We start from the raw sequence: 57671 nt of genomic DNA, 5'->3' as shown, positions 1-57671 counted from the left end.
ACGGTCGAAATACTGGAAATTGTCCAGTGAAAACAAAAAGCCCTGGAAAATCTAAAAGGAAAGCGTTGCGGGGAATGCCCACAAACTGGCGTGAAATGATGTGGGACCGGTGCAGCAATTATGATTACAAGGGTGCGCTTGCCGTTCTTCACCTCACAGGGGCCAGGCCGAGCGAAATCGAACGGGGTGTAACCGTGATTGGAGATGAGAACTCGGAATTTTTAGAATTTGTCATCAAAGGTTCAAAGGTAGGCAAGGCAAAACAGAATGGGCAGCCCGAACGAAGAATTTTTATCAATATGCGTGGTCTTGTCTATGATGGCTCACCCGTAGATTACCTGTTGAGCTGTGTCGCGGATTCCGGACGTGTTGTCATTAGAGCAAAAGCCAAAAGATTGAATGACTATGTACGTAGACTTTCTCAGAAAATCTGGCCACGGAGAAAAAATCATATTTCACCGTACTGCTACAGGCATCAGCTATCAGCAGATTTGAAGGGAGAGGGATGCCTGCCTCCCAAAATTTCGATGATTTTGGGGCACAGATCAACTCTCTCAAAGAAAAAATATGGGACCAGCAGACAGGCCCGGGGAAATACGCATATAGAAGATGTCCAATGTAGTCATGCACTCAGGGAACTACCTTCAAGCCCGTTTGGGGAACAGCTAGCAAGTAACGATGTTGATTTCAGACCATGATCAATATGAAAGGAAATGAGTCAGAAATAAAAAAATCTCAATTATACCATAATTTTTTTGGGAAAAAAAATAATATTTTTTCATGTCAATTTGGATTTTTGCAGAGTACTTTTGATTCTGATTGCATTTATCTTTTAACATATTGATTTCATATAATAAATCAATGGTATTTCAAATGTTTTATTCATTTTATATCAAGGGGTGACCTTTTGATAGATGCAATTTTGTCACTTGAGTCATTATTATGATGGATCGATAGGAATATATTTAACTATTGAATGATGAAATTTTTTGAAATTTTGGATTGTAAAAACAAAACTCTATAATGGTTTAAAACGCAACCATGGAGTTTTGTATGAGTGTAAAAAAGGAAATATTTGAAACCAACCCGTATGAAATTGAACTTGATCGACCGTTTTATAGTATGAAGCAGTTGGCAGATCTTTTTTCTGTCCATCGCTCGACGATTTCGAGGCTTCTTAGTGATGGCACATTGCCATATTTTTTGGTAAGGGGAACCAAGCGAGTCGCCAGACGGGACATCGCCCTGTTCATTGACAGACAAATAGCGAAGACTGGTTCTCAGAAAAGCTCGACTAAGGAGAACGGCCAATGGCAACAGTTCTGATTAGCGAGCGTGTGAACAAAAATGATAAATCGTTTGTGGTTTATTTTCGCGATCCACTCAGTGGAAAACGTAAGTATTACAAGACATTCAAAACGAAAAGAGATGCCGTTGCCGAAGCAGCAAGGCTCCGGGTAATGATAGATGGCCGTGAATACGCTGAAATGGCCAAGATCAAAAAAAAGCATCAGCTCTTGACTTTCAGCGATGTCGGTAAACTTCTTTGTGAAGAATGGGATCAGCGAGTCCGTGTGGGAGAGATTCAGACAGTGACTGTTGATGGATACAAAATCATTCTGAAACAACTTAACAAGGTTTTCGGGAATATGATTTTGATGGATATCGCCACCGAAAAAATTCTTGAATATCGAACAGATGTGGCCATGGAGCAGACCGTTATTACTTCCAATCGGCGGCTTTTTGTATGCAAGCAGGTTTTCGCAAGGGCGCTAAAAGAAGGGGCCATTCCCGAAGACCCCGCCGCTTCAATCAGGTATTTGAATGAATCCAAACATAAACGAAACAAGTATCTCAGTCCGCAACAACTTAACAAGCTCCTCTCGGCATGCGGCAGGACTTATGGCAAGCATTATCTGCCCGCCATGGTTTTGCTCGGTGCTGAACATGGCTGTTCAAAGCAGGAAATTCTTGATTTGCGCTGGGATGACATTGATTTGGAAAATAACCTGATAACGTTTTACAGAACGAAAAACGGCATGGAGCGAACCATGAAGATGATGCCAAGAATGAAAAAAGCCCTGCTCAAATGGCAAAAACATTTAGCTCATCTTCGTAAACGGCGAAATCTTGTGAATATTGATGCCTCGCTGGTGTTTGGGCATGTCGACGGAACCCGCCGAAAAGATTTTCGCAATGCTTGGCGCAAGGCGTGTCTGATTGCCGAGCTCAAGGATTTTCATTTTCATGATCTCCGGCACACGTTTGCCAGCAATATCATTACTTCGGGTGGGGATCTGAAGGATGTCAAAGAGATGTTGGGTCACCGGGATATTCGAAGCACGGATCGGTATACCCATTTGTCAGCACTCAGGAAAGAACATGTCCAAAACCGTTTGGCGGAGCATTATGGATGGTAGGCATGATTTTGGGCCATTTAACAAACCCAATAAGTTCAAACGATTAAAAAAGTGCGTTGGTACATAATTGGTACATAAACGCAAAAAAGGCCGACTTTTCAGTCGGCCTTTTAGCGGCATTCAAGGGATTTGGTGAATCATTATAAGCGTTTAATGGTGGAGCTGATCAGGATCGAACTGACGACCTCTTGAATGCCATTCAAGCGCTCTCCCAGCTGAGCTACAGCCCCAAACGCGAAAACGGTTTCTATAGAAATCGTGACGTTTGTCAACTAAAATTTCGCCCGAAAAGCATTTTTTTGAAGATTTGCCGATTGGCCACGGCCGATGTAGGAATAACCCCGTTGGTGGTGAGAACGTATTTTTGAGTGATCCAAGGGGTGAGCCGTGAGCATGGAGACCGGGGCACAGGCATGGGTTGAAGTTGTTTTAAGGGACCTTGATGTACATCTCGGGGGCATCCCGGTGTTGCGTGATGTGAACTGGCACCTGCGTCAGGGAGAGCATTGGGCTGTTCTCGGGGGTAATGGCGCCGGGAAATCAACGCTGCTCAAACTGGTTCACGGCATGCTCTGGCCCAGGCAGTTCAAGGGAGAACGGGTCTACCTGCTCAACGGGAAGACACGGATTTCTCCGGTTGCAATGCGGCGGCTGGTTTCCCTGGTGTCCTGCGAGATGCAGGATCTCTACTGGAAACGATCCTGGAATCTGCCCGTGCGCACGGTGGTTGAAACCGGGTATTTTGATACGCCGTTTGTGTACGAACCCCTTTCCCGTGCCCAAAAAGATCATTGTCTGGAGGTATGTGAACGATTCGGCATTGCCCATCTTGCTTCTCGCGGGATGCTCCAATTGTCCACCGGAGAAGCCAAACGGGTGTTGCTGGCTCGGGCCATGGTCAAAAACCCCAGGTTGCTTTTGCTGGATGAATGCTGTCTGGGCCTTGATCCCCAAAGCCGCAAGGATTTTCTGGGCATGGTGGACATGATTGCGGCCCAAGATCACCTCCATGTGGTGGCCACCTCCCATCGTCACGAAGAACTGCCCCGGTGTATCACCCATGTTGCGGCCATCAAGGCAGGCACGATCCATGGGATCACCCGGAAGAAGCCTTGCCTCCCGGAAGTTCCCTCCTCCGGTTCTGCCGGCATATCCCTGTCTTCCTGTTCTCCCCTCATGCAGGTACCTGTACGCGCTCCGGGCGAGGGTGTGTTGATCCGGATTGCCAACGCAACCGTACGCCTGCACGGGCGGGATATTCTGCACCATATTTCCTGGACCATGACCTCGGCACAGGATTGGGCCATTGTCGGGCCCAATGGCGCAGGCAAGACAACTTTGCTCAAGTTGATCTACGGGGCCGTGTATCCCCTTGCCGGCGGTCAGGTGGAGCGGTTGTTTGCCGGAGATGCCGACAATGTGCGCGCCATGCGCAGGTACATGGGTTTTGTTTCCTGTGCTCAGCAGACCGAATATCCGGAAAATGCCACGGGTCGCCAGGTGCTTTTGTCCGGTTTTTACAGTTCCCAGGGAATGCATGAGACCCCCACCAGACATGAAATGGATCGTTGCAACGAGGTGGCCGCATGCCTGAACATCACCACCCTTCTTGATCGCATGGTGCAATCCCTGTCATATGGCCAGATGCGCAAACTGCTCATTGCCCGGGCCATGATTCACTCTCCAGGCATCCTCTTGCTGGATGAACCCTTTGCCGGTGTGGAAGCCGGATGGCGGGAAGAGATTCGCCATCTTCTCATGATCTGTCGCAACCAGGGAACCAGGATCATCCTGGTCACCCACCATCTGGATCAACTGGAAGGCCTGGTGTCCCATGAACTGGTTCTGGACCAGGGCCGGATAGTCCGGTGTGGCCCGTTGAATCAAAGGGGATCCTGAACCTGGTTTTTGACACAAAAGGGGCAACAGGATCCCGCCATGGTGTCACCTTCCAATGCATGGCAATCCTTTGGGTGTTTTCCCAGCCATTCCCTGTCTTGATTCTTCCTTGGAAATGGGCAATGAACTCCATGCGTCATGAAGTGTTCTCCCAGGTTCGTTTTGATCTTTTTCCAGGTAGTTGCATGATCCCTCCCCTGTTCAAACACGTGCTCGTCAAGATATTGTGGCTGGGTGTGGTTTTTCTGGGCATTACCGTGCTCAGTTTCTGGGTCATCCATCTGGCTCCGGGATCACCCACGGATCTCCAGACCACCCTCAATCCCATGGCCGGCGAAGCAGCCAGGGAACGGCTGGAACAATTGTATGGGCTGGATAAGCCCATTTACATTCAGTACATGAACTGGTTGAGCCGGATCGTGCGTTGTGATTTCGGCCGGTCCATGAGCGGGGATCACCGCCCGGTGTGGGACAAGATCAGGGAGCGTTTGCCCCTGACCCTGAGTCTCAACATCATTGCCCTGATCCTTATCCTGGGCATCTCCATTCCCATTGGGGTGCTTTCGGCCTACTATCAGGGGGGCTGGTTTGATCGTCTGACAACGGTGCTGGTATTCATCGGCTTTGCCATGCCCGGGTTCTGGCTGGCCCTTTTGCTCATGCTCCTTCTGGGCATAGCCTATCCTTTGTTTCCCATCTCGGGATTGACTTCCCTGGATTTTGCGTCCCTGTCCTGGTGGGACAAGTTTCTGGACCTGGCCCGACATCTGACCCTGCCGATCCTTGTCTATACCGTTACCGGGCTTGCCGGCATGTCCCGGTTCATGCGTTCGTCCATGCTCGAAGTGCTTCGCCAGGATTATATCCTGACGGCCCGGGCCAAGGGGCTACCTGCGCGAACGGTCATCTTTCGTCATGGATTGCGCAACGCCCTGCTGCCGGTGATCACCTTGCTCGGCTTGTCCGTACCCGGGCTCATCGGCGGAAGTGTCATCATCGAATCCATCTTTGCCTTGCCCGGACTGGGCCAGCTGTTTTACCAGGGTGTCATGGCCAGGGATTATCCTCTGATTATGGGTAATCTGGTTCTGGGAGCCGTGCTGACTCTGGCCGGTAACATGCTGGCTGATTTGGGGTATTCCCTGGCTGATCCGCGCATCAGATCGGGAAAGCAGGACACATGAGGCAAGAACAGAGGCGAAGTGAGCAGTACGCAGGGCGCAGGAAAAGGCCTTTGGGGAGAGGAAAAATCCGGTGACCATTTTTTGCAGGAATCGGCATGTTTTACATGCAAGATGCCCAATGCACGACATGGCAGCTTGTTCTGAACGTATGGGAAACAATTTTTTCCGTTCATACGAGCGGCCCTGGCGAACATGCATCCGGTGCGTCCATTGTTTCATTTTTTCAGGAGACCCTGCTGTTTCATGATTTCCATACAAACACGAATGGCTGTTTCCAGATACGGGCTGTTTGTCCTGGGCCTCATCCTGGTGGGATTCATGGCCGGGCTGGCCTTGTTGGCGCCGGTCATCTGTCCCTATGATCCCAATGGGGTGAACGTTCATGCCATGCTGCTTCCGCCTGGTCCCGACCACCTGTTGGGCACGGATGCCCTGGGACGGGATGTCTTTACCCGCCTGGTTTATGGTGCCCGGGTTTCCCTGTGGGTGGGATTTGTGGCCGTGGGCATTTCCGCATCCATCGGCATGGTTCTGGGCCTCATTGCCGGGTATTTCGGCGGACTGATCGATGAGATCATCATGCGCGGGGTGGATGTGATGCTCTGCTTTCCCTCGTTTTTTCTCATCCTTGCGGTCATTGCCTTTCTTGAGCCCAGTCTGAACAATATCATGATCGTCATCGGCCTGACCTCGTGGATGGGCGTGGCCCGCCTTGTGCGGGCTGAAACCCTGAGCCTCAAGGAACGTGATTTCATCAAGGCGGCCCGCATTTCCGGGGCCGGCGTGGTCCGCATTCTGGCGCGCCATGTTCTGCCCAACGCCATGACCCCGGTTCTGGTTTCCGCCACCCTGGGCATTGCTGCGGCCATCCTCACGGAGTCGGCCCTCAGTTTTCTGGGCCTTGGCGTTCAGCCGCCGGTACCCAGCTGGGGCAACATGCTCATGGAGGGCAAGGATGTCATGGAGATTGCTCCCTGGCTTTCCGTGTTCCCGGGGCTGTCCATCCTGTTCACTGTGCTCGGTTACAATCTTCTGGGCGAAACCCTGCGGGATCTGCTTGATCCCCGTCTCAAGCAGCGCTGATCATGAACATTGCCTGCATCGACTGCTCTCTTGTTCCCGCCCTTGAGTCACTGGGGCATACCTGTCTCGCCCTCCACCCACCCTCTGGCTACTCGCGACTCTCCCCTCTCCTGGAACAGGCGGATTTCAAACCCGACATCATCGTTCAGCAGGAAACCCTGGGGCCGCGTAAAATTCTGATCGATTTGGATGCATGGTCATGTTGCAAGGCGTTCTGGTCCATTGACACCCATCTGAATGCCTTTTGGCAGGTTGCGTACGGCAGACTTTTCGATCTTGTACTGACGACCCAGAAGGATTGGGTGGATAAGCTGAAGCTGCAGGGGCTGCCCCATGTTGCCTGGCTTCCCTGGTACGGATTCGAGCATTCCTGGACGCCTTGGGAGCGAAGGGCGCATGAGGTGTGTTTCGTGGGTCGGGTTACCGGTCATCGCATGCCCCGAAAGAACTTGGTGGATTTTCTGTGCTCAACCTTCAATGCCATGTTTGAGCAGAATATCAGCTTTGCAGCCATGAAATCCCTGTACGCTGATTCCCGTATCGCTCCCAATGAATCCATCATGGCCGAGGTCAATTTCCGCTCTTTCGAGGCTGCCTCCTGCGGGTGCCTGGTCATCAACCAGCGTTTCGACAACGGGCTCGAGGAACTCTTCGAGCCAGGGCGAGAGATGGATACCTTCGATCATGTCCTGGAGCTGGAATCCAAGATCGCCTATTATCGCAAGAACACGCAGCAGGCTCGCATGGTTGCGTTGGCCGGGCGCGAGCGTGTGCTTGACGAGCATCTCCCCGTGCACCGGGCAAAACGCCTTCTTGCATTGTGCGAATCCTCTCCACCGACGGCATCCAGGGGAATCGACAGCATTGTGGCTCTGGCCATGACGCAATGGATCTTCCACGACGCAGATCGCATTGTCATTGATCTCATCCCGGTCAGAGATATCCTGCTCTCAATCCCGTGTACTCCCGACGGTCTGGCGACATTGATCCGCATCGTTCATGCCACGGGTTCCTGGGAAAATCTTCGTGATCTCATCCTTCCCATTCTCCAGCAGGGTCAGTATGCCCATCATCTCGGGGTGAATCTGAGCGCGTCCATGGCTGCGTTGCATTATGGTCAAACGGCTTTGGCCAAGCAATTTCTGCTGCGTCACATAGTTACCTGCCGCCTCCGAGAGAACCCGGGTGATTCCGATCCGGTGAGTATTTCCCGGAGCTGGTCACGCATTCTCCTCAAGGAAAAACGCATTTTCCGCATAGGGCTGTCGTTCAACCCTAAAAAGTCCCTCCCGGAAACTGCTCTTGAATGTCTGCTCGTTGCCGAGTCCCATGATCCGGACAACCCGGAGCTTGTACGCGAGATCTCCGGGCTTTTCGGGTTGCAAAGGGGGCTTGAGGGCTCTCGACTGCGTACTCTGTCCTTCCTCAGCCTACGCGCTCGAAACGATTGGCGGATGGGATGCGAGCTCGCCTTGAACAACTTGCGGGTGTTCCGTAAACGTCAGGGTTTGGAAGAACTCGTGGTTGCCCATGATCTGGCCGTGAGTCAGGGACAAAGGGATCGTTTCATGCGTACGATCAAACGTATGGATCCCAGTGGCATGATGGAACTGTGGGTCAGTTCCATGGCCGCGAAATTCTGAAGAATGATGCAGTACTTTCAACGGATAGTGTCTCCAAGGTAAATCATGCTCGAATTCCTACGTATCAGAAACCTCGCTCTCATCGAGGATGTGGAAATGGATTTTGTGGCCGGATTGAACGTGCTTACCGGCGAATCCGGGGCCGGCAAATCTTTTATCCTCAGTGCCCTTGATTTTATTCTCGGCGAAAGGATTTCCTCGTCCATGATCCGGTCGGGGTGTGAAAAGGCCCAGGTGGAGGCCATTTTTGTCCTTGATGGCCAGGAGGTGATCCTTCGGCGGGAGATCCTGGCCGAGACCGGGCGCAGCCGCATCTATATCAACGACAAACTGGGCTCCCAGGAAAAGGTTCAGGCCCTTGGGCCCAGTCTGCTCATTCATACCAGTCAGCACGGTCAGCAAAAACTTCTTCGGCCCGCCTATCACGTACACATTGTGGACGGTTTTCTCGATGATCCCGGCCTCCTTGTCCGACACAGGGAGATGGTCCGGGAAATGGCCCAGATTCTGGCCCAGGAGCAGGAAATCAGGGATCGGGTCAGAGGACTGGAGGAAAAGCGGGATTTTCTGGAATACCAGCAGGCCGAGATTCAGAAGGTTGCTCCCAAGCCCGGAGAGGAAGAAGCCCTGCTGGCTGAAAAGAAGATCATTCAGGCCCAGGCGGATTCCCGGGAAATGATCCATCAATCCCTTGAAGTGATCAACGGCCAGGAGTTTTCCCTGCTTGAAGGGCTGGGGGTTTTGCAAAGCCATGTGCAGGCATTGGCCGATCTTGACGAGCGGTATGCAGAATATGCCTCGCACATGGAGGATGCTCGACAGTCCGTTCTGGAACTGGACCGCGAGCTGCGCAGTGAACCCATGGACTTTGAGCATCAGGCCCGGTTGGAGGCCATTGAGTCCAGATTATGGAAACTGGCCCAGCTCCAGCGTCGCCTCAAACGTTCCCTGGACCGGATTCTGGAGCTTGAGCAGGAGATCCAAGACAACATCGCCTTTCTTGACCAAAGCAATCTGCAGCTGACGCAGTTGGAACGCAAGCGCATGGATCTGGCCCAGGACCTTGCCACCCTGACCCAGCAGCTGAACACGGCCCGGTCACAGGCTGCCAAGGTTTTGAAGGAGCGTTTGGAAGACCGTCTCAAGGATCTGGGCTTTTCAGACAAGCTTGAACTTGTTTTTGAAATCGAGCGCAAAGAGATTCATCCCGACATTTTTGAAGAACGTCCGCGCATTTTCTGGGTGCCCAACCCGGGTCAGCCCCCCCAGCCCCTGGATAAAATCGCTTCAGGAGGGGAGTTGTCGCGTTTTCTGCTGGCTGTTGTCGGTCTGCGGGCGGAAAGGGATATGCCCACACTTCTTTTTGATGAGGTGGATTCGGGCATCGGCGGGATCACTCTGAACAAGGTGGCCGCAAGCATTCAGGATCTGGCCCGGCGCCAGCAGGTCATTTTGATCACCCATTGGCCTCAACTGGCGGCCATGGCCGAGCGGCACTTTCATATCCAGAAACAGGTCCGGGACGGCAAGACCTTTACCCTGTGTTCCCGCCTCAAGGATAAGGAGATTGTTGCCGAGCTGGCCCGCATGGCCGGGGGCGGCGACAAGGGGATGATGCTGGCCAGGGAGTTGGTAGGAAAAACTGGATAGATGGATCACAAACAACGGGGGTTGTGGCTCTAGTCATGCCCCAACCTTTGCCTACGAGAGCACGCATGATTGATGACAGAAAACTGCGCTTTGCCCTGGCCCATTGGCGGATCGGGGTCCATCTTGTCCTGCGAACGCGTCATTTCGGTGTGAACAACCAATGGTGGGAAGGTCGGTTTGCTTCGGTCCTGGGCAAACCCTTGTGGCTGGTGCTTTTGCGCATGGTCATGGTCTACCCCCTCATCAGGGACTACCGATTTGTGCGTGTCCGCATGACCGCCATGGGCATGATCCATCCCGATGAAAGCGAGGTCTTGTTCGGGAAAAAATAACAATCTATGCGGTCACTTGATCATGATTTTTTTTGACATGGTGATGGGACTGGGCACGTTGCCTGGTGTGCCATGCAGTGGAGCAAGGATATAGTATGGATCTTTCTGTTGAGTTTGCCGGGTTGCATCTCAAGAACCCCGTGATCACGGCATCCGGAACCTTTGGCTATGGTGTCGAACTGCAGCAGTTCGGGGATCTGTCGCAACTGGGAGGGATTGTGGTCAAGGGGCTTTCCTTGGCCCCCAGAAAAGGCAATCCTTCTCCCCGTGTGGCCGAGACCCCGTGCGGGATGCTCAATGCCGTTGGTTTGCAAAATATTGGTGTGGAGTCGTTTTTGCGTGACAAACTGCCCCTTTTGCCCTGGCAAAAGACACCGGTCATCGCCAACCTGTATGCTCACAGCTGTGAGGAATTCGGGGAGTTGACCGACATGATGGCGGGAGAACAGGGCATTGCAGCCTTTGAGGTGAACATCTCCTGTCCCAATGTGCGGGAAGGCGGAGCCGCCTTTGGTCAGGATCCGGTGCAGGCGGCACGGGTGACCAGGGCGGTGTGTCAGCGGGCCGGGAACAAACCGGTCATTGTCAAATTGAGCCCCAATGTCACGGACATTACGGTTATTGCCCGGGCTGTTGAGGATGCCGGGGCTCACGGGCTCTCCCTGATCAATACCCTTACGGGCATGGCTGTTGATATCCGGACCAGAAAACCTCTTCTGGGCAATGTGACCGGAGGATTGTCCGGCCCGGCCATTCATCCTGTGGCCCTGCGCATGGTGTATGAGACCTGCAGGGCTGTTTCCATTCCTGTTATGGGCCTGGGGGGGATCATGTGTGCCGAGGACGCCCTGGAGTTCATTCTGGTGGGAGCCCATGCCGTGCAGGTGGGAACGGGTTCGTTTACTGGGACGGGGTTTGCCTTTTCTTTGGCTGAGAAAATGCGGAAAACAGCCCGGAAAATGGGTCTTGATTCATGGGATGATTTTCGGGGCCAGCTTGATACAACGACCGGATGATGAACACCGGCGCTCAAAAGCCCCTGCCCGGCAATCCGGTCAATGATCCATGAAGGCGTTGATCTCGGCCATGATCTCCGGGGCGGTGAATCCCTTGAGCTGGATGGCGCCGGACCGGCAGGCCGCCGTGCACAGACCGCATCCCTTGCACAAGGAGGGCTGGATGGTGGCCTTGCCCGTTTGGGCGTCGAACATGGGCGCACCATAGGGGCAGACGGTTACGCACACGCCACAGCTGACACAATACCCGGGATTGACCTGGGCCACGCTTCCCGAGCTGTGGATTTCCCGGGCCGCGAGCAGGGTGACGGCCCGTGCGGCCGCAGCCTGGGCCTGGGCAATGGATTCATCAATGGGCTTGGGGGCATGGGCCAGGCCGCAGACAAACACGCCCTGGGTGGCAAAATCAACGGGCCGCAGTTTCACATGGGCCTCGGAAAAGAACCCGTATTCGTCCTGGCTGACCTTGTACATGTTGGCCAGGGCGTTTTTCTTTTCCGGCACAATGGCCGTGGCCAGGACCAGAAGATCCGGCTGGATGCGCAGTTTGCGCCGGAGCACGCAATCATTGAAATCGATCTGCAGGGTTGTGGCTGTCCGGGTGACGGAAAGGGGTTTTTCAAAGCAGTAGCGGATGAAGTGTACCCCGCTTTCCCGGGCCTGGCGGAAAATGTCCTCCTGAAAGCCGTAGGGCCGCATGTCCCGGTACAGAACGTAGATGTTCATGTCCGGGTTGAGTTCCCGCAGGCGCAGGGCGCTTTTGATGGTCTGGGTGCAGCAGAGCTTGGAGCAATAGGGGCGTGAAGGGATGCGCGAACCCACGCATTGGATGAGTACGGCCGTATCGGTTTTGGCCAGGGATTCTTCATCGTCGATGAATTTCTTGTGCAGATCCAGACGCGTAAGCACCCTGGGGTCCTTGCCGTACAGGTACATGTCCGGTTTGAGCTCTTCGGCCCCGGTGGCAATGATGGTCACCCCGTGGTGCAGTTCACTGACAGCGCCGGCGGTATTGATGGTGGTGACGAAATTGCCCACAAATCCCGAGGCATTGGTGATCTGCGTGTTTTTGAGCACCGTGATGTTGGGATGGTTTTCCACGGCCTGGATGGTCGCCCGGAGATAGGCGTGCACGTCTTCCTTGCGCCAGGTTCTTTGGAGAAACCAGGCCTTGCCCCCCAAACGGTCGGAACGCTCCACCAGATAGGTGGTATATCCCTGGTCCCCGAGGTTTTTGGCCGCTTCCAGGCCGGCCACGCCCCCGCCAATGACCAGGGCGGATTGGGCAATGGTCAGCCGCGGTTCCTCCAGGGGTTCCTGCAGGGCGACCTTGGAAATGGCCATGCGCACAAGGTCAATGGCCTTGTCTGTTGCAGCCCGGGGATCAGCCTTGTGCACCCAGGAGCACTGGTTGCGGATATTGGCCATTTCAAAGAGATACTTGTTGATGCCCGCGTTGATGAGGGTTTCCTGAAACAGGGGCTCATGGGTTTTGGGAGTACATGCGGCCACTACCACCCGGTTGATCCCTTTTTCCCGGATCACCTGAGAGATGTTTTCCTGGGTGTCCTGGGAGCAGGAAAACATGTTGGTGCCCACATACACCACCCCGGGCAGGGATTGAACCGCCTGGTCAAGGCGGTCCATGTCCACCACACCGGCGATGTTGGTTCCGCAGCGGCACAAGAAGACCCCGATGCGCACGGGCTCTCCCCGGGTTTCGCGCAGGGGTGGTTCTTCCCGGGTCTTGCTTCGGGTGAACCGGGCCGGCGCGAGCCTGCTGCCCACGGCGCCAGCAGCCGCACTGGAATCAATGACCGAGGATGGGATATCCTTGGGAGCCTGAAAGGATCCGCATACGTAAATGCCCGGACGGGATGTCTGCACCGGGGCAAAGGATGATGTGGTCACGAACCGGTAATGGTTCAGATCAAGACCCATCTTTTGGGCCAGGTCCGCGTTTTTGGCATTGGCGCTCAGGCCCACGGACAGGACCACCATGTCGAAATGTTCCTCGGCGATCTCACCGGCCTCGTCCACATACCGGATGGCGTGGCGGCCGGTGGCATCCAGGGGCGAGATCTCGGAAATCTTGGATTTGATGAACCGGACACCGGCTTCATCCTTGGCCCGGTTGAAATACTGTTCAAAGTTTTTCCCATTGGCCCGGATGTCCAGATAGAAAATGGCCGCATCCAGAAAATCCGTGCAGTGCTCCTTGGCCAGCATGGCCTCCTTGATGGCCGCTGTGCAACAGACCGCCGAGCAGTACCCGTTGGCCCCCTTGTGCCGGTCTCTGGAGCCCACGCATTGGAGCCAGGCGATCTTTTTGGGGGTCTTTCCGTCCGAAGGGCGGACAAGATGCCCGTTGGTGGGCCCTGAAGCCGACAGGATGCGTTCGAATTCCAGGTTTGTCAGGATGTTTGGCGAACGGGTGTACCCGTAGATATCCTGTTTGCCCGGATCAAAAGACACGCACCCCTCGGCCAAAACCACAGCGCCCACGTTGAGTTCGATGGTTGTGGCGGTCTGGGTGTAGTCAATGGCATGCTGGGGACAGATTTTGGCGCAATTGCCGCATTTCCCCCGGGTCAGGTAGATGCACTGGGTCTCGTCAATGGCGTACTTGAGGGGAACGGCCTGGGCGTACTTGAGATAGATGGCTTTGCGCTTGGACAGCCCGCCATCGTATTCATCCGGAACCTTTTTGGGACATTTTTCCGCGCACAGTCCGCAGGCAATGCACTTGTCCGGGTCCACATACCTGGGATGCTGAAGTATGCTGACCGTGAAATTGCCTTCTTTGCCTGTAACCGCAGTGACTTCCGAAAGGGTCAGAAGTTCGATGTTGATGTGCCGGCCGACCTCGACCAGTTTGGGTGAGATTATTCACATGGCACAGTCATTGGTCGGGAAGGTCTTGTCCAACTGGGACATCATCCCGCCAATGGAACTGGATCGCTCCACCAGGTACACGTAATATCCGGCATCTGCCAGATCCAGGGAGGCCTGCATGCCGGTGATCCCGCCACCAACGACCACTACCGCGCCGATCATGTTGTCCGCCATGGGAAAACTCCGATTATGTAGAGTGCTTGCTGTATGCAGCTCATGTATTGCGTCTGCAGACAGGGGCTCATGCGTGATGTTATGAGGTTATGTTGTGATAAAATCCGTCAGTTGCCGGGGCGTCTCCTGGAATTTCGGGTTCCGGGGCCCTGAACGCTTCAACCTGTCCTTCAGGTCTGGTCGGTCGAAACCAGGGTGAATCCCGGTTCAAGGCCGAGTTCCTCGGGCCGCGCCCCCATGGCCAATCCCATGATCTGGGTCAACAGGATGGGACGGACCAAGGGAGTTTCCTGGTCCGGGGTCAGATTGCTGAACTGGAGGTGGCAATAGGGGCATCCGGTGCACAGATAGTCGGCTCCGTGCTGATGGGCCAGGGCCAGTTTCCTGCGAGCCAGGCCAAGGGAAAGATCGTTGTCAATGCCGAGCAGGGGCGCTCCGCAGCAATCGTATTTGGTATCCCATTTAAGAGGCGTTCCGCCGGTGATTTCAAGCATTTCTTCCAGGATGGAGGGGGCAATGGCATCGTCAAACAGCGTGATGTCGCTGGGGCGCAGGGCATGGCATCCGTAATGGATGGCCAGGCGGGCGCCCTTGATGGGTGCGCACACTGCCTGATTCAGGGTTTGCAAGCCCACTTCCTGGTAGAGAACATTGAACAGGTGACGGATGCGTGTCTTTCCCGCATAGTGCAGCCCTTCCTCGGCCAGCACTGCATTGACCCGTTCCTTGAGCTCGGCATCTTCCTGCATGAATTGTTCAGCCTTTTTCAGGGTGCCGAAACAGCACATGCACAAGGTAAGGACATCGCGCCCCCTGGCCTCGGCCAGGGCCAGATTCCGGGCAGCCGAGGCCAGAAAGGCGATTCTGTTCAGATTGCGCATCGGGTAGCCGCAACAGGTAAACTCGGGGATGTCCAGAATGGTCAGCCCGAGCTTGTGCAGCACCGTACGGACCGAACGTTCATAGCCCTGAACCCGGGCAGGGATCTGACATCCGAGAAAAAGCGCGTATTGGTTCATGGCAATATATCCTGCAGAAATAGGCAAGGTGGTCAATGGTTGTGTGGCTGTACACCGTGCGCAGGTGGTTGTGTCCCGACAACAGGGTCCCCTGGTGCAAACGGGACGGTTCGGTCATGGGTAGACCACGTTCTGGTCCGCGGGAATGGCCGTGGAGGTCTCAATCCAGCCTGATCCGATCCGGTTTGTGGACGGATTCGGCATTTTTCACGGCCGCATGCTTGAGACGGTAGAACAGGTCCACAATACGTACATCCTGGGGACAATGTTCCTGGCATTGATAGCAGGTGGTGCATTTCCAGATCATGGCCGACTTGGAACACATTTCCGTAAGCCCCAGCCCCAGGGAGCACATGATCTGGTGGGGGAGCATGCCCAGCTCCTTTTGGGGGTGCTCATACAACGCCACCACCGGACAGATGGTGGTGCAGTTCTGGCAGACAAAACAATAGGAAAAGGTTTTGTTTCTGGACAGGCTGGCTGCATCAGGATCTTCGCGTTCCTGAAGGAGCAGGGGGGCCTGCGGGTCCATGAGGGATTCAAAATTGTCCTGAACCCGGGCAAGGCCCTGGCTGGTCGCCTTGTCCATGTACTGGTGCAGGGTTGTATCCCTGGTCAGGGCCGGGACACTGGCCAGGGGGGACAGGAGCGCCAGGGGAACGTCTCCGGCCTCAAGGAGATGTTTGCGCAGGTCCATCCACAGGGTGGCCATATCGATTCCCGAGGGACAGACCTCAAAACAGCGGGCGCAACTGGTGCAGACGAAAATGCCCTGGGCAAGCTGTTTGCGTGCTGTAGGCGGGATGGGTCTGGAGGGAGAACGCCCCTTGATGTACTGCATTTTTTCACCGGGCAGAATAAGGGGATTGTCCAGAGTCCTGGCCGCCACCATGGCCGAACAATGCTGACTGCAGACGCCGCAATGGGTACAGGCAAAAGGCCCCATGGCCTGGCGGACGGCCAGGGCTGCCGGATGGCTCTGGGGACCCATGACCGACCTGGTCAGCAGGCTCAGGGGCGTGGTCAGGATATGCAGGAATTTGGTCAAGGGAAGGGTTGCCAGACCGAGGAGACAGGAAAGCACATGGATATACCAGAGCAGGGAAACCATGCCCATGCGATCCAGAACCGGTGCGATGGGCGCCATGGCCCTGGCTGCGGCGTATCCGGCAAATGCCGAGGTGTTGGCGTCATGGCAGGAGGCACAATATTCTTCGTGCAGAGCCTTGCCCTGGGTGAGGGCGGCGTCGGACATGGTGACCGGTCCATGGGCAACCAGGGCAAACTCCTCGCTCCAATAGGCCGTGAGGGCTTCCAGTTCCGAAGGGTCGTCCTCGGTGTCAATGGCGGCATACTCTTCCACCATGTCCATGAAAACCGTCTGGGAAGTCATTTTCATGCCTTCCAGGGCGATCCCCGAAAGCATGATCACCCCCAGGAGGACCAGGGCAAAAAGATCCTGACCATTGGAAAGAAGCAGGTGTTCCCGGATGATGTATCGCCGAAAGACGGCCAGAACGACCCCGGCAAGGATCATGATCCCCAGGATTTCCCGGCCCATGAAAAAGGGGTTCAGGGTTGACTGGTAGTCGGGAAAAAGATGTTCCGTGACCACACCGGCCAGGGCGTGAAAGATGAGGAGAAGAACAAAGGGAAGGAAGATGAGCTGATGGGCGACCCACCGCAGTTTGCTGGCCCTGAAAAGGGGGCGCAGAAACAGGATGTCCACCACCAACGCCCTGCCCAGGGCAAAGAGTCTGCAAGGGACAAGGGAGCCGAGCATTCCCTTGAGCACGGCGCGTACACGGCTTCCGGCCCCGTAGGGAGATGGAGTCCCCAGGACGGAGGGAATGAACCAGCGGGAAACAGTGACGCCAAGGCCCACGATGAACAGGGCAAACGCGATCCAGAAAAGTGTCGAAAGGGTCATGCGCAAGGGCTCCTCTGCTAAAATAAAGCCATTGTCGGATAAAGGGCAAGAAAAAATGCGTCTAGAAAAAGAAAAATTTCACATCCCGTCCAAAGGGGTCTTGCCCGGCAAGTTGTACTCGGCTTGCTAACGTTTATCAAAAGGCTTAATGGCAGGATGCCGGACACAAAACCGATACCGCAACTCATGCTGAACGGCATTGGTGCTATCATGAAAGAAAAAATTCTCTTTGTCGATGACGAACCCAATCTGTTGCGCGGAATCAAGCTGGTACTGCGGAAAAAATTCACCGTGGATATTGCTGAAGGTCCCCTCAATGGATTGAAGAAATTCAAAAGTGACGGCCCCTACGCCGTGGTCATCTCGGACCTGAAAATGCCTGGGGCCGATGGCATTGATTTTCTGGAACAGGTGCGAAAGATTTCCGACGAGACCGTGCGCATGCTGCTGACCGGATACGGGGACCTTGACTCGGCCATAGAGGCCGTGAACCGGGGGCAGATTTTCAGGTTCATGAACAAGCCCTGTCCCAAGGAAACCCTGATTGCCAACCTGGAGGCCGGGGTGGCCCAGTATCGGCTGATACGGGCCGAAAAAGAGGTTCTCAAGGGAACCTTGCGGGGAACCATCCGTGTGCTTTCCAACATCCTTTCCCTGGTCAATCCAGCCGCCTTTGGCAGGGGAGAGCGCATTCGGGGACAGATGATCACCCTGGCCCGGGAACTCGGGCTGCACGGGGTCTGGCAATACGAATTGGCGGCATTGCTTTCCCAGATCGGCTGGGTTTCGGTGACCTCGCTTGGGCCTGACTCGCACATGGATGATCAGGACATGGCTCCCGAGGTGGCCGTGGCCGTGGAAAAGCATCCCGAGGCCGCGGCCTGGCTGCTTTCGGATATCCCGCGCCTTGAAAAGGTCATAGACATGATCCGATTGCAAAAGGCGGATTTTCAGCCGGATCAGAATATTCCCATTGGCGCCTATATGCTCAGGGTCTGTCTGGATTTCGATGCCCTGAAACAGCAGGAAATGCTCACTGCGGATGCCGTTGATTTCATGCTCAAGAATGCCGGACTCTACCACCCCGAGGTGCTTGAGCGTTTTTGCCGTCTGGTGACCACGTCCCGCAAGCAGGGGGTCCGTTCCCACAAGCTCAAGGATCTGCAGGAAGGTTGGATTTTTGCCGAGGACCTGGCCGTCAAGGGCGGGGGACATCTGCTCATTGCCAAGGGGCATGTGGTCAGCCAGGCCACCTTGTACCGCTTGAAGATTCTTTCGGAGACCTATTCCCTTGGCGACCGGTACGTCTCGGTATATCCCCCGCTTTTCAGCGATGACTAGAAAACCGACCTCCCCCGTGCCAGGCAATGATGGGCCTGCATCTTCCACCCTGGATGATCTGGTGGTCAGGGTCCCCTGGTTTTCCCGGTCCCAATGGCTTGTATTGGGACAGCACAGTGGCGACCCAAGGTTCCACATGCCCTACGGTCAATGGCGCAGGGAGGCCAAATCCAGCCTGGCGTCCATCCATCGCGCCGGCATAAGGACGTGCAAGGTGGATGTGGATGCCGCCAGCTTTGTCCGCTGGTGTTGTACCATGGACGAACCCGTGACCAGCGCGGCCCTGGCCCGATATATCACGGCCTGTCCGGATGATTTCTGACGTGCTGACAGGGAGCGTGCATCCTGACCCCGCTTAGAGGATAAAACGTTTTTTCCTGCAAAAAAGCCCCGTATATCGGGGCTTTTTTGTTATGGAAATGGTATGAAGTTTCTATCGCATGGGCGCAGGTGTGTCATTGCAAGGGCAGAGCCAGTTCGCGTTCGGGGGGCCTTGGCCGGCTGCGTGCTGGTTGCCGGGATGGTTTGCGGTGCCTTTGCTTTTTCACCGCCACTCTGCCTTTTCTGTAGGGATGAAGCCAGCATGGATCCATGTTTCCCACGTGGGTGGATGCCGTGCATGCATCGGCTCCCCTTGCCGATCCCGCGCAGCGCAGACAGTACTTTCTGATCACCTTGAGCAGGTTGGCACGTGTCCCTTGCGGGCGGGTTCCAAAACGATAGGGATACAGGGGGCAGGTCCTGTCCGGACACTCGGCCACGAATTTTCTGCTACCACCCTGGCATAACAGACATGTCTTGCGGATGGCCTTGATGGGGCTGATCCGTTCTGGGGGCATACCTTCCTCGCGTGCTGTGATCGGTAAACAACGGAATCGTTACGCTCTGTGTGCCGATGCCATGATCTTGTCAAGAGGTGTTTGCGGCAGGCCGTTGTGCGTTTCTGGTCTTCAACAAGCTCATCTTGCTGCATTTTCCTAAAATGTTTTTTCTTTTTTTGCAAACGGATTTCCCGAACCGTCCGGAGCTTTGCAAATGGGCATGGGAATCCGAAAAAAATGCTTGACACGCTTGTCCATTTTCGCACAAGGGAAAAAAGCGACCGAGCGCTCACTCGGGAATTGGAAGGAGAAACCATGTCACTCAAGCAAAACATTTTGGAATCCGCGACCCGGCTTTTTGCCACCAACGGATTCAAAAATACATCCATTTCGGCAATCTCCCGGCATTCCGGGGCTGCGGAAGGAACTATCTTTCACCATTTCAAAAACAAGGAGGATGTTTTTTTGTGTGCCCTGAACAGGGCCAAGGGACTTATCATCAATGAAGTGGATGATAAGATCAACAACAGGCAGTTCGATACAGGTCTGGAAATGGTCGAGGCTGTCATCAATGTGTATTTTTACCTGTCCGAAGCATGGGGGATGGAACTTGCCCTGCTTCATCGCAGTCATTCGTACGAATTGGCTTCGGTGAACGATGCCTGTCGGACAACCATTGAAACCATTTACAATTGTTTCTTGAATGCAATAAGCGAGGGAATCATCATCGGCAAGCAAGACGGATCCATTGGTGATGTTGCTCCATCCAAGACTGCGGTCATTATTTTCGGGATGCTCAACGGCTTGTTGCGATTCAATGCGGAGAACATTTTCCCTGTGCATTCCCTGTATTTTGACATTTTACAGGCGTGCAAGAAAATTCTAGCCAACAGTTGTGACGAGGTGCAGGTATGATTGCTGTCGTATCCAAGGTCTTTCCCTGTGTGAATTGGTTCAAGGGATATTCCATGGGCAAGTTCAAGCTGGACATGGTCGCAGGCCTGACCGTGGCCCTGGTTCTTATCCCTCAGTCAATGGCCTATGCCCAGCTGGCCGGGATGCCCGCATATTATGGTTTGTATGCATCCTTTTTACCCCCCATGATCGCGGCCCTGTTCGGATCAAGTCGTCAGCTGGCAACAGGACCGGTGGCGGTTGTATCCCTGATGACGGCCGCTTCCCTGGAACCCCTGGCCACGGCCGGAAGCGAGGCGTTCATTGCCTACGCCATTTTACTGGCTTTAAGCGTGGGGCTTTTCCAGCTGCTTCTGGGCGTGCTCCGTTTGGGGTTGGTGGTCAATTTTCTTTCGCATCCGGTTGTCAACGGGTTTACCAATGCTGCGGCCATCATCATTGCCACATCCCAGTTTTCCAAACTGTTTGGCGTGTACGTGGACAAGGCCTCGCATCATTATGAAACCATTTGGCGGGTCTGCAAGGCTGCTGTCCATTACACCCATTGGCCCACCCTGGCCATGGCCGTGCTGGCTTTCGGGATCATGTACGGTCTCAAGAAAATCAATCCCAGAATCCCCAACGTGCTGGTGGCCGTAGTGGTGACCACCCTGCTTTCCTGGATGCTCGGGTTTCAGCATGATTACACGGGACGCGTGGATCAGATCATGGCTCCGGAGGTGCGAACCCATATTGATGCCTTTAATCAGGCTGTTGCAGCCAATGCTGCATACGGCAAAAAGCGGGCCCAGCTTACGGCGGAGCTCGTTGCCATCAAGGAACAGAGCGGCGTTCGATCCATTGACTATCTGGACAAGCAGCATGAGATCGACATTGTGAGCGCCCAAATCGAAAAGGCCAAATCCCAGGCCCATTTGTATCGGGAACAGATTCGCAATGCGTTGTTCGCCGGGGTAAAACAGCCCGAAGGCTCCCTGCTTTTCTATCTCCGGGACCAGGTCCCGGCCGGGATGCAGGACGATGGCCGGACCTGGAGGGTCAAGGTCGGCAATGCCCTGCTCGACGATGATGCCATCCGGTTCATGGGGGGGGGCGCGGTTGTGGGTGTTGTTCCCCGCGGGCTGCCGACCATGAGCATCCCCTCCATTTCCCTGGGCACCATCCTGACCCTGCTTCCGTTTGCTGCCATCATCTCCCTGCTCGGGTTCATGGAGGCCATTTCCATTGCCAAGGCCATGGCCGCCAAAACAGGTCAGCGTCTGGACCCCAACCAGGAACTCATTGGTCAGGGCCTGGCCAACATCATCGGCGCCTTTGGCAAAAGCTATCCGGTTTCCGGATCTTTTTCCCGTTCGGCCGTCAATCTCCAGGCCGGGGCCGTGACCGGATTTTCAAGCGTTGTCACCAGCCTGACCGTTGTCATCGCCCTGCTCTTTTTCACCCCGCTTCTCTACCATCTCCCCCAGGCCGTGCTGGCTGCAGTCATCATGATGGCGGTCATTGGCCTGATCAATGTTTCCGGTTTCATTCATGCCTGGAAGGCCCAGTGGTATGACGGGGCCATCTCCATTTTCACCTTTGTGTGCACCCTGGTTTTTGCCCCCCATCTGGACAAGGGCATCATGATCGGGGTGATCCTTTCCCTTGGCGTGTTCCTGTACAAGAGCATGCGGCCCAAGGTGGCCAAGCTGGCCATGGGCAAGGATTCCTCCCTGCAATGCGTGGACACTTCGGTTCTTGACGAATGCAAATACATCGCCACCATCCGGTTTGATGGACCGCTGTTTTTTGCCAATGCCAGCTATCTTGAAGATCAGGTCACGGAAATCATGCGTTCCATGCCCCATCTTCGGCATATTCACATATCGGCCAGCGGAATCAACGAAATGGACGCATCAGGTGAAGAAGCCCTGTCCCTTCTGGTGGAACGTGTCCGAAGCACGGGCAGGGGCATCTCCTTTTCCGGGGTCAAGGAACGGGTTCTTGACGTCATGAAACGGACCCATCTTCTGGAAAAGATCGGCGAGGAAAATATCTATTCGACCCTTGAAGGAGCCATCAAAGGCCTGTACAACTCGGTTCATCCCCACGATGAGGACGGTTGTGCCTGTCCCCTGGTGAGCTACATCCCCAGAAACGGGGATCGTCAGACCAAACAGCCGGCCTGACCGGATTGAAGATAACTCGTGTCATCCCATGATAAAGCCGCGGCCTGCAGGGGGTTCGTGCCAAGGACCCTTGCAGCGTCGTGCAACCCCATTCTTCCAAAGGAGGATGCTCATGCCTTCGATATCGATATTCCACGGCAATTTCGTTCATTCCAAGGAAATCGGCACCACCGTGGCCGACGTCCTTGGCTACGAACTGGTGTATGATCAGGATCTCATTACCAAGGCCAGCGAACGTTTCAATATCGCCGCCAACAAGATCACCCGGGCCGTGTACGAAAAACCCTCGGCCTTTGATTCCTTTACCCACGAAAAGGCCCGCTGCGTGGCCTACCTCAAATCCGTCATGGCCAGCGATTTGGCCAGGGAAAACGTCGTGTACTACGGTTTTTTGGGACATCTGATTCCGGAATCCGTCTCCCATGTGCTCAAGGTGTGTCTCATTGCCGACCGCAAAGCACGTCTCGAAGTGGCCCAGGCCACGGGACTGAGCGAGAAAGAGGCTCAAAAGGCCATTCTCAGGCATGATGAAAGTTGTGCCTACTGGACAGACCATCTTTTCCACAAGGAGCCCTGGGACGCGTCCTTGTATGATATCATCATTCCCACGGACAAGAAGGAACGTGCCGAATGTGTGGACATCATCGTGAAATCGGTCAATAACGAGATTTTAAGGTCCACCGAGAAAAGTCGCCAGGCGGTTGCCGATTTCGTGCTGGCTGCCAAGGTGGAACTGGCTCTGGCCAAGTCCGGCCACAGCATGAAGGTGACCGCGGATCAGGGCGACGTGACCATTGTCATCGAGAAGAACGTGATCATGCTTTCCCGCCTTGAAGACGAGCTCAAGCAGATCGCATCGGAGGTGGAAGGGGTGAAGGCCGTTTACACCAAGGTGGGTCCCAATTTTTATCGCAATGATGTCTACAGGCGGTACGATTTCGAGACACCCACCAAGGTGTTGCTTGTGGATGATGAGCGGGAATTCGTGGAAACCCTGTCCGAACGCATGCTCATGCGGGACATGGGTTCCCATGTTGTTTATGATGGCAAAGAGGCCCTGGATTTTGTTCAGGAAGAAGAACCCGAGGTCATGGTCCTGGATCTGCGCATGCCCGGCGTGGACGGTTATGAGGTGCTGCGTCGGATCAAGAAAGAGCATCCCCGGGTGGAGGTGATCATCCTCACCGGACATGGTTCCGAAGCAGACCGGGCCAAGTGTATGGAGATGGGCGCTTTTGCCTATCTGGAAAAACCTGTCAATATCGACAAGCTGGCTGAAACCCTTAAAGCCGCCAAGGCCAAGTACGCCCAGTCCTAGGCAAAATGGATGCACCCCGGTCCCGGGCCATCGGTAAGAAGGTTCGGGACCGGGCTGACCGGACGCGCACGCACAAGACCTCTACCTCAGGTTATGGGTTCGGACCATGAAAAACATCCCCGCATTCCTGTACAGGCTGCTGCCCCCGTTCTGGAGGGAGACCGAGCCCGGTAAAAGCACCCCCTCTCTTTTCAGTTATCGTCGTGTCTGGTGGTGGGTCATCATCAGTACGACCACGGTTTCCATCCTTCCTTTGCTTTTGCTGACGGTCATGAACCTCAATCAGTATCAGAAGACCATCTATTCGGAGATGGTCTATCCCGTGTCCAGGCTTGTCTCCAATGTCAAACGAAGCGTCTCCTTTTTCCTTGAGGAGCGCCGTTCGGCCCTGACTTTTCTGGTGGAAGACAATTCCTTTGAACAGCTGACGGATAATCGTCATCTCTGTAAGCTTTTTGTCCATCTGAAAGAATCCTTTGGCGGATTCATCGACCTGGGGGTCATTGATGTCCATGGGGTCCAGCGGGCCTATGTGGGCCCCTATCCCCTGCAGGACAAAAATTACAAGGATCAGAGCTGGTTTGGTGAGGTCATTGTCCGGGGCATCTATATCAGTGACGTGTTCAGGGGATTCCGGGACGTTCCCCATTTTATCATCGCCGTGAAACACCAGCAGGATGATGGTTCTTTTTTCATCCTCAGGGCCACCATTGATACCAGTGAGTTTTATGATCTGGTGGAACACCTGGATATCCGGCCCGGCTGGGACGCCTTTATCGTCAACAAGCAAGGCGTGCTCCAGACGCCCTCGCGCATCCACGGCAAGGTGCTGGAACCCAGCGGGGTTCAGGTGCCCCCGTATTCCACAACCACCCAGATCATTCAGACTACGGACTGGGTTACCGGGTATGCCTATATTCCGGACACTCCGTTCGTTTTCATGCTGCTTCGGGAGCAGGGCGGCGAGGCCGACGGCTGGGATAAGCTGCGCACCCAGGTGCTCATCATCCTTGGGGCCAGTGTTGTTCTTATTTTCTTTGTCATCCTCGGGGTGGTCACCTTTCTGGTCAACCGTATTTACATGGCCGACAAGACCAGGGCCGCTGCCATGCGGCGCATCGAACACACCGGGAAAATGGCGTCCATCGGCAGACTGGCTGCTGGCGTGGCCCACGAAATCAACAATCCCCTGGCCATCATCAACGAGAAAAGCGGTCTCATCAAGGATCTGCTGACCTACTCCAAGGAGTACAAGGCGGATTCCCGATTGATAGGCCTCATTGATTCCGTGATCGAGTCGGTGGAACGGTGCAGCACCATTACCCATCGGTTGCTCGGATTTGCCCGGCACATTGATGTGCGGGTGGAGTCCCTTGATCTGACGTCCCTTATGGAAGAAGTGCTCGGATTTTTGAAAAAGGAGGCCGAATACAGGGATATCCATATTGGTCTTCACGCGGATGAGGATCTGCCTGAAATCCAGAGTGACCGGGGGCAGCTCCAGCAGGTTTTCCTGAATATTGTCAACAATGCCTTTGCCGCGGTGGATGATGGCGGCTGGATCAATATCGAACTGCAAAAGATCGACACCAACCGCGTGGCCGTGATGATTGCCGACAACGGCAAGGGGATCAGTCCGGAAAACATCAAACGCATTTTCGAGCCCTTTTTTTCCACCAAGACCAGCCAGGGGGGGACCGGGCTAGGTCTTTCCATCACCTATGGGCTGGTGGAAAAACTCGGGGGGACCATTCATGTGGAAAGTGAACCGGGCAAGGGCACAACATTTACTATCGAACTGCCCATCAAGCGATAGCCGCCGGATTCAGGCAAAAGAGACCAAAGGATTCAATACCAGGGGACCGCGTTTCGGGTCCCGGGGGGAGTAAGAAGACGTGCATATACTGTTAGTTGATGATGAAGAGGAATTGGTAAGTACCCTGGCCGAGCGTCTGGGGTTTCGGGGCATACGCGCCGAGTGGGCCACCTCCGGGGAAAAGGCCCTTGAGCTTGTGCAGGAAAAGGATTTTGATATCGCGGTGTTGGATGTGAAAATGCCCAAGACCAGCGGGCTTGAACTCATGGGTATGCTCAAGGAAAAGTCTCCTGGGCTGCGGTTCATCTTTGTGACCGGCCATGGTTCGGAATCGGATTTTCGGCAGGGGCGCGAAAGCGGGGCCTCGTTCTATCTCATGAAACCCCTGAAACTGGAGGTCCTGGTGGATACCCTGGAAAAGACCATGGCCGGGAAGACGCAGGATCAAGGAGACCATCTGTCATGACCACCTCTGAGGTTGCAAACCACGCGTGCCACCAGAAGGACGAGCTTGCTTTTTTCGGCCGGATGTGCGCCAGCATTTCCCACGAGATCAAGAACTGCCTGGCGGTGATCAACGAACAAAACGGATTGCATGAAGATCTGCTCATGCTGCAGCAGCAGGGGCGGGAACTGCCCGTGGAGCGGGTTCTGCGGATCAACCAGACCATTGGCGAGCAGGTGCAGCGCATGGACTGTATTGTCAAACGGCTGAACCGGTTTGCCCACAGCCCTGATCATGTGGAGGAACGCATTGATCTCGGGGAGTTGTGTGCCTATGTCCTTGAGCTGTGCAGACGGTTTGCCACCAATCGGGGCGTTGTGATGACCTGTGAGGCGGATGCACCTGTTGTCATCAAGGCCCAGCCGTTTCTGGTCATGCACTTGCTGGTGACCTGTCTCGAACATCTCCTGTCTGTGGTTGCTTCCGGGGAAACCATTGCCTTGCAGGTTGTCCAGGACGACCAGGGGCCGATTATTGCAATCAGGCCCGGTTTGGAGCATACTCCTGTTGCCATTCAGTCTCTTGCCGTTGCTGTCGGCGCTGTTGTCGAGCGGGAGGACGGTGGAGACAAGGCGGCAACCAGGCTGCGTTTTCGGAGTGTTTGAAACTCAAGGGCTGCGCACCACGTCGTATCCCGGCCAGGAAAGTAAATGGCCTTGCCTGAACACGGTTCATGGTCAACGTGAACGAGGAAGACGAAAAAAGGAGAGACTATGTCCAGGGAAAAGGTATTGCTTGTTGATGACGAAAAGGATTTTTTGAGTGCCTTGGCTGAAAGGATGCAGGTGCGTGGCATGGACGTGGCCACGGCAACCACCGGGCAGCAGGCCCTTGAGATGGTGGGGACGGATTCCTATGATGCCATTGTGCTTGATCTTCAGCTACCGGATATTGATGGATTGGAAACCTTGAAGGCGATCAAGGCCAGCCATCCCGAGGCCCAGATCATTCTGCTCACGGGTCATGCCACGGTGGAAAAAGGGATCGAGGCCATGAAGATCGGGGCCACGGATTTTTTGGAAAAACCGGCTGACCTCAAAGCCCTGACGGAAAAGATCGCAGCGGCCAAGGAAAAAAAGATGCTCATCGTCCAGAAGAAGAACGAAAAAAAGATCAATGAAATTCTGGAATCCAAGGGGTGGTGATGGGTATTTTCCCTTAGACTCTGTTTCCAAGAAGCCGTCGCAAGACGGCTTTTTTATTGGGAAAAAAGGTTCCCGAGCTTTGTGGACCAAGCCCGTGACGGGCACTAGGGGGCCGGGATCAGGCGGCTGCGTGGTCATTTCCTGGATTGTCAGGCGCGATGGGTCATGACGGAAGAAGGGATGGGGCTTCCGCCGTTTTCAGGTCATGGGCTCAAGAACGTCTGCCCCGCCTTGTACCAGGGCCGAGGTGAATCGGGCAAGAAGATCCGATTGGCGGCTCCAGGTGTGCCAGAACAGCGGGATGGGCATGGCCTTCCCCGGGGCGCACTCCGCAAGGCTGTCCGCTTCCCGGAGTTTCTTCATCTGCAGATCAGGGATGAGTCCGTACCCATGTCCCTGCATGATGACCCGGACGAATTGTTCGGAAGACGGGATGTAATGGGCCGGAAAGGCATGGGAAAATTCCGGAAACAGGGAGCAGAGCATGGCGTGGTGCAGCCCGTCCCTGCGGTTGAAGATTACGGCCGGAGCACGGGTTGCCGCTTCCCGGGTCAATCCGTTGGGAAACCAGGTCGCCATAAAGTCTGGCGTGGCCATGAGCCTGTAGGTCATGACGCCCAGGGGGTGGGCCGTGCATCCTGCCGGGGGCTCGGCCTTGGAACTGATGCATCCGATGACATCGCCGTTGGCAAGGAGTTGGTGGGTGATGTCCTGGTCCTTGACGAGCAGGTCCAGCAGAACGTGCTCCCGGTCCAGAAACGGGCGGATGGCAGGGAGAAACCAGGTGGCCAGGCTGTCGGCATTGATCCCGAGGACCAGGGAGATGAATCCGTCCCGGGGGCGGAGCAGGAAAACGTCTTCAAGGTCGCTTTCCAGGCTTTGGACCATGCGGAAATGCTTGAGCACCTTTTGTCCGGCCGGGGTCGGCCGGGGAGGGGCTCCCCGGATGAGCAGCGTCTGCCCGGTCTGTTCCTCCAGGGTCCTGATGCGGTGGGAGATTGCGGACTGGGTCAGGTGCAGGGTGGTTGCGGCCTTGTCAAAGCCTTCTTCCTGGACAACGGCTGCCAGGGCCTCAAGCAGTTTGTAATCAAGCATGATGGTATGCCGGGTTGGAAGTGTGAGTGCAATGTGGGATGGTGCTGGTCATGAAAAAATTTTGATCGCCTTGCAAAAGATTTGCTGTCTCCTTGTCCGGGAACAGGCTATGGTTGCCGGATTCTGTGTACAAACCAAGGAGATCATATGCATTCTGCTTTTTGGGAAGGGTTTGGCGTGGGCGGTGGCCTGATTGTGGCCATTGGCGCGCAAAACGCCTTTGTTCTCACCCAGGGGGTGCGCCGCAACTTCCACTATCTGGTCGCTGGAATCTGTTTCGTGTTTGATGTCCTGTTCATCAGTCTCGGTGTTGTGGGTGTCGGAGCCGCAGCCCTGGCCCGTCCCGGTCTGGTGAGCTGGCTGGGATGGCTGGGAAGCCTGTTCCTGTTCTGGTGCGGTTGGCGCGCTCTGATGTCGGCCCTGCGCGGCGGGCAGTTGGACATGGCCGAGGCGGGGCGTCTGACCATGAAAGGGGCGGTGGTAACCACCCTTGCCGTGACTCTGCTCAATCCCCATGTCTATCTGGATACCATCCTTTTTCTGGGAGGGATCAGCACGCAGTTCGCTGGAACCGGACGATACCTGTTCGGTCTGGGAGCGGCCACTGCCTCGTTTTGCTGGTTTTTCAGCCTGAGTTTTGGCGGCCAGTTTCTGGCTCCCCTGTTCAAAAAGCCCCTTACCTGGCGGTTTCTCGACGGGTTTGTCTGCCTGACCATGTGGGGGATCGCCGTCACCATGGTCCTTCGTCAGCTGATGCCTTCCCTGTCCGCGCACTGATCGGGATGAGCCCGCGCCTTTTGTCCAGGGATCGGTATCAGGTCATGAACTGGAAGTGTCTTCCCGGAAGGTGACATGGAACGGGACCGTGTCCCGGAGATGGACGTCCATCTGGGGGAAGGAGATTTCGATACCCGCCTGGGCAAAGGCATGGTTCACGGCCTCGTGCAGATCCGAAAGGGTGGACAGGGAAAAATCAATGTGATCCACCCAGACCCTGAGGACAAAGTCCAGGGAGCTGGCTCCAAATGCCTTGAACAGGACCGCGGGCGCTGGGTCGGCAAGAACGTGGGCATGCTCCTTGGCCACGCGGAGCAGCGTTGTTTTGACCAGCTCGATATCCGATCCATAGGCCACGCCCACCTGCAGGTCCCGGCGCAGCCGGCAGTCTCCGCGATGGGTCCAATTGGTCAACCGGCCGGAGATGAGCTCGGAATTGGGAACAAAAATGATGGAATTGTCAAATGTCCGGATTTCCGTGTTGCGGATGTTGATTTTGAGGACGCTGCCCCAGAGCTGGTCGATCTGAATGACATCCCCGGCCTGGATGGTTCGTCCGAACAGCAGGATCAGTCCGCTGATAAAGTTGTTGGTCAGGTTCTGTAGACCGAAACCGATACCCACGGAAAGACCACCTGCAATGACCGCCAGGGAGGTCAGCCTGATGCCCATGATGTTCACGGCAATGATCCCGCTGATGATCCAGATGGCATAACCCCCTGTGGTTCGCAGGGATGCGATGATGCCGGGATCAATCCTGGACCAGCGGAAGTATTTCTGGTCCAGAATCTGTCCCCAGATGTTTCCAAAGGCATGGGTCAGATAGAACAGGACAATGATCACGGCGAAACGAAAAAAGTTCAGGGAGTATTCGCCCCAGCTCAGATTCATGGTGGAAATGCGCTGGAACACGAAATCACTGCCCATGTGCATGGTCAGCCAGCCCAGGATGGCCGAGATACCAAGAATCCAGATCAGGGGGGAGCCAAACCCGACCACAAGGCTTTTGACAATGGTCATGGTCAGGGTGGCTGGAAGCCGTTCAACACTGATCCTGAGCCAGCTGGTGACCACGATGACGACCTGCAGGAACAGGCAGGTCAGTGCCCCTATCTGGGCCAGAAGCAGGGAAAGCTGCAAAAGGCCGAACAGGGCCAGAACAAGAAGGATCAGACAGATGGTCGGCGTGATTCCGGCTATGGCCCTTTCCAGGAAAAAGGGGGCCTGGAGTCTGCGCGCCAGGGCCATGGCCGCGCCCAGTACAAACAGCCAGACCAGCGAGGCCAGAACCTGAGGCAGATCCAGCAGCTGCAGGATGGTGGCTCCGGCAAACAGGAGAAACACCGGGCGCAAGGGCGACATGTAGCCCACGGCCTGTTCGAACATCCTGCCGGTCCAGGCCGCGCGCATGATGGCATAGAACAGGGTCAGATAGATGAGGCCCAGTTGCAATGTGGTCTGGCGGTAGCCTGCCGTGAAAAAGGCGCTCAACAGGGCAAGGGCCAGGGAACCCCATATCCAGGGAATGTGGATGTGACTTGCCGACCGGGCCTTGATCATGCGCTGCCAGATGACTGTTCGGCGCAATCCCAGAAACAGGGCCGTCAGGATCAGAATCCAGTAGACAAGCACCTTGCCGACCCAGTCGATCCACTCCCCGCTGGAGCCGGGCAGCTGGATCCGCAGCAGGGTGGGGAGTTCGGCGATCCAGGCTTTCAGTTCGGAAGGCGCGTCCTGCCACGATTTTCTGTCCAGCAGATTGTCCCTGGGCGAGAAGAGCAGCCGTTTCCAGAACCCCGGAAGGACCTTTTCTATGGAGACAAGGGTTTCCTGGGCCCGGTCATCCAGTGCCTTGATGGCTTCCAGTGCCTTGCCCAGTCTGACCTGGTGCTGCTTGATTTCCTTTTCGCTTTGAGTCAGGGCGCGTTTGAGGTCTGCCAGCTTGCTCTGCAGGGAAGAAGGCAGTTCCCTGGTCCAGGGCTGATCAGTTTCCATGGCCAACAGGCCGATCTTGTTCTGGCGGGCGCTCAATTCATGGAACAGGTTTTCAGCCGGGCCGCGTGTTTCCCGTATCTCCTTGCGCAGGCTTTTCAGGTCCTGAAGAATGCCCCTGGTTTCATACGGTTTTCCCTGGACGATCCTGGCCATGCCCTTGATCTGGCGGAGTTCCTGTTCGAGTCGGAGCTGGGTGGTTGCCAGGTTGGCAAGTGTTTTCCGGACCTGGGCTGAGGTCTCTGCGCGGGCATCAATGAATTCCTGGATTTCACCAAGGGTTGCGTCAAAATAGGTGGCAATCCTGGCCTCCTCGGTGGCCGTGGTTTCCAGGTCATGTTTGGACGGTGTGTCCTGGGCAAGGGCGTATCCGGGGATACGCCCTGCAATGGCCAGCAGAGTCAGGAAAAGGGCTGTCAGCCAGAATCGAAAACCGGGACGTTGAAGGGAGTGCATGGTCTGGTCCTGTTGGCGGGTGAAGGTAAAACGCATGAAACATCAAGGTTGATCGACACATGGCCGGGACTGTTTGCTGAACATGATCCGGTGTCGGGGTGCGGGCATCCCCCGGATGCCCCGGGACAAAAGGGATAGTCCTCAGGGATATGGTGTCTGTACCCCCTGTCATGTCAGGATTCCTGATGCCTGAAAAGGGTTGCTCTGCCCCCGGGCGTCTGCTCCTGATCCGTTTATGCTGTCGGTCTGCCTGCTGTGGAGTCTTTGTCTGACACGGCCTGAGTCTCTTTGGGCTCGGGCCGCGTCTGTTTGCGGCGACGTCTTCGGGGGCGGTTCATGTCCGCCAATTCTGCCAGTTCGGCCAATCTTTCGTCAACGGCCTCGTAAAGGGAGCCCTTGGAAAAGCCCCCGTGCTTGAGGCGTCTGCCGGGTTTGACGCCCGTCAGGATTTCCATGGCCTCTTCAATGGTCCTGACCGCGTAGATGTGAAACATGCCCTGTTCCACGGCCTTGACCACCTCGTCCCCGAGCATGAGCTGGGGCTTGTTGTCCCAGGGAATGAGCACGCCCTGGTCGCCGGTAAGGCCCCGACGTTTGCAGACATTGAAAAAGCCTTCGATCTTGCGGGTAACCTCGCCCACGGCCAGGATGGCCCCTGATTGGGAAATGGCCCCGGTAAAGGCCAAGTTGAGTCGGATGGGCACATTGGCCAGAGCAGAGAGCAGGGCTGCCAGTTCCGCGCCCGAGGCCGAATCCCCGTCCACATGGGCGTAGCTCTGTTCAAAACACAGGCTTCCGGTGAGCACCAGGGGCTTGTCCTGGGCAAAGAGATCCAGAAGATAGCTTTTGAGGATCATCATCCCCTTGGTGTGAATGGGGCCACCCAGTTCGGCTTCTCGTTCCAGATCCAGGATGCCGCCGTGACCGACACCCACGGTACACGAAATCTCGTGGGGCAGACCCAGGACATAGTCGCCTATCTGGCTCACGGACAATCCATTGGCCCGTCCGACTTCCTCCCCCTGGGTACGCACCTTGATCACGGTCCGGTCGTACTCGTGCAGGAACTCCTCTTCATACAGATTGAGCCGGTACTCGCCCGCCCTGAGGGTTTCGTTGACCAGGTCCACGGTGACCGTGGATTGGGAACGCATTGTACGCAGGGCATCGGCCTCGATCATGATTTCCCGCATGCGGGAAAAGAGCAGGGACAACCGTTCCTGATCCTGGGCCAGTCGCGACGAGTGATCCACAAGCCGGGCCAGGGCCTCCTTGGTAAAGGGGTGCAATCCGTTTTCCGTGATAATGTGACGCAATGCACCCACATAGGCGGCCACGGTCTCGGGGGTCCGGAATACGGTTTCCTGGATATGGGCCTTGATCTTGAAATATTTTCTGAACCGTTCCTCCTGCTCCAGGAGCATTTCGTACATCTCGTCATCACCGATGAGAACGATCTTCAGGTCCATGGGGATGGGTTCGGGCTCAATGGTTTTGGTCCGGATGAGATCATAGTGGTCAGTGGGGTCTTCCACGCGCAAACGGGCCGACCTGAGACAGCGCAACAGCCCTTCCCAGGCCACGGGATGGGCCAGAAGATCATTGACATACAAAATCAGATACCCCCCATTGGCCCGATGGATGCTGCCCGCCTTGATGAGCGTGTAGTCCGTGTAGTAGGTTCCCCATTCGGTTTCCCGTTCGATACAGCCGAGAAGATTGAAAAATCCCGGGTTGGTCTCGAAAATGACAGGTGCACCCTGCTGATCCCCGTTGTCCACAAACAGGTTGATGTCGTAGCGTTGAAAAAAGTTGGCCATGTCCGGGGGAAAATCCTGGGTTCCTTCGGGCGAGCCGGGTTTTTCCCGTTCCCGGAATTTGTCCAGATGTTCCTCGATATCCCTGATCAGATCCTTGAGATACGTAGTGACTTCTCCGTTGGCGGCAAACTCCCTTGCCAGCTCCTCCAGATCGCTTGTAGCCACTGACCGGGCCACTTCCCGTTCCAGTTCCCGTTCCTGATCCCTGAAGACTTGTTCTTCCTTGTTGATCTGTCTGGAAAGATCTATGACCTCGTCCATGATGGCGGAACTCTGCTGCTTGAGATCCTGGCGCAGGGTACGGTCCAGACGTTCGTATTCGTCGGGGGCAAGTACCTTGCCTTCCACCAGGGGGTACAGGGACAAGGAGCCGTCTTCGTCGGCATGGAGGCTGAAGCCCCTGGCATTGGCCCGGGCTTCCATGGTTTCGAGAAGTTTGTCCCTCTTGAGATTGTAGGCATTGATGAGGGCGTCATGCCTTGTGACATAGGATTCGTGTTCATATCGGGCAGGAAGGTCGTGGCGAATGTTCCGGATCGCCTTGGCGAGCTCCTGCTTGAGTTTTCTCCCCTGGCCTGGGTCCAGGGCGATGACCCGGGGGCGATCCGGATCCTTGAAATTAAAGGTATATATCCAGTCCGAAGGGACGGGTTCTTGTGCGGCCAGGGGGGCGAGAAAATTTTTCACCAGATAACTGCGTCCCAGTCCCGGTTCTCCGGCAAGATAGATGTTGTATTCAACGGTTCTGATGTTGAGTGCGAGCTTGAGGGCCTGCAGGGCGCGGGGTTGGAAGGGACGCAGCCCCTCGGGCCTTGGGGCGCGTGCGGGCACCTTGCGCGGATTGAGTCGGGTTGTGAGCTGGTTGGCCTTGAGTCGGCAGGTTCGTTTTGACATGCGTTTTCCAGATGATGAGGTCCCCGAAGATTGCTTGACAGGACGCCTTTTCGGGGGAAAAAAGGCCGTCGCAAAAAGAGCTTGCCGGACCAGAGCCCGTGCGAAGCTCGTTGGCTTATAAGGAGTGCCCCGACGGGAAGCAAGCTTCGGTCGTTGGGCCGGGGCGGCAGAAAATCCCGTTTGTTCGGGGCCGGGAAGGGCTGTGTCACCCGGGACAGCAGGAAAAAAAGGATAAAAAACACGATTCATGCGTTGACTTGGCCAAGGTCTCTGTGGTAGCTCTGCGCATCTTGTGAATGTTTGCGCGATCTCCGTGCAGACCAGTCTTTTTGGGAACCCCCGAGTGAAAACCATGTTCTTTCAAAAGAAGAATAGGAAAGATCGAAACTATTTCGCGACGCTGGGCAACATGAGCGTTGTCGGGATCAATCTTGTGACCTGCACCTTTGTCGGGCTGGCCATGGGGTATTTTCTGGACAAATGGCTCGGAACCAAACCCTGGTGTCTGCTCATCTTTCTGGTTTTCGGAATCGCCGCAGGGTTCAAGAATATGTATCTGGAAGTCAAGAAGCTTCAGGAACAGGATGGGGGCAGGGGTACACATGGCAACAACGGCCATTGATCGTTACCTTTTCAGGCACGGTTTCAGGAATGAAGAAGTGCGCTGGCTTGTTCGCAACCAGATTGTTCTGACGCTGGTCCTGCTGGTCCTTCTGCCTGCCGGCCTGCTGGTTGCCTGGCCCCTTGATGTTGTTGCCGGCGGGTTGATCGGAACCCTGAATTTTTATGCTCTGGCCAAGGTGATTCAGGGGTTGATCTTTCTTCATCAGGGGTCAGTGTCTCTCTTGCTGTTCGGCTTTTACACCCGTCTTGGCTTGACCGGTGTGGCATTGTACGTACTTATCGTCTGGTGCGGGGCCTCGGTGGTGGCGTTGCTGGCGGGCCTGTCACTGGTGTTGGTCAATATCTTGATGTATGGCGCGAAATATTTCGTAGGGCAAAAATTGAAGGAGGCTTAGGACGATGGCGGCTAATCTGCACCCGATCTTTCTCGTGGAAGAAGCGGTCAAACTTGTTGCACCCTTTCTCGTGGATGCACACGGGCACTTGTTGATCCCCAACAATGTTCTGTATGCGTGGACAATCATGGCCGGGCTTTTTATTGTCGGCTGGATGGCCAGCAAGAAAATTTCAATGGTTCCCGGCGGATTTCAGAACTTCTTCGAGTTTTTGATCGGATCCCTGGAAGATTTTGTCGTGGCCAACATGGGTGAGAACGGCCGGAAGGTGTTTCCGGTGTTGTGTACCCTGTTCATCTTCATCCTGTGCAGCAACCTCTTTGGCATGCTTCCCGGCGGTGATGCCCCCACGGCCAACGTGAACACCAACGCGGCCATGGCCGTATTTGTCTTCCTGTACTACAATTTCTGGGGCTTCAAGCTGCACGGGCTCAAGTACATCAAGCACTTCATGGGCCCCTTCTGGTGGCTGGCTCCGCTGATGTTCCCCATTGAGATCATCAGTCACTTTGCCCGTCCTCTTTCGCTGACCCTCAGGCTTTTCGGAAATATCATGGGTGAAGACATCGTCTTGGCCTTGCTCTTCATCCTGGCTCCGGTGGTCTCCACTCTGCCCATGTGTTTCCTGTTCCTCTTGGCCGACTGCATCCAGGCATTTGTCTTCTTCATGCTCAGCCTGGTCTATCTGCAGGGTGCCTTTTCCGAAGCCCACTAATATCGGGGAAATGGTCGTTCGACCACAACTATATAACATCGTTTGGAGGAAAGTATCATGCGTAAAGGTCTTATGGTTGTTCTGAGCACAATTGCCATGGTTGCAGTCGCTGGTGCCGCTTTTGCCGCTGAAGCCGCTCCTTCCGTTATCTCCATGACTTCTCTGGCCACTGCTCTTGGTATGGCTCTTGCCGCTGCCGGTTGTGGTATTGGTCAGGGCCTTGGTCTCAAGGCTGCCTGTGAAGGTACCGCCCGTAATCCCGAAGCTTCCGGTAAGATCACCGTCACCATGCTCGTTGGTCTGGCCATGATCGAATCTCTGGCCATCTACGCTCTGGTTGTCAATCTGATCCTGCTCTTTGCCAATCCTTTCATTGGCTAGACTGATCGCTTGTTTTCCGGAAAGGGAGGCTTTTCGCGAGCCTCCCTTTCATGTCTTGGTGTTTGTTCAAAATTTCACGTAATACGTAGATAGCAGGTACATTCGGTGAAGAGCACACGCATACCACGAGCTACCATCCAGCGTTTGGCCGCCTATGTCCAGATCCTGGAGACCTTGAGCCAGGAAGGGGAAAAGGTTATTTCTTCCGAGGGACTGGCAAGGGCTTGCGGAGTCAATCCTTCACAGATCCGCAAGGATCTTGCCTATTTTGGCGAATTTGGAGTCCGTGGTGTCGGATACTATGTCCAGGATCTGCTCACGGCCATCAAACAGTCCCTGGGGATTGACCGGATCTGGAATGTGGCTCTCGTGGGGGTTGGCAACCTTGGCAGGGCCCTGTTGCGGCACAAGATTCTGCGCAAACGCGGGTTCATGGTCGTGGGGGCCTTTGATTGTGATCCGTTCAAGATCGGTGAAGAAATCGCAGGGCTTGAAGTGTACAGCTCCAAGCGGTTGCAGGAGCTTGCCCAGGAGCTCAACGTTGAAATCGGGGTCATCACCACGCCGCCCAAGCGGGCCCAGCGGGCTGCCAATTATCTGGTTGAAGCGGGCGTCAAGGGGATCGTGAATTTTGCTCCGGTACGCATTGATGTGCCGGAAAATGTTGCCGTGGAATATGTTGATTTTATCCACCATCTGTTTTCCGTGGCCTTCAATATCTCCCTGAATCTTTCCAAAGGCCTTTTCTAGCGGTTCAACAACATTTCCTTTTTCCCGATACAATGCCAGGACGCTTTGCAGGCAGGCGCATTTTTGCGCTTGCTATTTTTGTTTTTGAGTGCTAGCCAATCCGTTTCCTAGAATAACGGAGGTAGACATGAAAGAAAAAATTCATCCCAAGACGTATAATACAAAGGTACGCTGCCATTGCGGCTTTGAATTCGACACCCAGTCTACTGTGGGTGAAACCATTGAAGTTGAAATCTGTTCCCATTGCCATCCCTTTTTCACCGGCGAGCAGAAGTTCATTGATACGGCTGGCCGTATCGACAGATTCCGCAAGAAATATGCAAAGTTTGTCAAAGAAGGTAACAAGTAGGTGATTTTTCTGGCCTTGCGCAGTGCATGCAAGCCTGCAGTGGGGAAGGTCAATGATTAACACGTTGGCAGTATGGCAAGTCCAGGGATTCCCTTTGAAAGGACCCTGGACTTGCTGTCTGGATACGATGCAGGATGAACCATGTTCGGAAAGCTTGAAGACATAGAACGGAAATTCAGGGAAATCGAGCGGGAACTCAGCTCGCCTGAAGTGTTCAACGACAAGGAACGGTATGCCAAGCTGACCAAGCGACATGCCGAACTTTCCGAAATCGTGGCCGTGTTCGAGGAGTACAAATCCATCCACACGCAGCTTGCTGAAAATGACGAGATGCTCAAGGATGCCGACCCCGAAATCAGAGAGCTGGCCGCCATGGAGCGCAGCGAGCTGGAAGAACAGATACAGGCACTGGACGCAAAGCTTCAGGTTTTGCTCACTCCCAAGGACCCCCTGGATTCCAAGAATATCATCCTTGAAATCCGGGCCGGTACCGGTGGCGAGGAAGCGGCCCTGTTTGCCGCGGATCTGTTCCGGATGTACAACCGGTACGCGGAAATCATGGGTTGGAAGGTGGAACTCATGGACGCCAACGAGACCGGTACAGGCGGGTTCAAGGAGGTTGTTGCCTCCATCACGGGCAAACAGGTTTACAGTCGCCTCAAGTTTGAATCAGGAACCCATCGGGTGCAGCGGGTGCCGGCCACGGAATCCCAGGGACGTGTGCATACCTCGGCCGTGACTGTTGCGGTTCTTCCCGAAGCCGAAGAAGTGGAAGTGAATATCCGTCAGGAAGATCTGCGCATTGATGTGTACCGGGCGTCGGGTCCGGGTGGTCAGTGTGTCAACACCACGGATTCGGCTGTGCGCATCACGCACATTCCCACGGGACTGGTGGTGACCTGCCAGGATCAGAAATCCCAGATCAAGAACAAGGCCAAGGCCATGACCGTGCTGCGTGCCCGGCTTTTCCAGAAAGCCCAGGACGAGCAGCAAAGCGAGTACAATGCCCAGCGCAAATCCCAAGTGGGTAGTGGCGACCGTTCCGAACGCATCCGGACCTACAATTTTCCCCAAGGCCGGGTTACGGATCATCGCATCAACCTGACCCTGTACAATCTTGACCATGTCATGCAGGGGCATCTTGATGATGTTGTCGAACCCCTGATCCGGCACCACCAAACCCAAGCCATGCAGCAGGACGTTCAGCCGTAGCCGGGATATGCCCCACGTTCTGGAAATCCTCCGTCAGGCCGAAGCCCTGCTTGCCCACCACGCAGTCGATAGTCCGCGTCTTTCAGCCCAGATCCTTCTTGCCAAGGTTCTGGGCCTTTCACGTTTGGACCTTATGCTTGAGCCTTTGCAAGAGGTCAGTTCCCTCCAGCGCAAGGTTTTTGACCGTCTGGTGACCAGACGGTCCCGTGGAGAACCTGTTGCCTATCTCGTGGGGCACAAGGAATTCTATGGGCTTGATTTCATGGTCGATCACCGGGTGCTCATTCCCCGGCCGGAAACAGAAGAGCTGGTGGAGCATCTTCACACGACCCTTGATCCTGATGCCGCTTTTGTTTTTGCCGACGTGGGCACGGGGAGCGGGGCCCTTGCCGTGACCCTGGCGCACCTTTTTCCTCGTGCCCGGGGTGTTGCCGTGGATATTGATGCAGGAGCCCTTGACGTGGCCCGTCACAATGCCCGGAAACACGGTGTTCTTGAAAGACTCATGATGGTACGTGGTGACCTGGCAACATCTCTGCTTCCCTTGTCTCTGGATCTTGTGGTCACCAACCCCCCGTATGTCAGTGATGCGGAATATGCCGATCTCAGTCGCGAAGTTGCGGAGTTCGAGCCCCAAAAGGCCCTTGTGGCTGGCCCGGACGGCATGGATTGCCTGCGTCGTATCGAGGCCCAGGCGCGAACCGTTCTCAAGCCACAAGGGAGCTTGTGGGCGGAAATGGGATGGAAACAGGGCGGGTTGGTCAGCAGACTTTTTGGCAACTGGGCTGAGTGCACCGTGTACAAGGATCTGGGAGGCAGGGATCGGTTCGTGCACGCGATCCTCTAAAGGAGGTGCTGCAGCCATGGCCTCATGCCATGGATACCAGGATGTCGGCCAGCGTGGCGGCATTGATGGCTGCCCCCTTGTCCGGGTTCACCAGCTGGGTGGACAGAATGTGCAGGGGCAGGTTGTGCAGCAAGGCTAGGTCAAGCCCGCCAGGATAGACCCGGGGATCCGAATGGACAAGCACAAAGTCCAACACATCCTTGGGGGTGATGGTGGCGGGATCGTCCTGACACAAATAACGGATCAGGGTGCGAACCTGATCGGCCACACTCATGCCCAGGCATTCAGGATCTGTCCCGGTGCTGGGGATATATACCTTGGGGCAGGTGGCTGCACCAATGGCCCTGCCCACGCCCTGGGGAAGAAGATTGGCCACCAGGCTGGTATAGAAGCTGCCCATGGGAAAACAGATCAAATCGGCCGTTTGGATCAAATCGCTCACCCGGTCTGAAAGGGAGCAGGTCACCCTGTCGGGATGATCCAGGCTTGAACAGAAAAAAATATCGGCAATGGGGCTGGCAATGGGGGGGACTTCCTTACCGGTGAGGGCATGCTGTCCCAGGACGAGTGAGCCATCGGCAAGGCGGGCACCAAGATGCAGGTTGGCGTCAACAATGGTCGTGACATGGCCCCGCACCTTGATGAGGTTGGAAACCACGAACAAAATGGACTCGAGATCCCGGTCATTGGCAAGAAACCCGCCCGTAAGCACAAGATTGCCGATATTGGCGCCCCGCAGATCGAAAAAACGATCCATATTGTCGTAAAAGCGGCGGATATAGCGCCGGATAATGGTTTGCATGGGGCGCGGTATGATCCGGACCATGGGATGATCTCCGAAGATCATCTTATGGATTTCGCGCTCAAGTGCTCCCTGGGAGCTGTTTTTGGGCAGTCGGTGGGAGAACAGTGCCCTGATCTGGGGATTGCCACGCATGGACCGATCGGCCAGGGCCATGAGCCGGCTGCGGATGTCGCCGATGGCGGGCATGTCGAATTCTTTGCGCAGCACAGCCGAGCTCCCGCCCGAGTCGAACGGGGTGATGAGGTGAATGGAATTGTGGGTGTAGGTGACAAGCTCCCGGCAAAGGCCCTGCAAGGCAGATCCGCCTGAAAAAAAGAGGATTTTCGGGCCAATATCCGGGGTTCGCGCATACCGTTCCAACACGGTTGGATCGGGCAGATTGCGTCGTTGTGTGAATTCGGCCTGCATGGGATGAACATCACTCCTGATCTTCAGCCTGGTCTTCAAGCTGGCGCCAGTACTTGCACCCCTTTTCCGGGCAGGCGAGATGAAGCCCCCGCGATTTGGTTGTCTTGCGAACAAGGATCTTGGATCCGCAATCCGGACAGGTCTCGGCTACGGGCCAGTCCCAGACGGCATAGTCGCACTTGGGATACTGGTTGCAGGCGTAAAAGACCTTGCCCCTGCGAGAGCTTTTTTCCACCAGCTCGCCGTTGCAATCCTCTCTGGGGCAGGGAACACCCGTGGAAAAAGATTGGGTGTACCGGCAGTCGGGGTACTTGCTGCAGGCAATGAACCTGCTTCCTGTGCGGGCCTTCTTGAGGATGAGATCGCCGCCGCACTGGGGGCATGTGCCCATTTTTTTGCCGGCGTCCTTGTCGGTTTCAATGTGGATGGTTCCCTTTTCGTCTCGGGAATAATTGCTGGTGAAATTGCAGGAAGGATAGGCGGAACAGGCCAGAAAGGGACCGTTTTTGCCGAATTTGATGACCAGGGGTTTGGCGCATTTGGGACAGGGAATATCGGTTTCCAGTCCCGCCTTGATGGCAGCCATTTCCTTGGTGGCCTTGTCCAGGGTGGGGTAGAAATCTTTGGCAAAGTCCTTAAGCAGGGCCACCCAGTCCCGACCGCCTTCAGCCACTTTGTCCAGGTCCTCTTCCATGTGGGCGGTAAAGTCCACGTCCATGAGCTGGGCAAAATGGGTGACCAGAAGGTCGCTGACCACCGTGCCCAGGTCCGTGGGCACGAAATGGCCCTGGCTTACGGCCACGTATTCCCGGTCCTTGAGGGTGGAAATGATGGTCGCGTAGGTGGATGGGCGGCCAATACCCAGCTTTTCCAGATTGCGCACCAGCGATGCCTCGGAAAACCGCGGCGGGGGCTGGGTGAACTTCTGCTCCTTGTTCAGCTTGCGCATGGTAAGGGCCATGCCCTGTTCCAGGCGGGGAAGTTCGATGTTGGCGGCTGCTGTTGTTTCGCTGGCAGGCTTGTGCATGATCTTGAGAAACCCGGGAAAGATGAGCCGTTCGCCCTTGGTTCTCCACAAGGTGTCCCCTGCCTTGACCGTGACCGTGGTGTCCCAGAATCGGGCGGCAGCCATCTGGGACGCCATGAACCGCTCCCAGATGAGGCTGTACAACCGGGCCTGCTCCCTGGAGACAAAATGCTCCACCTCCTGGGGCGTGAGCAGGGGATCAACGGGCCGGATGGCCTCATGGGCGTCCTGGGCGCTGCCCTTGGTCTTGAACCTTCGGGGCTTGTCGGGATAATATTCCGGGCCAAGGGTTTGGGTGATCCATGACTTGGCCGTTTCCATGGCCTCGTCGGAAATGCGCACGGAGTCGGTACGCATGTAGGTGATAAGGGCCGTGGTTCCCCGGTCCCCCAGGTCTACCCCTTCGTAGAGCTTCTGGGCGACCATCATGGTTCGTTTGGCGGAAAAACCCAAGCGGTTGCTGGCCTCCTGCTGCAGGGTGGAAGTGATGAAGGGGGGGCGGGGCTGGCGCTTGCGTTCCTTTTCAACGACCTTGTGGACGCTGAAATCAGCCTGGGCAATGGCTTGCTCAAGCGCCTGCGCCTGTTGGGCCGACCCGATTTGGGGGGTGGCTCCGTCGACTTTCCACAGCTGGCATTCAAAAGGCGGTGGTGTGGGTCCTTCGAGAAGCACGGAAAAAACCCAGAATTCCTCGGGCTTAAAAGCCTGGCGTTCCTTTTCTCGATCTACAATGAGCCTGAGGGCCACGGACTGGACCCGGCCGGCAGAGATGCCCCGCTTGACCTTTTTCCAGAGCAGGGGAGATATCTTGTACCCCACGATGCGATCGAGTATACGTCGGGCCTGCTGGGAGTCGAAAAGGTGTTTGTTCAGCTCGGAGGAGGAGGCCAGGGCCTGTTTCACGGCCCGGGCAGTGATCTCGTTGAAGCTGATTCTTTTTAGATTGCTGTTCTGCTTTTTGATGACCTCGGCAATGTGCCAGGCAATGGCCTCACCTTCGCGATCCGGGTCCGGGGCGAGATACACGGTTTCCGCCTTTTTGGCCGCGGCCCGCAATGTGCTGACCACCTTTTTCTTGCTCGGGATAATCTGATAATCCGGCGCAAAATCGTGTTCCTCGTCCACTCCGAGAACCTTGGTCGGCAGGTCGCGGATGTGTCCCACAGAGGCTTCTACAGCATAACCCTTGCCCAAAAACTTTTTGATCGTCTTCACCTTTGCAGGTGACTCGACTATGATTAAATCTTTTCCCATAATGGGGGGCGTATAGCTATGGACCAGCGCGAGGGCAAGGAAAAATTCCCGGCAGGGGGTTGCCTTGCTACCGCGCAGATCCCCATGGCAGCGGTATGACCGTTCGGCCGTGACCCCACAACCCAAGGACAGTGTGCATGGAACAGAATCAACAACCGTTCAAATCAGGTGTCGTTGCCCTGATCGGCCCCCCCAATGCGGGCAAATCGACCCTGCTCAATACCATCATCGGCGAGAAGGTGGCCATTGTCAGCCCCAAGCCCCAGACCACGAGAAACCAGATAAGCGGCATCCATACCCGGGATGACGCCCAGATCGTGTTTCTGGATACCCCGGGCATCCACCGGAGCCGGTTGCGGCTGAACCGGTGCATGGTCGATGCGGCCTGGAAGGCCCTTTATGGGGCCGACATGGTCATCCTCATGCTTGATGGCTGGCGTTATGCCACGCGACCCGAACAATGGGACAGGGATCTGGCTTCCGTGGCCACAAATCTGGCCAAGTCCGGCCTTCCTCTGTTCGTGGTTCTGAACAAGATCGACAAGATCTCTTCCAAGGAAAAGATTTTTTCCTTGCTGGCCCGGTGCCAGGAGCAGTGGCCGGGCACGGATGTCTTTCCTGTATCCGCGGTCAAGGGAACCAATGTGGATCGGCTGATGGACATGATTGTGGCAACCCTTCCCCAGGGCATGCCCTTGTATGACAAGGATCAGCTTTCCACCCTTCCCCTGCGGTTCATGGTTACGGAAATCATCCGGGAAAAACTGTTTCTGACCCTGCAGGAGGAACTGCCCTATAATGTTGCCGTGGACATTGATGCGTGGGAACAGGATCCGGAAACGGGATTGCTCACCATTGTGGCAACCATTTATGTTTCCAAGGCCGGTTACAAGGGCATGATCATCGGCAAGGGCGGGCGCACCCTGAAAAGAATCGGGTCCATGGCCCGGCCCGAGATTGTTGAGCTTGTGGGCTCCAAGGTTTTTCTGGAGCTCTGGGTCAAGGTGAAATCGCGGTGGACCGAAGATCGTCAGTTTCTGACCGGATTGGGATTGGGATAGTTCCTTAGGTTTGGTTTGATTCTTGCTTTTGAGGTCTTCGGGAATGTCAATAATTTAACATGCAGAGCGGTTCATGGATCTTGCAACAATAATTGGGATCTTGCTGGCCTTTGGTCTTGTCCTGGGCGCCATTGGCAAAAGCATTCTCCTTTTTTTCAACATCCCTTCACTGCTCATCGTGGTTGGAGGAACTATTGGTGCCACCCTGATCAACTATCCTCTGGGCCATGTCCTTGGGGTGATGGGGGTGATCAAGAATACGATATTCAGCAAACTTGAATCCCCGGCCGAAATCATCGAGCAGTTCATGGATTACGCCAAGCGTGCCCGCAGAGAAGGCATCCTTTCTCTGGAACCGGTGATCAAGGAGATTGATGACGAGTATCTCAAAAAGGGACTTCAGCTCACGGTGGATGGTTTGGAGCCGGAGATCATCCGGGACATATTGGAAACGGAAATCGCCTACCTGGAAGAACGCCATGGCAACGGCGCTGAAGTGGTCTCGGTCATGGGGGCCTTTGCCCCGGCTCTGGGCATGATTGGCACGGTCATCGGCCTCATTCTCATGCTCCAGACCATGAACGATCCAAGCACCATAGGGCCTTCCATGGCCGTTGCCCTGATCACCACGTTTTACGGGGCTGTCCTCTCGAATTTGGTGTTCAACCCCCTGGCCGGGAAATTGAGGCTGCGGAGCAAGGAAGAAGTCCTGATTCGTGAAATGATCCTCGAGGGTGTCTTGTCCATTTCTAAAGGTGAAAATCCCAGGATAATTCAAGAAAAGCTCAATAGTTACCTGCCTCCCAAGAGCCGTACCATCAACGAGTGACGGGTTGGCAACCATCGACCGAATATCAAAACGGGAGCCAAGGCGACCTTTGCATGGGCAGAAAACGTACTACCACTCAGTCGGATGACGGATCCCCCGCATGGTTGATCACCTTTTCGGATCTGATGACCCTGCTGCTGACCTTTTTTGTGTTGTTGCTCAGCTTGGCCTCACTCATGGATGAACGTAAGACCAAGACATCAATCGGTTCCATCATGGGCTCTTTTGGCCCGAGCGCGGGTAGTGTGCAACCCTTGACCACCAAGGCGGCCGGTTCCGTCAAGGAGTCCGGTCCGCTGGAAAATTTACCTGCCGAAGATCTGGAGCCGTTGCGCGAGCTGATCTGGGAGGATGACGGCCAGGATTTTGATTTCCAGTCCAATCGGTTCATCCAGGTTTTTTCCGTTGATACCGAAGTGCTTTTTGATCCGGGCAGCAGCAATCTTTCGTCCAGAGGGCTGGAAATCCTTGGGCGGATAGTGCCGGTTGTGCGTAAGGTGAAATATCCGCTGCTTATAACAGGACACACGGCATCGCTGCGATCAGAACTCTCCTCGGCGTATGTGGCTGGCCAAAGCGACAAGGGCGTTGACCTTTCGTGGAATCTTTCGTTGCAGCGGGTTTTAAATGTGTACCGAACCCTTGTTGCCCGTGGTATCCAGCCTGAAAAACTTCGCATGGAAGCCTTTGGCAGGTTCAGGCCCCGAGCGACCAACACCACACCCGAGGGCCGACGGGCCAACAGACGGGTTGAGTTTGTCCTGGATCGCCGCAATACTGACTGGAGCCATGAGATGGCCCGCAAGGCCGGTAGTGACGGTCAGCACCAGGAGGGTCGGTTCATGTATAATGATTTCATCTTTACCTTCAACGCAACGCAAGCCAAATGAGTGTGATTGACAGGCGGTTCGCTGGTTGTTGTCGGCACCTTAGGGAACAGTAATGGCGAGGAAAAGGGAACGGGGAGTCTCCACGGGAGGCAGCGGCGGTGGATGGTTGGTCACTTTTTCGGATCTGATGACCCTGCTGCTGACCTTTTTTGTGCTCCTTTTGTCCATGTCGTCCATGGACAAGACCGTTATCATGGAGGTGGCCTCCTTTTTTAAGCGCAATGTGAGTTCGTTGACCGAGCCCGGGGCTGGTCGGATCGAATCCCGGTACGAGATCCTGCGCAAACTTTTGGAAGATCCCCTCGACGCCATCAACAAGCCCGACCGCATCAAGGATCTCCTTTTTCCCAACGAGGTCCTGCCGCCGGGTATTTCCCGCAGCACCCTGGACAACAATTTGCTGGTGCTCAATCGGCCTGAAGGCGTGGCACTTGTCTTGACGGATCGCATTTTGTTTCCTTTGGGCCAGACCACTCTTACGCCGCTAGGTGAAAGCCTGGTGCATGAAATCGGTCGGTTTTTGATGACAACCACCGCTTCGGTAAACCTGGCAGGGTATACGGATTCCATCCCGGCGAAGACGATCGACAACTACGAGATCGCGGCACGTCGGGCCATGTCAGTCTTGCGTTCCCTTGTGGGCATGGGTATGCGGGCCAAACGGTTTTCCGTGTCAGGATACGGCCCGCATTTTCCCCTTGCTGATAACGCAACCCCCGAGGGGCGTGCCCAAAACAGACGTATTGAAATTCTGATCAAGACCGGTTCATTTACCTATCTTTAGCAGGGATCTCAGGCTGGAAGCCTGTTGCTGGCATATCCGGCATGTGCATTCCCTTATACCATGAACAAGGATAGAGTCGTGGCAGATATGATAAACAAGGAAGTCGAGGCTCCAGTGAAAAAGAAATCAGGTCTTCTGAAGTGGCTGATTCTTTTATTGCTGTTGCTTGGTGTGGGTGCCGGAGGCTTTTTCGCCTACCAGCATTTTGTCGGAATGCCTGTGGGAAATCCTGCGGACCAGAGCGCTGTGCCCGATGGAAGTGATCCCGCATCCACGCAGGCGCCAGAAGAGGTCGGTTCCCAGCCTCAGCTTTTTTCCATGCCTCCCTTTGTTGTAAATTTGGCGGATCCGTTGGGACGACGGTATCTCAAGCTGTCCTTGGAAATAGAGGTCAAGAACAAGAGTGTTCTTGAAAAAACGGAAAAGGCCATGCCCCGGATTAAGGACGCTTTGTTGCTGTTGCTTTCCAGCAAGTCCTATTCAGATCTTGCCTCCATGGAAAACAAGATCGCCCTGAAGAATGAAATCATTTCTCGGTTGGGGCAGATCGTGGGCAACGGCAATGTGTCCAATGTCTATTTCACGGAGTTTATCATACAGTAGGTGGCAGGCCGAGCTCTTGGGGAACACCTTGTGGTGTTCCCGGAGGTGACCGGAAATGTTCGGTAGCGTGTGAGTGCTTGTGCACCCTTGTCATCTCGTTATGAAAAAGCCGGCCAGCACCTTTTTGATGATTCGTCCCAAAGCCTTGTGAGGCGGTATGAACAAGATTCTGAACCAGGATGAAGTCGATGCCCTGTTGCGGGGGTTATCAGGCGGTGAAATAGAAGTTGATGACGACATTGCTGTGGATGAAGGGGACATCGTCGCCTTTGACCTGGCCAACCAGGATCGCATCATTCGTGGGCGCATGCCGGTTCTGGAGATCATCAATGATCGCTTTTCGCGTTTGGCTTCCAACGCATTGGCCAATTCCGTACGCAAGCGGGTTGACGTGAATCCCGTGTCTATTGACATGTCCAAGTTCGGGGACTTTATGCGGTCACTGCCCGTGCCCACCAGCATCAATATTTTCAAAATTGAGCCCCTGCGGGGAAACGCCATTTTGATTGTGGATACCAGACTGGTTTTTGCCCTGGTGGAAAATTTTTTCGGGGGCGCGGGTTCGCAGCCAAAGGTGGAAGGGCGAGATTTCACCCCTATTGAACAGCGCATCATTGACACTGTGGTCAAGGTTATGCTGACCAACCTGGAGGATTCCTGGCGCCCAGTGCATGAAGTGAATATTGAGCTGGTACGATCGGAGATCAATCCTCAATTCGCAACTATTGTCCCCCCCAGTGATGTGGTTGTTGTTATTTCTTTTGAAGTGGAATTGGAAAATTCCATTGGGTCCATGCTCATTGCCCTGCCCTATGCGACCATCGAACCCATTCGGGCCAAATTATACGCTGCTTTTCAGTCGGAACGACTTGAGGTCGATCACGCATGGATTTCAAGGTTCAAAGACCGGCTCATGGAAACTCCGGTGACCATGGATGTCACCTTGGGGACCTGCCAACTCAGTGGTCGTCAATTGCTTAACCTGGATGTGGGGGACATTATCCTTCTGGATGCGGATGAAGATGATTTGCTCAAGGCAGAGATTCAGGGGGTGCTCAAGTTTTATGGAAGACCGGGAGTGGTCAAAGGTAACAAGGCCTTTCAGATTTTCAAGGAAGAGGAAACCCATTTTTAGGGGCAACCTGACGAATTGCACAGGAGTGGGGTTGTCTTCGAAAGACTGTGTAGATCCCTGTGAACTCATGACGTGCCGGACAAGGTATGGGCGTGGACCAGTCGCTGAGATGGTTCATCCAAGGAGAAAATATGGCGGATAAGGACAATCAGGACAAACTTGCTGAAGAATGGGCAAAGGCATTGGAAAAGGATGGCGACGCAGAAAGTGGTCAGGATGAGGAGGCCCTGGCCGCACAGTGGTCGGCAGCTCTCAAAGAGGATCCGAGTGCGGATAAACCCAAGGCTGAGAAGGATGATTTGGCTGATGAGTGGGCCGCGGCCCTGGCCCAGGAAGAACATGACAAGCTCACCCAGGAGCGGGGTAGGGAAGGCATGAGCCGACAGGGACATGACTATGAATTCAAAAATTTGACAGCTGACGCCAAGGTAAACCAAGGGGAAAAGACCAAACGGGACCTAGATTTCATCCTGGATATTCCTCTCAACGTCAGTGCTCAGCTCGGAAGCACCCAGCTTCTGATCAACGAGCTGCTCCAGCTTGGTCAGGGTTCGGTCATCGAGCTGAACAAACTGGCCGGGGAGCCCCTGGAGATCCTGGTCAACGGGAAGTTGGTGGCCAGGGGTGAAGCCGTGGTCATCAATGAAAAATTCGGGGTCCGTCTCACCGACATCATCAGCCCCATTGAACGGGTGAAACAACTTGCCTAACGCGACCTCCTTTTCCGGATCGTCCTCGTACATGGGGGATTTTCTGCACATGCTGGGCTGGTTGTGCGTCATCCTGGCCCTTGTGTTCGTGGTCCTGTATCTCCTCAAGCGCTTTGGTCCTCAGGCCGGATTGTCCATGGGGGGAGGCAAAAGTGTGAAGATCCTCGGCCAGGTCAGTCTGGGCCCCAAGAAACATCTTGTCGTGGTCCGCTTCTTGAATAAAATTCTCGTGCTCGGCGTTACCGACACCCAGATCAACCTTGTCACGGAGATGACCACGGATGAGAGTACCTCTTTTGAAGATGTTTTGGACGCGACAACCCGAGGGAACAAAACTTCTCGTCCTGGCTAGTTGTCTGCTCTTCCTGCTTCCTGCTGTGGCGTGGGCGGCTGATCCGTCCATGCCGACCCTTTCCCTGACCCTTTCAGGAGACCAGACCTCGCCGGAAAAGGTTTCGGTCCTTCTGGAGATCCTGGCCCTTTTCACGGTCCTGGCCATGGCGCCGGGAATCGTGTTGACCATGACCTCCTTCACGCGGATCATCATTGTCTTTCACTTTCTGCGGCAGGCCATGGGCACCCAGCAGATGCCCCCCAACCAGGTGCTGGCCGGACTGGCCATTTTCATCACCGTGGCCATCATGACCCCTGTGGGGTCTCAGATCAACCAGAACGCCCTGCAGCCCTATCTGGAAGAGGAGATCGGCTACAAGGAGGCCCTTTCCCGGGCCGAAAAGCCCTTGCGCGCCTTTTTGTTCAAGCATACCCGGGAAAAGGATCTTTCCATCTTCTATTCCATCTCCGGACTGGAGCGTCCCCGGACCAAGGAGGACGTGCAGACCAAGATTCTCATTCCCGCCTATGTCATCAGTGAACTCAAGACGGGCTTTCAGATCGGCTTTCTGCTCTATGTACCCTTTCTCATCCTGGACATGGTCGTGGCCAGTGTCCTTTTGTCCATGGGCATGATGATGCTGCCACCAGTCATGGTTTCCCTGCCGTTCAAGATTCTGCTCTTTGTCATGGTTGACGGGTGGAATCTGCTCGTGGGGTCCCTGGTCAACAGCTTCATGTGAACCATGGTCGGGCGGGATGCCCAAGGGACTCCCGTGATCCGGCCTTCAACCGTCAAGGGGTGTGTATGACTCCGGAGTTTGTGATCGGTTTTGCCAGACAGGCCATTGAGATAACCCTGGCCATTTCCATGCCCATGCTGGGGGTTGGTCTCATCGTGGGTGTGCTCATCAGCATTATCCAGGCCGCCACACAGATCCAGGAGATGACCCTCACCTTTGTACCCAAGATTCTGGCCGTATTCATCGCCCTGCTGGTGGCCTTCCCCTGGATCATGGACAAGATGATTACCTATACCCGTGATCTTTTTCTCAATTTTCCTCAATATATCAAATAGAGCCTGCCTGCTTATCCTTTTTGAGCGTGTCTGGTCCGCAAAAACTGCCCCATGATCATGGCCCCTGCCTGGGCCACGTTGAGGGAATCAAAGGTGCCGGCCATGGGAATGGTCAGCAGGTGGTCGCAGCGCTTGAGAACACCCGGTCGGATGCCCTTTTCCTCGTTGCCAAGGACCAGCACCGCTGGCAGGACAAGTCGGGCCGCAAACAGGCTGGCCGCGTCCTTGCCCAGCCCGGCTCCGTAAATGGGCACGCCCGCTCGGGCGCATGTCTCAAGGGCCCTTGACAGGTTGGTCACCTGGGCCATGGGAATCTTTTCCAGGGCCCCGGCCGAGGCCCTGGAGGCAGCCGGTCCCGGAAAGGCTGATCTGTTTTTGGGCACAATGATGCCTCCTCCTCCCAAGGCGAACAGGGTTCTGCACAGGGTTCCGAGATTGCCCGGATCCTGGACCTGGTCCAGGGCCAGGACAAGGGGAAAGGGGCTGGCCAGGGACGAGGTGATCACCTCGTCCAACGTGCAAAATCCCTTGGACATGATGCGGGCAATGACTCCCTGATGATTGCCCGGAAAGATGTGGTGCAGCTTGTCGGCGGGCAATCGCTTGAACTTGATGTGAAGGGTTCGGCAGAGATCGATGATCGCATGCAGGTCGCGTCCGGGGCGATTTTGCAAATAGATGGTCTCTATCTTTTCCGGTGCGGTGTGCAAGAGTTCCTGTACGGGTTTTCTGCCTATGATCAGATGGTGTACGTCGTCCTGGCTCATGAGATTCCTTGTTGTGTGGCAGGGCATGGATGCCGGGTCGGCCGCCCTTGCAAAAAGATGGATGAACGTGGCCCGGGCATGGATCTGATCGGCAAAAAGGCGTGTGCTACGCCTGTTGCAATTAGCCTGGCTTTACGCTAGCGGTGGACAATCCTGGTTTCCCTTGGAGGGAGAACAGTGTTGCGGCCTGGCATGTTCGCGCCGGTCAGATCCTTTTTCCCGAGGTATGTGTGCGTAATCGTATTTGTGTTCTTGTCGTCTTGTTGGTGGTTTGCACGTCCTGCGTGCCCAGGCAGCAGGCCGTGTCCCGTCTGGATGCCCCGTCCGTGGTTCAGCCCGGGGCTGATGCCGGCAATGCGACGTCCTGTCCTTCCGACGTATCCCAGGATGCATCCTCTGTCATGCTTGACGAGTCAGCGCAAGCCGATGCCGCAGCGTTGCCTGACGAGGACGAGACGGCCTTGGTTGAGGAGATTCAAGAAGGGAAAGAGCCTCCTTCTGTGGATGCGTCTACCCCGCTGACCCCCCAGGAAGAAACAGCTCTGGACACCGAGCCGGACATTCATTTTGACCTTGACCTGCGGGATACCGAGGATGTCCAGCTCTATTTCCGCTACTATACCCGCAAGCACAGGAAAACCTTTGCCCGCTGGCTCAAGCGGGCGGAGCCCTATTTGCCGTATCTGCGGGACGAATTCAAGAAGCACGGCCTTCCCCAGGATCTTATTTTTCTTCCTTTTGCCGAGAGCGGTTTCAACCCCTGGGCCTATTCCTGGGCCGGGGCTGCCGGCATGTGGCAGTTCATGCCCGCGACAGGGCGCCGGTATGGCTTGCAGGTGGATTGGTGGCTGGACGAACGGCGCAATCCCTTTCTGGCCACCCAGGCAGCCATCGGGTATCTCAAAAAACTGCACAACGACTTTAACGACTGGTACCTGGCCCTTGCCGCGTACAACGCCGGGGAAGGGACCATTGGCCGGGCCTTGCGCAAGACCGGTTGCGACAATTTTTTCGATCTGGCCAAGACCCGCAGATATCTCAAGCGCGAAACCCGTCATTATGTTCCCAAGTTCATCGCCATTCTCAAGATCGTTCGCAATCTTGAGGAACTGGGATTCGAGCCCATCAACTGGGATGCCCGCCTGGAACACGAGCAGTTGCTGGTCAAGGGCGGCACGGACCTTCTGGCCCTTGCCTCGTATACCGGCCTTTCCTGGAAGGAATTTCGCAAGCTCAATCCGGCCTTTCGCAGGCAGGTTTCTCCTCCCGGCAAGACCTGTGCGGTCTACCTGCCCCTGGAAAAAACAGCCCTGGCCCAGGAGTATCTGAGCTCGCCCGATGCCCGGCCCTATGCCGGATACAAACATTATCGCGTGCGCAAGGGCGACTCCTGGTGGCGGATCTCCCGTCGTTCGGGCGTTCCCATTAGTGTGCTCAAAAAGGTCAACGGACATCGCAACAACCTGCTTCGGCCCGGGCAGCAGATCATGATCCCCGGCAAGGGGGACCGGATTGTTACGGCTTCGGCCCTGTCCAATACCCGGGAGTTTGCCAAAAAACGGGCCAATTACACGGTCAAAAAGGGAGATACCCTTTGGGAGATTGCTAAACGGTTCGGTACGTCTTCCACGACCCTGTTGCGGGCCAACGGCCTTCGGTCGGGACGGCACCTGCGCATCGGGCAAAAATTGTACATTCCCGATGCCTCGAGTTCCTCAACCAGGCTGGCTCGACAGAACGCGGACAAGGAGTTCAAGCGGCTGGTGCGCTACCACGTTCGCAAGGGGGACAATCTCTGGGCCATTGCCCGCAGGTTCGGCGTGACAACCCGGCAGCTCTATGCCTGGAACAACCTGAACAAACGATCCATTCTTCGTCCCGGAGACCGGATCAAGGTCTATGTTGATCAATAGCTGATTGCCAAAGATGTGTTGCCAAGGCGGACCTGCAGGTCCGCCTTTTTTTATGGATTCCTTAACAACGTCTGTACCTTGTAGTACCCTTCATGCCTGTGACGGAGGAGAACATGCCGGAATTGCCGGAAGTGGAAACCATTGCCCGGGGGCTTGGGACCCTGCTCAGGGGCAGGACCATTGTCGGAGTGGAAATCCGTTATCCAGAAATCGTTCTTGGTGGTGACGGATCCTCCTGGGAACAAAGGCTGGCCACGAGAACCATTCAGGAGGTTGGCCGCAGGGGAAAGCTGCTTGTCTGCACCCTCAGTGGCGGGCTTTTTCTGGTGTTTCATCTCAAAATGACCGGGAGGGTATGGGTTGTCCCTCTGTCATACCGGGTATGCATGCATGATCATCTGGTTATCCATCTGCAGGGAGGGGAACGGGTGGTTTTCAATGATCAGCGCAAATTCGGGTATGCGGGATTGTTTACTGCCGACGAACTCGCGGCCTGGCCCTTTTACAGGGATCTGGGTCCCGAACCCCTCACGTTGACCCCTCCCGTGTTCAGAAAGATCCTTGCATCCACCAGGGCCCGGATCAAGGCGGTGCTGCTGGATCAAAAGCGTATCGCCGGGATCGGGAACATCTACGCGGATGAATCCCTGTTTCGGGCCGGGATCCATCCCTGTTCCCAGGCCTGCGCCCTGTCAGTTTCCCGGGCCGACGCCCTTCTTGACGGGCTCAAGGAGGTACTGGCTGAGGCCATCAAGGCCGGAGGAAGTTCCATTCGTGATTATCGCAATGCTCATGGGGACAGGGGCTTGTTCCAGGTGAACCTGTCCGTGTACGGGCGAGGCGGCCTGGCCTGCAACCGTTGCCACGCTCCCCTTGAGGTGATCAGGGTGGCGGGACGAACATCAACTTTTTGTCCCCACTGCCAGGCCTGTTTCAAGATAACTTCCCGACACGACTAAGATCAGGCAAGGGATCTGCACCGGTTGTCTGTGGATGATCAGGGGAGCAATGTCCAGGTCCATTCTCCTGGTTGCAACCGGAAGGATTGATGCCTGTCTGGTTGATGGCATTGTTTACAGGTTGCGTAAAACCCTTGTTGGCGTGTTATCATGTGCCCGCCAAGGTGGTTTGGCAAACGGTTTGGGGTTGTGAGGCCTGAAGCTGTCAATAAATCGACTGTTGTCTGCCGTGATTGTTCCAGCTGGCGGCCAGGCATGCATGCGGCTGCAGCTGGTACGAACCTGTTGGGCACAGGTTGCAGGTCGGACCCGTCGTGGCCCTTGTGATGTGCCCCGCTGGTCGACAAACAGGAGAAAGCATGTCCGCGAACCAATCGTTCGATCCGGAAGCATTGACGGGGCGTATCCTCGTTGTTGATGACGAGCCCATGAACCGGCAGCTCATGAAGGAGCTGCTGACGTCTTTTGGGCATGAGGTCGTGTGTGCCGACGGTGCCTTGCAGGCATTGGCCTTGTTGGATGATTCCTGTGACCTCGTTCTCCTGGACGTGGTCATGCCGGGCATGGACGGGCTCAGTTTGGCAAGGGAGATCCGCAAGCGTTCGGATGTGGGGGATATTCCCCTTGTCATGGTCACCAGTCTGACCAGCAGGCAGTGTCGACTGGAGGCCGTGGAAGCGGGAGCAAACGACTTCATTGCCAAGCCCATTGATGTCATGGAGCTTAGGATCCGGGTTCGCTCCATGCTCCGGATGAAGCAGGCCCAGGATGGGGTCAAACAGTATCAGGCCCATCTGGAGGACATGGTCAGGATCAAGACCCGGGCCCTGACCTACACCGTGGAGAATCTGACCCTTGCTCGACGAAGCATGTGCCAGGCCCATCGCGAAACCATCCGGTGTCTGGCTGTTGCCGCGGAGTACCGCGACGCCAACGTGGCTGGTCACATCATGCGCATGAGCAAGTATGCCGCGCTCATTGCCGAAAATCTCGGTCTTTCGGATGAAGACGTCACTTTGATCCTTGAGGCCAGCCCCATGCACGATATCGGCAAGATCGGCATTGCCGATTCCATCTTGCTCAAGCCGGGCAAGCTGACGCCCGGGGAGTGGAATGCCATGAAGGAGCATTCCCTGATCGGAGCAAATATTCTGGATTCAGCCTCCTCGACCCTGATCCAGACCGGAAGTCTCATCGCCATGACGCATCATGAAAAATGGGATGGCAGTGGCTACCCTCGGGGCATTTCAGGACGTCACATTCCCCTGTTCGGCCGGATCTGCGCGGTGGCCGATGTCTTTGATGCCCTGACAACGGCCAGGCCGTACAAAAAGACCCTGCCCATGGAAGAGGCCCTGTCCATCATGAACATGGTGCGGGGCAAACACTTTGATCCCAAGGTGTTTGATGCCTTTGTCATGAAGCCGGAAAAGGTCGCAAGGATTTATCGCCAGCATCATTCCCCGGCTCAGCGCACGGTTCATTGATGCTGCGGGAAGTTCAGAAGAGCCGGGAGGCCGCAAGAACAGCGGCCCTGGGGATGGATAAGGGCTGCCCTGTCCAGAGATGGAATTGGGCAGCGGCCTGATGGATGAACATGTCCAGACCGGAGATGATGCGCAGGTTTTCACTTCGGGCCTGCTGCAAAAAGGGGGTCATGCGGGGGGTATAGACCAGGTCGTAACAGATCCGGTAGCCGACCAGGGAAAAGGGCCAGGGGGAGGCTGCCTGCAAGGGGCCGTGCATGCCCAGAGGAGTGGTGTTGACCAGCAGTTGGGCCCGGATGGACGAGCGATCGTCCCAGGGCACAAAGGTTGCGTTCATCGCCCGAGCCAGTTTGACTCCTGTTGCCATGGTGCGGCAGGAGACAAAAACCGTGGTGCCCAGTTGGCCCAGTCCATAGATAACCGCCCTGGCTGCTCCGCCTGCACCAAGGACCAAGGCCGTTTCAGGCTTGATGCCCTGGCCTGCAAGGGGGGCCAGAAATCCGGTGACATCCGTGTTGTCGCCCACAAGGTGGTTGTCTCTGGTTCTGATTACGGTATTGACCGCACCAATGTCCCGGGCCGCAGGGGTCAGGGAGTCCATAAAGGGGAGGATGGCCTCTTTATGGGGGATGGTTACACTGAGACCGTGGACGGGCAGGGACCGGACGCAGCTCATGAAGGTTTCCAGCCCGTGCACAGGGACGTCAAAGGCATGATAGGTCTTGCCCAGCCCCTTGGATGCAAACCCGTCATTGTGGATGGTCGGGCTCAGGCTGTGGCTGACCGGATGTCCCAGGATGCCGTAGATTTCCATGCGTGACGGTCCTTGCTGCCTTGAACAAGATGTTACAAAGCGCCGGTTCCGGGTGGAACCGGCGCTTTGGTTTTATAATGTGCCGTGGTCGGCCACATGGGCTGCTCCGGCAGCAATGGCTTGGCTGTTTTTGGGAATGAGATGGGCGTAATGGGGCGAGATGACCTTTTCCAGGCAGTCCTGAATCTGTTCCACTTCCAGAACACCGGTTGCCTTGGCATAGGCACCGGCTGCAACCATATTGGCCATGCGGGTGTTGCCCAGCTGGTCGGCAATATCGTTGCAGGGAACGCCAAAGGCCCTGACCCTGCCGGTATCGGCCAGGTCCGCATCCACCAGGGAGGTATTGAGGATCATGATGCCGTTGTCCTGCATGCGTGGCTGGAATTTGTCCAGGGAGGGGCGGTTCATGATGATCAGGCTGAGGGGGCTGTGAATGATGGGGGAGCCGATATCGTCGTCGGATATGACCACGGCGCAATTGGCGGTGCCACCACGCATTTCCGGGCCGTAAACCGGCATGTAGGTGACGTTGAGGCCTGCCTCCATGGCCGAATAGGCCAGAAGGTTGCCGATGAGCATGACACCCTGGCCTCCGAATCCCGCGATCACCACATCGTTGTATATGCTCATTGTTCCTCCCCTGTTGTGTCTTTGAAGGTTCCCAGGGGGAAATGGGGAATCATTTCGCTGGCAACCCGTTCATTGGCCTGGATGGGAGTCATCTTCCAGTTGGTGGGACACGCTGCCAGAAATTCCACGAATCCGAATCCCCGGTTCTCCACCTGGCAGGCAAAGGCCTTGCGCAGGGCCTTTTTGGCCGCCTTGAGGTGCTTGATGGAATCAACAGCTACCCGGGCGGAATACGCGGTCGCGCCCAATCCGCCGATGATTTCGGCCATCCTGATGGGCAGTCCTTCCAGTTCCTCGCACCTCCCGGCCGGGCAGGTGGTGGCCTTTTGACCCAGAAGGGTGGTGGGCGCCATCTGGCCGCCGGTCATGCCGTAGACCGTATTGTTCACAAAGACCACGGACACGTTTTCACCCCGGTTGGCGCAGTGCATGATTTCGGCCATACCGATGGAGGCCAGGTCGCCGTCTCCCTGGTAGGAGAACACAAACTTGTCAGGCCTGGCCCGCTTGACACCGGTGGCCACGGCCGGAGCCCGTCCGTGGGGGGCTTCCACTGTATCCAGGTTCAGGTAATTGTAGATGAACACCGAGCAGCCGATG

55 protein-coding genes and 1 tRNA gene (2 of these 56 cut by a window edge) are annotated in these 57671 nt (G+C 55.5%); 41 read left to right on the top strand and 15 right to left on the bottom strand.

Going from position 1 to position 57671, the window contains the following annotated elements; genetic code table 11:
• The 3 genes from DPF_RS05745 to DPF_RS05735 form a co-directional block, all read left to right on the top strand.
• Positions 1–698 carry the 3' portion of a site-specific integrase gene (locus DPF_RS05745; protein WP_069857950.1) on the top strand. Its footprint begins 304 nt before the window's first position, so 698 of the gene's 1002 nt are visible here — the last part of the coding sequence; its start codon lies off the left edge, out of view; the stop codon is at positions 696–698.
• Between the two features lie 355 nt (positions 699–1053).
• The gene (locus DPF_RS05740) at positions 1054–1326 is read left to right on the top strand and encodes a helix-turn-helix domain-containing protein (RefSeq protein WP_069857948.1); all 273 of its coding nucleotides are present in this window, start codon (positions 1054–1056) and stop codon (positions 1324–1326) included.
• Positions 1311–2420, top strand: a complete 1110-nt coding sequence (locus tag DPF_RS05735; protein WP_069857946.1) for a tyrosine-type recombinase/integrase — start codon at positions 1311–1313, stop codon at positions 2418–2420. Before DPF_RS05740 ends, DPF_RS05735 begins: the two co-directional genes overlap by 16 nt.
• Positions 2421–2574: 154 nt before the next feature.
• Here DPF_RS05735 and DPF_RS05730 read toward each other — a convergent pair.
• Positions 2575–2650, bottom strand: a tRNA-Ala gene (locus tag DPF_RS05730).
• 163 nt (positions 2651–2813) lie between these two features.
• Between DPF_RS05730 and DPF_RS05725 the strand changes: the two genes are divergently transcribed.
• The 7 genes from DPF_RS05725 to DPF_RS05695 all read left to right on the top strand — a co-directional run bounded on the left by DPF_RS05725 (position 2814) and on the right by DPF_RS05695 (position 11227).
• Complete coding sequence (locus DPF_RS05725) at positions 2814–4319, top strand: ABC transporter ATP-binding protein (protein WP_231702151.1); 1506 nt, start codon at positions 2814–2816, stop codon at positions 4317–4319.
• 185 nt (positions 4320–4504) lie between these two features.
• Positions 4505–5503 carry an ABC transporter permease gene (locus DPF_RS05720; protein WP_069858762.1) on the top strand — a complete coding sequence of 333 codons (999 nt, stop codon included), beginning with the start codon at positions 4505–4507 and terminating at the stop codon, positions 5501–5503.
• Positions 5504–5746: 243 nt separating this feature from the next.
• Complete coding sequence (locus DPF_RS05715; protein ID WP_069857938.1) at positions 5747–6586, top strand: ABC transporter permease; 840 nt, start codon at positions 5747–5749, stop codon at positions 6584–6586.
• A 2-nt stretch (positions 6587–6588) separates the two neighbouring features.
• A complete protein-coding gene (locus tag DPF_RS05710) occupies positions 6589–8229 on the top strand; it encodes a glycosyltransferase family protein (RefSeq protein ID WP_069857936.1) in 1641 nt (546 codons plus the stop codon).
• A gap of 45 nt (positions 8230–8274) precedes the next feature.
• Positions 8275–9879: a DNA repair protein RecN gene (locus DPF_RS05705; RefSeq protein ID WP_069857934.1), complete on the top strand. Its 1605-nt coding sequence runs from the start codon at positions 8275–8277 to the stop codon at positions 9877–9879.
• Positions 9880–9944: 65 nt separating this feature from the next.
• On the top strand, positions 9945–10211 hold the full coding sequence (locus tag DPF_RS05700) for a hypothetical protein (RefSeq protein WP_069857932.1): 267 nt from the start codon (positions 9945–9947) through the stop codon (positions 10209–10211).
• 95 nt (positions 10212–10306) lie between these two features.
• Positions 10307–11227 (top strand): dihydroorotate dehydrogenase, encoded by a 921-nt coding sequence (locus DPF_RS05695; RefSeq protein WP_069857930.1) that lies wholly within the window; start codon positions 10307–10309, stop codon positions 11225–11227.
• A gap of 39 nt (positions 11228–11266) precedes the next feature.
• Here DPF_RS05695 and DPF_RS05690 read toward each other — a convergent pair whose 3' ends face one another.
• From DPF_RS05690 to DPF_RS05675, 4 genes are all read right to left on the bottom strand, one after another.
• Positions 11267–13987, bottom strand: coding sequence for an FAD-dependent oxidoreductase (locus tag DPF_RS05690; protein WP_218069963.1), 2721 nt, complete (start codon positions 13985–13987; stop codon positions 11267–11269).
• 129 nt (positions 13988–14116) lie between these two features.
• Positions 14117–14335, bottom strand: a complete 219-nt coding sequence (locus tag DPF_RS14495; protein WP_501161664.1) for an FAD-dependent oxidoreductase — start codon at positions 14333–14335, stop codon at positions 14117–14119.
• Between the two features lie 131 nt (positions 14336–14466).
• Positions 14467–15315 carry a CoB--CoM heterodisulfide reductase iron-sulfur subunit B family protein gene (locus DPF_RS05680; protein ID WP_069857924.1) on the bottom strand — a complete coding sequence of 283 codons (849 nt, stop codon included), beginning with the start codon at positions 15313–15315 and terminating at the stop codon, positions 14467–14469.
• Between the two features lie 160 nt (positions 15316–15475).
• Positions 15476–17245 carry a 4Fe-4S dicluster domain-containing protein gene (locus DPF_RS05675; RefSeq protein ID WP_069857922.1) on the bottom strand — a complete coding sequence of 590 codons (1770 nt, stop codon included), beginning with the start codon at positions 17243–17245 and terminating at the stop codon, positions 15476–15478.
• 210 nt (positions 17246–17455) lie between these two features.
• Here DPF_RS05675 and DPF_RS05670 point away from each other — a divergent pair, with 210 nt between their 5' ends.
• Both DPF_RS05670 and DPF_RS05665 read left to right on the top strand, forming a co-directional pair.
• Positions 17456–18586, top strand: coding sequence for a response regulator (locus DPF_RS05670; RefSeq protein WP_069858760.1), 1131 nt, complete (start codon positions 17456–17458; stop codon positions 18584–18586).
• Entirely contained in the window at positions 18579–18908 is a 330-nt protein-coding gene (locus DPF_RS05665) for a hypothetical protein (RefSeq protein WP_141721065.1), read from the top strand. The genes DPF_RS05670 and DPF_RS05665 overlap by 8 nt, the downstream gene beginning before the upstream one ends.
• 133 nt (positions 18909–19041) lie before the next feature.
• On the opposite strand, the gene DPF_RS05660 is transcribed toward DPF_RS05665, so the two are convergent.
• Positions 19042–19425, bottom strand: coding sequence for a hypothetical protein (locus DPF_RS05660; RefSeq protein WP_069857918.1), 384 nt, complete (start codon positions 19423–19425; stop codon positions 19042–19044).
• Between the two features lie 297 nt (positions 19426–19722).
• Here DPF_RS05660 and DPF_RS05655 point away from each other — a divergent pair, with 297 nt between their 5' ends.
• The 7 genes from DPF_RS05655 (at position 19723) to DPF_RS05625 (ending at position 27274) form a co-directional block, all read left to right on the top strand.
• Positions 19723–20322 carry a TetR/AcrR family transcriptional regulator gene (locus DPF_RS05655; RefSeq protein ID WP_069857916.1) on the top strand — a complete coding sequence of 200 codons (600 nt, stop codon included), beginning with the start codon at positions 19723–19725 and terminating at the stop codon, positions 20320–20322.
• Positions 20319–22490, top strand: coding sequence for a SulP family inorganic anion transporter (locus tag DPF_RS05650; protein ID WP_069857914.1), 2172 nt, complete (start codon positions 20319–20321; stop codon positions 22488–22490). The genes DPF_RS05655 and DPF_RS05650 overlap by 4 nt, the downstream gene beginning before the upstream one ends.
• Positions 22491–22602: 112 nt before the next feature.
• Positions 22603–23808: a response regulator gene (locus tag DPF_RS05645; RefSeq protein ID WP_069857912.1), complete on the top strand. Its 1206-nt coding sequence runs from the start codon at positions 22603–22605 to the stop codon at positions 23806–23808.
• A 106-nt stretch (positions 23809–23914) separates the two neighbouring features.
• Positions 23915–25624: a sensor histidine kinase gene (locus tag DPF_RS05640; protein WP_069857910.1), complete on the top strand. Its 1710-nt coding sequence runs from the start codon at positions 23915–23917 to the stop codon at positions 25622–25624.
• A gap of 79 nt (positions 25625–25703) precedes the next feature.
• On the top strand, positions 25704–26090 hold the full coding sequence (locus DPF_RS05635; RefSeq protein WP_069857908.1) for a response regulator: 387 nt from the start codon (positions 25704–25706) through the stop codon (positions 26088–26090).
• Positions 26087–26734, top strand: a complete 648-nt coding sequence (locus tag DPF_RS05630) for an ATP-binding protein (protein ID WP_069857907.1) — start codon at positions 26087–26089, stop codon at positions 26732–26734. Before DPF_RS05635 ends, DPF_RS05630 begins: the two co-directional genes overlap by 4 nt.
• Before the next feature lie 108 nt (positions 26735–26842).
• Positions 26843–27274 carry a response regulator gene (locus DPF_RS05625; RefSeq protein ID WP_069857905.1) on the top strand — a complete coding sequence of 144 codons (432 nt, stop codon included), beginning with the start codon at positions 26843–26845 and terminating at the stop codon, positions 27272–27274.
• A gap of 198 nt (positions 27275–27472) precedes the next feature.
• On the opposite strand, the gene DPF_RS05620 is transcribed toward DPF_RS05625, so the two are convergent.
• Positions 27473–28369 carry a LysR family transcriptional regulator ArgP gene (locus DPF_RS05620; protein WP_069857903.1) on the bottom strand — a complete coding sequence of 299 codons (897 nt, stop codon included), beginning with the start codon at positions 28367–28369 and terminating at the stop codon, positions 27473–27475.
• Positions 28370–28516: 147 nt separating this feature from the next.
• On the opposite strand from DPF_RS05620, the gene DPF_RS05610 reads away from it, so the two are divergent.
• Positions 28517–29146 carry a LysE/ArgO family amino acid transporter gene (locus DPF_RS05610; RefSeq protein ID WP_069857899.1) on the top strand — a complete coding sequence of 210 codons (630 nt, stop codon included), beginning with the start codon at positions 28517–28519 and terminating at the stop codon, positions 29144–29146.
• A 42-nt stretch (positions 29147–29188) separates the two neighbouring features.
• On the opposite strand, the gene DPF_RS05605 is transcribed toward DPF_RS05610, so the two are convergent.
• Positions 29189–31594: a mechanosensitive ion channel domain-containing protein gene (locus DPF_RS05605; protein WP_176724175.1), complete on the bottom strand. Its 2406-nt coding sequence runs from the start codon at positions 31592–31594 to the stop codon at positions 29189–29191.
• A gap of 233 nt (positions 31595–31827) precedes the next feature.
• A complete protein-coding gene (locus DPF_RS05600; RefSeq protein ID WP_069857895.1) occupies positions 31828–34308 on the bottom strand; it encodes a Lon protease family protein in 2481 nt (826 codons plus the stop codon).
• A 409-nt stretch (positions 34309–34717) separates the two neighbouring features.
• On the opposite strand from DPF_RS05600, the gene DPF_RS05595 reads away from it, so the two are divergent.
• From DPF_RS05595 to prmC, 8 genes are all read left to right on the top strand, one after another.
• The gene (locus tag DPF_RS05595; protein ID WP_439951200.1) at positions 34718–34930 is read left to right on the top strand and encodes an AtpZ/AtpI family protein; all 213 of its coding nucleotides are present in this window, start codon (positions 34718–34720) and stop codon (positions 34928–34930) included.
• Positions 34911–35327, top strand: coding sequence for an ATP synthase subunit I (locus DPF_RS05590; protein WP_069857891.1), 417 nt, complete (start codon positions 34911–34913; stop codon positions 35325–35327). The genes DPF_RS05595 and DPF_RS05590 overlap by 20 nt, the downstream gene beginning before the upstream one ends.
• A gap of 4 nt (positions 35328–35331) precedes the next feature.
• On the top strand, positions 35332–36042 hold the full coding sequence (gene atpB, locus DPF_RS05585) for a F0F1 ATP synthase subunit A (RefSeq protein ID WP_069857889.1): 711 nt from the start codon (positions 35332–35334) through the stop codon (positions 36040–36042).
• Positions 36043–36099: 57 nt separating this feature from the next.
• On the top strand, positions 36100–36423 hold the full coding sequence (atpE, locus tag DPF_RS05580) for an ATP synthase F0 subunit C (RefSeq protein ID WP_069857887.1): 324 nt from the start codon (positions 36100–36102) through the stop codon (positions 36421–36423).
• A 105-nt stretch (positions 36424–36528) separates the two neighbouring features.
• Positions 36529–37173, top strand: coding sequence for a redox-sensing transcriptional repressor Rex (locus tag DPF_RS05575; protein ID WP_069857885.1), 645 nt, complete (start codon positions 36529–36531; stop codon positions 37171–37173).
• A gap of 127 nt (positions 37174–37300) precedes the next feature.
• The gene (gene rpmE / locus DPF_RS05570; RefSeq protein WP_069857883.1) at positions 37301–37522 is read left to right on the top strand and encodes a 50S ribosomal protein L31; all 222 of its coding nucleotides are present in this window, start codon (positions 37301–37303) and stop codon (positions 37520–37522) included.
• 141 nt (positions 37523–37663) lie between these two features.
• Positions 37664–38734 carry a peptide chain release factor 1 gene (prfA, locus tag DPF_RS05565; RefSeq protein WP_069857881.1) on the top strand — a complete coding sequence of 357 codons (1071 nt, stop codon included), beginning with the start codon at positions 37664–37666 and terminating at the stop codon, positions 38732–38734.
• A gap of 7 nt (positions 38735–38741) precedes the next feature.
• Positions 38742–39581, top strand: a complete 840-nt coding sequence (prmC, locus tag DPF_RS05560; RefSeq protein WP_069857879.1) for a peptide chain release factor N(5)-glutamine methyltransferase — start codon at positions 38742–38744, stop codon at positions 39579–39581.
• 22 nt (positions 39582–39603) lie between these two features.
• Here prmC and DPF_RS05555 read toward each other — a convergent pair whose 3' ends face one another.
• Complete coding sequence (locus DPF_RS05555) at positions 39604–40794, bottom strand: GAK system CofD-like protein (protein ID WP_069857877.1); 1191 nt, start codon at positions 40792–40794, stop codon at positions 39604–39606.
• A 10-nt stretch (positions 40795–40804) separates the two neighbouring features.
• The gene (topA, locus tag DPF_RS05550) at positions 40805–43075 is read right to left on the bottom strand and encodes a type I DNA topoisomerase (protein WP_069858758.1); all 2271 of its coding nucleotides are present in this window, start codon (positions 43073–43075) and stop codon (positions 40805–40807) included.
• A 137-nt stretch (positions 43076–43212) separates the two neighbouring features.
• Here topA and era point away from each other — a divergent pair, with 137 nt between their 5' ends.
• From era to fliQ, 10 genes are all read left to right on the top strand, one after another.
• Positions 43213–44136 (top strand): GTPase Era, encoded by a 924-nt coding sequence (gene era / locus DPF_RS05545; RefSeq protein ID WP_069857875.1) that lies wholly within the window; start codon positions 43213–43215, stop codon positions 44134–44136.
• Between the two features lie 73 nt (positions 44137–44209).
• Positions 44210–44965, top strand: a complete 756-nt coding sequence (locus DPF_RS05540) for a motility protein A (protein ID WP_069857873.1) — start codon at positions 44210–44212, stop codon at positions 44963–44965.
• Between the two features lie 53 nt (positions 44966–45018).
• Positions 45019–45855 (top strand): OmpA/MotB family protein, encoded by an 837-nt coding sequence (locus DPF_RS05535; protein WP_069857872.1) that lies wholly within the window; start codon positions 45019–45021, stop codon positions 45853–45855.
• A gap of 52 nt (positions 45856–45907) precedes the next feature.
• Positions 45908–46639: an OmpA/MotB family protein gene (locus DPF_RS05530; protein WP_069857871.1), complete on the top strand. Its 732-nt coding sequence runs from the start codon at positions 45908–45910 to the stop codon at positions 46637–46639.
• Positions 46640–46726: 87 nt separating this feature from the next.
• A complete protein-coding gene (locus DPF_RS05525; protein WP_069858755.1) occupies positions 46727–47242 on the top strand; it encodes a flagellar basal body-associated FliL family protein in 516 nt (171 codons plus the stop codon).
• Between the two features lie 157 nt (positions 47243–47399).
• Complete coding sequence (gene fliM / locus DPF_RS05520) at positions 47400–48377, top strand: flagellar motor switch protein FliM (RefSeq protein WP_069857870.1); 978 nt, start codon at positions 47400–47402, stop codon at positions 48375–48377.
• Between the two features lie 131 nt (positions 48378–48508).
• Positions 48509–49087, top strand: a complete 579-nt coding sequence (gene fliN / locus DPF_RS05515; protein ID WP_069857869.1) for a flagellar motor switch protein FliN — start codon at positions 48509–48511, stop codon at positions 49085–49087.
• Positions 49080–49439 (top strand): flagellar biosynthetic protein FliO, encoded by a 360-nt coding sequence (fliO, locus tag DPF_RS05510; RefSeq protein ID WP_141721064.1) that lies wholly within the window; start codon positions 49080–49082, stop codon positions 49437–49439. Before fliN ends, fliO begins: the two co-directional genes overlap by 8 nt.
• On the top strand, positions 49369–50163 hold the full coding sequence (fliP, locus tag DPF_RS05505; protein ID WP_231702140.1) for a flagellar type III secretion system pore protein FliP: 795 nt from the start codon (positions 49369–49371) through the stop codon (positions 50161–50163). The genes fliO and fliP overlap by 71 nt, the downstream gene beginning before the upstream one ends.
• A 65-nt stretch (positions 50164–50228) precedes the next feature.
• Positions 50229–50498, top strand: coding sequence for a flagellar biosynthesis protein FliQ (fliQ, locus tag DPF_RS05500; RefSeq protein ID WP_069857866.1), 270 nt, complete (start codon positions 50229–50231; stop codon positions 50496–50498).
• An 11-nt stretch (positions 50499–50509) separates the two neighbouring features.
• Here the strand turns inward: fliQ and rlmB are convergent, their stop codons facing one another.
• A complete protein-coding gene (gene rlmB, locus DPF_RS05495) occupies positions 50510–51265 on the bottom strand; it encodes a 23S rRNA (guanosine(2251)-2'-O)-methyltransferase RlmB (protein WP_069857865.1) in 756 nt (251 codons plus the stop codon).
• A gap of 230 nt (positions 51266–51495) precedes the next feature.
• Here rlmB and DPF_RS05490 point away from each other — a divergent pair, with 230 nt between their 5' ends.
• From DPF_RS05490 to DPF_RS05480, 3 genes are all read left to right on the top strand, one after another.
• Entirely contained in the window at positions 51496–53178 is a 1683-nt protein-coding gene (locus DPF_RS05490; protein ID WP_231702139.1) for a lytic transglycosylase domain-containing protein, read from the top strand.
• 113 nt (positions 53179–53291) lie between these two features.
• Positions 53292–54137 carry a bifunctional DNA-formamidopyrimidine glycosylase/DNA-(apurinic or apyrimidinic site) lyase gene (mutM, locus tag DPF_RS05485; protein WP_069857863.1) on the top strand — a complete coding sequence of 282 codons (846 nt, stop codon included), beginning with the start codon at positions 53292–53294 and terminating at the stop codon, positions 54135–54137.
• Between the two features lie 359 nt (positions 54138–54496).
• Positions 54497–55624 carry an HD domain-containing phosphohydrolase gene (locus tag DPF_RS05480; RefSeq protein ID WP_069857862.1) on the top strand — a complete coding sequence of 376 codons (1128 nt, stop codon included), beginning with the start codon at positions 54497–54499 and terminating at the stop codon, positions 55622–55624.
• Between the two features lie 13 nt (positions 55625–55637).
• On the opposite strand, the gene aroE is transcribed toward DPF_RS05480, so the two are convergent.
• The 3 genes from aroE to DPF_RS05465 all read right to left on the bottom strand — a co-directional run.
• Complete coding sequence (aroE, locus tag DPF_RS05475) at positions 55638–56438, bottom strand: shikimate dehydrogenase (protein WP_069857861.1); 801 nt, start codon at positions 56436–56438, stop codon at positions 55638–55640.
• Positions 56439–56510: 72 nt separating this feature from the next.
• Positions 56511–57071 carry a 2-oxoacid:ferredoxin oxidoreductase subunit gamma family protein gene (locus DPF_RS05470; protein ID WP_069857860.1) on the bottom strand — a complete coding sequence of 187 codons (561 nt, stop codon included), beginning with the start codon at positions 57069–57071 and terminating at the stop codon, positions 56511–56513.
• Positions 57068–57671, bottom strand: the 3' portion of a protein-coding gene (locus DPF_RS05465) for a thiamine pyrophosphate-dependent enzyme (RefSeq protein ID WP_069857859.1). 152 nt of this gene lie beyond the right edge of the window; 604 of the gene's 756 nt are visible here — the last part of the coding sequence; its start codon lies off the right edge, out of view — the gene reads right to left on this strand; the stop codon is at positions 57068–57070. Before DPF_RS05465 ends, DPF_RS05470 begins: the two co-directional genes overlap by 4 nt.

This window comes from Desulfoplanes formicivorans, assembly GCF_001748225.1.
Taxonomy (GTDB): domain Bacteria; phylum Desulfobacterota; class Desulfovibrionia; order Desulfovibrionales; family Desulfomicrobiaceae; genus Desulfoplanes; species Desulfoplanes formicivorans.
This window is presented reverse-complemented; position numbering and strand designations above follow the sequence as displayed.

Bases quoted from the DNA above. Each gene is read 5' to 3' on its own strand.
- DPF_RS05620 (WP_069857903.1), bottom strand. From the start codon at position 28,369: ATGCTTGATTACAAACTGCTTGAGGCCCTGGCAGCCGTTGTCCAGGAA.
- atpE (WP_069857887.1), top strand. From the start codon at position 36,100: ATGCGTAAAGGTCTTATGGTTGTTCTGAGCACAATTGCCATGGTTGCA.
- DPF_RS05540 (WP_069857873.1), top strand. From the start codon at position 44,210: ATGGATCTTGCAACAATAATTGGGATCTTGCTGGCCTTTGGTCTTGTC.
- DPF_RS05630 (WP_069857907.1), top strand. From the start codon at position 26,087: ATGACCACCTCTGAGGTTGCAAACCACGCGTGCCACCAGAAGGACGAG.
- fliM (WP_069857870.1), top strand. From the start codon at position 47,400: ATGAACAAGATTCTGAACCAGGATGAAGTCGATGCCCTGTTGCGGGGG.
- DPF_RS05480 (WP_069857862.1), top strand. From the start codon at position 54,497: ATGTCCGCGAACCAATCGTTCGATCCGGAAGCATTGACGGGGCGTATC.
- atpB (WP_069857889.1), top strand. From the start codon at position 35,332: ATGGCGGCTAATCTGCACCCGATCTTTCTCGTGGAAGAAGCGGTCAAA.
- DPF_RS05660 (WP_069857918.1), bottom strand. From the start codon at position 19,425: ATGCCCCCAGAACGGATCAGCCCCATCAAGGCCATCCGCAAGACATGT.
- DPF_RS05595 (WP_439951200.1), top strand. From the start codon at position 34,718: ATGAGCGTTGTCGGGATCAATCTTGTGACCTGCACCTTTGTCGGGCTG.
- DPF_RS05640 (WP_069857910.1), top strand. From the start codon at position 23,915: ATGAAAAACATCCCCGCATTCCTGTACAGGCTGCTGCCCCCGTTCTGG.
- DPF_RS05670 (WP_069858760.1), top strand. From the start codon at position 17,456: ATGAAAGAAAAAATTCTCTTTGTCGATGACGAACCCAATCTGTTGCGC.
- DPF_RS05675 (WP_069857922.1), bottom strand. From the start codon at position 17,245: ATGACCCTTTCGACACTTTTCTGGATCGCGTTTGCCCTGTTCATCGTG.
- mutM (WP_069857863.1), top strand. From the start codon at position 53,292: ATGCCGGAATTGCCGGAAGTGGAAACCATTGCCCGGGGGCTTGGGACC.
- fliN (WP_069857869.1), top strand. From the start codon at position 48,509: ATGGCGGATAAGGACAATCAGGACAAACTTGCTGAAGAATGGGCAAAG.
- DPF_RS05600 (WP_069857895.1), bottom strand. From the start codon at position 34,308: ATGTCAAAACGAACCTGCCGACTCAAGGCCAACCAGCTCACAACCCGA.
- DPF_RS05735 (WP_069857946.1), top strand. From the start codon at position 1,311: ATGGCAACAGTTCTGATTAGCGAGCGTGTGAACAAAAATGATAAATCG.
- fliQ (WP_069857866.1), top strand. From the start codon at position 50,229: ATGACTCCGGAGTTTGTGATCGGTTTTGCCAGACAGGCCATTGAGATA.
- DPF_RS05700 (WP_069857932.1), top strand. From the start codon at position 9,945: ATGATTGATGACAGAAAACTGCGCTTTGCCCTGGCCCATTGGCGGATC.
- prmC (WP_069857879.1), top strand. From the start codon at position 38,742: ATGCCCCACGTTCTGGAAATCCTCCGTCAGGCCGAAGCCCTGCTTGCC.
- DPF_RS05725 (WP_231702151.1), top strand. From the start codon at position 2,814: ATGGAGACCGGGGCACAGGCATGGGTTGAAGTTGTTTTAAGGGACCTT.
- DPF_RS05535 (WP_069857872.1), top strand. From the start codon at position 45,019: ATGGGCAGAAAACGTACTACCACTCAGTCGGATGACGGATCCCCCGCA.
- DPF_RS05470 (WP_069857860.1), bottom strand. From the start codon at position 57,071: ATGAGCATATACAACGATGTGGTGATCGCGGGATTCGGAGGCCAGGGT.
- DPF_RS05610 (WP_069857899.1), top strand. From the start codon at position 28,517: ATGCATTCTGCTTTTTGGGAAGGGTTTGGCGTGGGCGGTGGCCTGATT.
- aroE (WP_069857861.1), bottom strand. From the start codon at position 56,438: ATGGAAATCTACGGCATCCTGGGACATCCGGTCAGCCACAGCCTGAGC.
- DPF_RS05715 (WP_069857938.1), top strand. From the start codon at position 5,747: ATGATTTCCATACAAACACGAATGGCTGTTTCCAGATACGGGCTGTTT.
- DPF_RS05555 (WP_069857877.1), bottom strand. From the start codon at position 40,794: ATGCAGGCCGAATTCACACAACGACGCAATCTGCCCGATCCAACCGTG.
- topA (WP_069858758.1), bottom strand. From the start codon at position 43,075: ATGGGAAAAGATTTAATCATAGTCGAGTCACCTGCAAAGGTGAAGACG.
- DPF_RS05605 (WP_176724175.1), bottom strand. From the start codon at position 31,594: ATGCACTCCCTTCAACGTCCCGGTTTTCGATTCTGGCTGACAGCCCTT.
- prfA (WP_069857881.1), top strand. From the start codon at position 37,664: ATGTTCGGAAAGCTTGAAGACATAGAACGGAAATTCAGGGAAATCGAG.
- DPF_RS05650 (WP_069857914.1), top strand. From the start codon at position 20,319: ATGATTGCTGTCGTATCCAAGGTCTTTCCCTGTGTGAATTGGTTCAAG.
- DPF_RS05680 (WP_069857924.1), bottom strand. From the start codon at position 15,315: ATGAACCAATACGCGCTTTTTCTCGGATGTCAGATCCCTGCCCGGGTT.
- DPF_RS05720 (WP_069858762.1), top strand. From the start codon at position 4,505: ATGATCCCTCCCCTGTTCAAACACGTGCTCGTCAAGATATTGTGGCTG.
- DPF_RS05590 (WP_069857891.1), top strand. From the start codon at position 34,911: ATGGCAACAACGGCCATTGATCGTTACCTTTTCAGGCACGGTTTCAGG.
- DPF_RS05525 (WP_069858755.1), top strand. From the start codon at position 46,727: ATGATAAACAAGGAAGTCGAGGCTCCAGTGAAAAAGAAATCAGGTCTT.
- DPF_RS05645 (WP_069857912.1), top strand. From the start codon at position 22,603: ATGCCTTCGATATCGATATTCCACGGCAATTTCGTTCATTCCAAGGAA.
- DPF_RS05710 (WP_069857936.1), top strand. From the start codon at position 6,589: ATGAACATTGCCTGCATCGACTGCTCTCTTGTTCCCGCCCTTGAGTCA.
- DPF_RS05530 (WP_069857871.1), top strand. From the start codon at position 45,908: ATGGCGAGGAAAAGGGAACGGGGAGTCTCCACGGGAGGCAGCGGCGGT.
- rlmB (WP_069857865.1), bottom strand. From the start codon at position 51,265: ATGAGCCAGGACGACGTACACCATCTGATCATAGGCAGAAAACCCGTA.
- DPF_RS05625 (WP_069857905.1), top strand. From the start codon at position 26,843: ATGTCCAGGGAAAAGGTATTGCTTGTTGATGACGAAAAGGATTTTTTG.
- DPF_RS05740 (WP_069857948.1), top strand. From the start codon at position 1,054: ATGAGTGTAAAAAAGGAAATATTTGAAACCAACCCGTATGAAATTGAA.
- DPF_RS05695 (WP_069857930.1), top strand. From the start codon at position 10,307: ATGGATCTTTCTGTTGAGTTTGCCGGGTTGCATCTCAAGAACCCCGTG.
- rpmE (WP_069857883.1), top strand. From the start codon at position 37,301: ATGAAAGAAAAAATTCATCCCAAGACGTATAATACAAAGGTACGCTGC.
- DPF_RS05705 (WP_069857934.1), top strand. From the start codon at position 8,275: ATGCTCGAATTCCTACGTATCAGAAACCTCGCTCTCATCGAGGATGTG.
- era (WP_069857875.1), top strand. From the start codon at position 43,213: ATGGAACAGAATCAACAACCGTTCAAATCAGGTGTCGTTGCCCTGATC.
- DPF_RS05665 (WP_141721065.1), top strand. From the start codon at position 18,579: ATGACTAGAAAACCGACCTCCCCCGTGCCAGGCAATGATGGGCCTGCA.
- fliP (WP_231702140.1), top strand. From the start codon at position 49,369: ATGAGAGTACCTCTTTTGAAGATGTTTTGGACGCGACAACCCGAGGGA.
- DPF_RS05655 (WP_069857916.1), top strand. From the start codon at position 19,723: ATGTCACTCAAGCAAAACATTTTGGAATCCGCGACCCGGCTTTTTGCC.